Genomic DNA, 55,881 nt, shown 5'->3' with positions numbered 1-55,881 from the left:
TGGTTGCGCCCTTGTTCACGACAGCGACCGCGCGCTCGCGCAACCAGCTCAACTCTTTTGCGGACAGATCCTTGGATGTGACGACGACCACCGGAATGTTCTGGAGGTCCGGGCTCCTCTGCATCTCGTTCAGCGTCTGGAAACCGTCCATCTCCGGCATCAGCAGATCGAGCAGAACGAGGCGTGGCAGGAGTCGCTTCATCATTTCGATTCCGCGCACGCCGTCTGCCGCCTCGTGGACCGTCCAATTCCGCTTCACCAGGATCCGTCGGAGAAACTCGCGGGAAGCCTGATCGTCGTCGATGACCAGGACCTCGCGGTTGCTGCCGCCGTGCGCCTCGATCGTCTGGATCAGCTTGTCCGTATCGATGGGCTTGGTCAGGTACTCGACGGCGCCGAGCGAGAGGCCGAGTTCCCGATCCGCCAGGATCGTCGCCAGGATCACGGGGATCGTGCAGAGCTCGGGATCGCTCTTCAAGGTCCGCAGTACGGACCAGCCGTCCTGGTGGGGCATGATGATGTCGAGAATGATTGCGGCGGGTCGGTGCGCCCGGGCGGCAGCCAAGCCTTCCGCGCCGCTTGCCGCCTCGATCGAGGCAAGCCCCGCTTCGGCGAGCGCCTTGGCGATCAGCTTACGGGCAGCCGGATCGTCGTCGATGACAAGCGCGGTGCGGCCTGGCGTGATCATCGCCGACAGCTCGGTTGACGTTGCCTCGTCCGCTTTGCGCTGGATCCGCGCCGGTACTTCCATCGTGAACACCGAGCCTTTTCCCACTTCGCTATCGACTTTGATGACGCCACCGATCATTCGGCAGAAACTGCGGGTGATGCTCAGGCCCAAACCTGTGCCGCCGTAATTGCGGGTCGTCGAGGCATCGGCCTGCGTGAATGCGTTGAAAAGACGGTCTTGCTGTTCCGGCGTCATGCCAATCCCGGTGTCGGAAACCTTGAACACGAGCCAATCACCGTTTGCTCGGTTCTCACGCCGGACCGAAAGCTGCACCTGACCGCCACTGGTGAACTTGGCTGCGTTGCTGAGCAGGTTGAAGAGGTTTTGGCGAAGTTTCGTTTGATCCGAGTGCATCGTTCCAAGATCGCCATCGAGGTCCTGTATGAACTCGTTCCGGTTCTTCGCCATCAGCGGTGCGACGGTGGCGCTCACGTCGCGGAGCAGGTCGGTGAGGTCGAATGTTTCGAGGAAGACCTCCATCTTGTTCGCCTCGATCTTCGACAGGTCGAGTATGTCGTTGATGAGCGACAGGAGATGGCGGCCAGCGGAGGCGATTTTCTCAAGGTCCGGAACGAGATCGTCCTCCTCGTGATCGCGCGCCTCTTCGATCAGCATCTCGCTGTAGCCGATGATGGCGTTCAGCGGCGTACGCAATTCGTGGCTCATCGAGGCGAGAAAATGGCTTTTGGCCTCGCTTGCAGATTCGGCTTTGCTCTTCGCGCGTTCGAGCTCCACTTGCCTCTGCTTGAGTTCAGTGATGTCGGTATAGACTGCGACCGTGCCGCCATCGGGAATCTTGCGCTTGGTGATCCTGACCCATTTGTCGCCGACTCTCTTCTCGTCCGAAAGCCCCGCCGGATCCCGGTGACGGCTCAGGCGGTCCTTGAGCCACTCCTGTGGCGACATGCCCTCGAGATCTGCCTGGCCGCTTGCGAGGTTCTGCTCCAGCACCTCGCGGAAGCTCTTGCCGCGCAGCTCGCTCGGGCTGTGGCTGGAGAAAATCTCGCAATATTTGCTGTTCGCGACCAGAATCCTGTCGTCCGGGTCATAGAGAACGAATCCATCGGAAATCGCCTCGAGCGCCGCGGCGATCGTCCGCCTCTGCCGCTCTGCTTCACCCTCGAGCCTTTGCTTTTCGATCGCGCTTTGGCGGAAGAGCGAAAGCGTCCTTGCCATTGCCCCGAGTTCATCGCCTCGCCCCTCGGGGATTTCGACGTCGTAACGGCCTTCCGTCAGATCTCCGATCACGCGGTTGAGGCGCCGGAGTGGAACGACGATGGAGCGCAGGACGAGGAACGTGAGAAATGAGCCGACCAGCACGAGGACACCGACCAGAATGGCAGCGGCAGTGGCGGTCTTTTCAGTTTGTGCCACGACCTCGGCGCGGGCGGCATCGGCATCGGCCTTCACCTGCTCCACGAGCTTGTTGAGATTCTCATCGACACTGCTGCTATGGGTGCGTGCCCTTGCCAGGAAGGCGTTGCCGACGATGCGATTGTCCTGGGTGTAGCTGTCCGCCGCCTGCAATGCCGTTTCGACATACGCGTCGACCTCGGTGCGGATTTCCTCGACGGCCGCAGGCGCATGTTTGGCGAGGCGCTCCAGCTGGACCTGCAGGCGCTCGCGAGCCTGGTCGGCATTTCGCTGCGAATTCATCAGCAGGCTGACGGAGAGGTCGGTCAGCCAGTACCGCAGATCTCCGAAGGCGACATGCGCTGCGGTCGCTGATGCCGCCCGGTCGAAAAGCTCTCTCGTTTCGGCCATGCGCTCGGCGCTGCGATAGAGAGCCTGGGTGAGAAACACGGATGAGAGGACAAGGCTGATCAGGCCGGCTGCAGTCAGCGCAGCTACACGGGCCGAAATCGGCAGGTTGGCGAGCCGGCTGGCCGGTCCTTTGTCCGGCGGGGCAGCCCCGCTCGACCGCAGCTCGTGGCCGAGCGCGCTCATTTGAACAAGACGATGCTGATGGCACCGCCCAGGTCACCCGCCTTGCCACCTTCCTTCGGATAGCCGGTAATGTCGATTTCGCCCTTAGGCCCGCCGTGACAGGAGAGGCAGGATTCCGTGTAATATTCCGGCAGTAGCATCCGGAAAGCCGGGCGGCCGTTCACCTCGGTCACTTCCGTATAGGCATCGCCCTTTGGTCTCTCGGGATCCGAGAAGGCCTCGTTGATGACTCGTGTCTCCCAGGCATCGGGAAGGGACTTGCGGTTGCGCACCAGAATCTCCGGGGCCGTTACGCGGACCAGCGCTTCGTTCCCCATCTTGGCGGTGAATTTCTCGTTCATCAGGCGGGCGAAGACGGCCGGGACGAAACCCTTGAATCCAATGCCCGGTCGGTTGATGTCTTCCTGCTGCTCGTCGATGACTTCCCGCATGGACTCGATCTGCGCCTGGAGCAATGTGCGATCGCGCTCCGCCAGATCATCCGGGATCAACTGACCGCCGGTGCGCTTGGCATAAAGGGCAGTCGCCTCCGCGGTGAAGCGCGCGCCGTCGAGATGTTTGTCTCCAAGAGCCGGGTCGTTGATGAGCGGCTGGAAGTTCGAAAGCACGCTTCGCGCGGCCCTCAGCAATTCGGCGAGCCGCATTGCCGTCGCCAGATCGGCGGCCTCTTCAGCCGAGGCGGAAGGCAAGAGGAGCGTGCAGCCGAACAATGCCGTGAAAACGCTGTTACGCGCCAAGGCGGTCAGAGCTTCCATTTGGCGTCCCTCCCGAGGAAGCATAAGGCGCAAAGATATCACAGGAAGAACAAGGGAAGGAGTCATGGGCGAGCATGCGGAAGGAAAACCGGCAGATTCCTGCAGTATGAGCGGCAACCGCACTGATAAAACCCTCGCTCGCATCTCCACATGGAACAAGGCGGCCCCTGGATTGTTCGGATTAAGTGAGAATTGACCCGTTTTGTGATCGGGAGGATCCAGATGAGCAACGACGAAAGCGACCGAGGGCCGGGCGACCCATCGCGTCTGCCGCAGACCCAGCCCGCAGGTGTCGGCCGTCCGGCTGACGAAGGCGTGACAGCCTCGGGCGAGAGTGAGCCGCCGCGCGGCCTCCAGCAAGCGTTTCGCGAAGACCTCGATGAGGCCTGGAAGTTCGCGGACGAGCAGGCTCAGCAAGTGAAGGCGGCGGTCAGCCGCACGGCTGAAGACCAGAAGAACGTCCTGGCGCGCCAGTTGAGCGGCGTGGCAACAGCGCTCGAGAAAGTCGGCAGCGAACTGGAGCAGTCCGAACAGCGGGACCTCGGGCGATATGCCAGGCAGATTGGTAGATCGCTTCAGGGGTACGCCCGCGACGTCGAGGAGCGGAAGCTTGGCGAGATCGCTGGAAAGGTCGAGGACTTCGGTCGAAGGCAGCCACTCGCCTTTCTCGGCCTTGCAGCGATCGCCGGACTGGCGACCAGCCGCCTGCTCACGGCCTCGGCCGAGCGGCGCGACCGGCAAGGCGGTGTCGGCAAGCCGTCTGCGCAGACACCCCATGCAGGTGCCGGGTTCCAAAACAGCAAGGAGGTACACCACAGTGGCTAATGTGCGAGAAGAGCGCCCTTTGTCGGCACTCATGACCAGTCTGGTAGCGGATATCTCCGGCCTCTTCCGCAAGGAAATAGACCTGGCGAAGACGGAGGCATCCGAGAATTTAAACCGTGCGATAGGAAGCCTGGAGACGCTGCTCATCGGCCTGATCTTCGCGATTGCGGCCGTTGGCGTGCTCCTCGGTGCGGCGGTCAAGGGGCTCGCGGCCTACTTCGTCGCCCAAGGCATGATGGAACCAAATGCCGATGCGTTGGCCGCCGCAGCCGTCGGCGTCGTGGTTGCGATCCTGGCCTGGATCATCGTGTGGCGCGGCCTCACAGGGCTCCGAGACAGAAGCCTCAGGTTCGACCGCACGGCGACATCGCTGCAGCGCGATTTGGACGTGGTTAAGGAGAGAGTGCAATGAACGACTTTTCGCACGCGCACTCGGCAGCCGAGCTGCAGCAGGAGATCGAGGCCGACCGCCATCGCATCGAGGAGAAGCTCCACGAGATCCAGGCTCGCATGTCGCCCGGCCAATTGATGGACGAGGTGATCAACTACGCCAGGACGAGCGGCGGAGCCGAATATATGACCAATCTCGGTGCCGCCCTGAAGTCCAATCCCCTCCCGGTTGCCTTGATGGGCATCAGCGTTGCCTGGCTGCTGGCCAACCCTGGCTCCCGCGCCCCGCGTTATGCTGCCGACCGGGATCAGGCGGACGAGTATCCGCTGGCCAGCGTCACCGGCTCGGTCAAGCGGATCGCGCCGGTCGAGGAAACGTTCGGCGAGCGCTACAGCCACTTCGAGGACGAAAGCGGCAATCGCTTCAGGGCGTTGACCGATGCCACCGGCCGCCGGGCCGGTCACTTCGTCGATCGAGGCGGTAAGGTTTACCGCGGTTTTGCCGACGCTGCGGGCAAGCAGATCGAGGAGATTCGCGACGAGACCGGCGCCCTCTTCGACGAGGCTTCCGGTTGGGCGTCGAAAACGTGGCGGCAAATGACAGAGTCCGCGGGCCGGATGTCCGAGTCGATCGCGGAAGCCGGAAAGTCTCTCGCCGGCAGTATGCAGGCCGCGGGCCGGACGCTGGAGGAGGAAGGTTCACGCCTGAATGCCGCCATCCTCAGACACTTCCGCGATCAGCCACTTGTCGGCGGCGCGCTTGCCTTTGCCGTCGGCGCGGCGATAGGCGCAGCACTGCCCCACACCGAGACCGAGGACGAGGCGCTGGGCGACACGTCCGACCGGATGCGCGACAGCCTCGCTGCAAAGGCAAGCGAATTGACCGACAAGGCCGCCGCCGGCGCCGAAGGCGTCGTGGAGAAAGCAAGCGACGCAGCGCTCGAAGCTCACGATGCCGCACGGGATCGCCTGCGCGAAACATTTCGGGAATGATCGCCCGCCCCGGCCGCCAGCCGGGGTACGGGTCTTCGTAAGAGTGCTCGAAGAGGAGCGGCCCTCAGATGAATGCTCGTGACCAGCAGGACGGCGCGGCGGAAGGCACGGAGCATGAGGCGGAGAGGGGCCGGCACGCGGAAAGCCCCGGGGAAATCCCGGCATTGGGCTTCTACGATGTCTTCTGGCGCACCATCTCGCAGATCAGCGAGGATCGCGTGCCGCTGGTGGCCGGGGGCGTGACGTTCTATGTGCTTCTTTCCTTCTTTCCTGCGCTCGCCTCCCTCGTTTCCATTTACGGGCTGGTTCTGGATCCGGCCATGATTGCCGAGCAGATCACTTTCCTGGCAGCCGTCCTGCCTTCGCAGTCACTTCAACTCATTACCGATCAGTTGGACGCACTTGCCTCACAGAAGGCGTCGAACCTCAGCATCGGCTTCATAATCGGGCTGCTCGTCGCACTTTGGAGCGCGCGCAACGGGGTTGCATCGCTGTTCGATGCCATGAACATTGCCTATGACGAAACGGAGAAGCGTAGTTTTATCAAGCTGACTTTGCTCAGCCTCGGCTTCACGCTTGCCGGCCTCCTGCTCACCGCGGTCCTCGTCTCGGCGATCGCTGTCCTGCCGGCGGTCTTTGCCCTTTTGCCGCGGGATCCGTGGCTGGAAACCTTGGCGAGGCTTGTGCGCTGGCCGATCATGCTGTTGCTGATCTGGGGCGCGGTCACGCTGCTTTACAGGTATGGACCGGATCGTGAGCGGGCCAAGTTGAGATGGCTAACCTGGGGTGCACTCTTCAGCACCCTTTTTTGGCTGGCCGCATCCGTCCTGTTTTCCTACTACATCGACAATTTTGCCGATTACAACGCGACCTACGGCGCGCTCGGGGCCCTGGTCGGGTTCATGCTCTGGATCTGGGTCTCCACCATGATCGTCATCGTCGGAGCGGAGCTCAACGCCGAACTCGAACACCAGACGGCACGCGATTCGACGACCGGGCCGCCCAAAAAGATCGGCGATCGCGGCGCCCATGTCGCCGATACGATCGGCAAGCGGGTGGATTGACTGTCGCCGTGCGATCGGATCAACGCGGCGCGAGCCATGCGAGCATTCCATGCGCCGCGGCCCGGCCGATCGCAAGGCAGGCGGTCAGAAGATAACCGCCGGTCGGCGCCTCCCAGTCCAGCATCTCGCCGGCCGCGAACAGGCCGGGAAGCGTTTTGACCATAAAACCGTCATCGACGTCGTCGAGGCCTATACCGCCCGCCGAAGAGATCGCCTCGGCAATGGGGCGTGGCCGCAGGAGTGGGATGGGGAGGCTTTTGATCGCGGCCGCAAGCCGCTCGGGATCGGGTCTTACGGCGGCAGGCGCGATTTCCCGGATCAGCGCAGACTTGATCCCGTTGAGCCCCGCACCCTTGCGCAGCCGATTGGCCAAGCTGGCCTTGCCGTGCTGCCGGGCGAGGTCCCATGTCAGCCGCTCGATGCTTCTCCCGGGCGCAAGATCGACGAGGAGCTGCGCCTTGCCATCGCGCTCCAGTCCGTCGCGGAGCGCCGCCGCATGGGCATAGACGAGGCTACCTTCGATGCCGTGCCGGCTCACGACGAATTCACCGGGAAATGCGCCGGCCTCCGATGTGGCGACCACCGACTTCAACGGCTCGCCGGCGAAGCGTCCACGAAAGTCTTCGCTCCAGGCGACGTCGAAGCCGCAATTGGCGGGCCGGAAATCATGCACCGTTACCCGTCGGCTGCGCAGCCAGGGTACCCAAGCGGCATCGGAACCGAGCCTTGGCCAGCTTGCGCCGCCGAGCGCCAGCAGCGCCGCATCGGGGCGGGCGATCTTGCGGCCCTCAGATGTCTCGAACTCATAGCCGCCGTCCGCGAAGCCCGACCACCGGTGGCGGGTAAGCAGCCGGACGCCTTGCGCATCGAGGCGTCGGAGCCAGGCACGCAGGAGCGGCGAGGCTTTCATCTCCTTCGGAAAGACACGGCTCGACGAGCCGACGAATGTTTCCGTGCCGAGGCCCGAAGCCCAGGCCCGCACATCCTTGGGGGTGAAGGCATCGAGCGCCGGTCGCAGGCGCTCCGCGGCTGCGCCGAAACGGGTGACGAAACGCGAATAATCTTCGGCATGGGTGATGTTGAGGCCGGATTTGCCTGCGAGCAGGAACTTGCGCGCAGCAGTCGGCATCGCCTCGTATACGGTGACCGCATGGCCATTTGCGGATAAGACCTCTGCCGCCATCAGACCAGCGGGCCCGCCGCCGATGATCGCAATCGTTCTCTTCAACGCCGGCCTCTTCAAGACTTTGCTTCAGTTGGTGCCGGGCCGGTTGACTCGCGCAAGATGAGTTCGACGGGCCAGAGCTCGTGAATTTCGCTCGCGGGTCTGCCGCCGAGCAGCTGCAGAACGAGATCTGCCGATCGCGCTCCAGCCGAGCGCATCGAGGACCGGGTCGCCGAAAGCGAGGGTATCATGTTCTCCGGCGTCAGGTAGGGGAAGACGTCGTCATGGGCGATCACCGAGATATCGCGCCCGATGGTAAGCCCGCGAGAACGCACAGCACGGTAGACCCCGAGCGCAGTCATCATCGAGCCGGCGACGAAGGCGGTGGGGCGAGGCGATTGCTCGAGGTAGGAGCGTGCAAGGCGAAAGCCGAGTTCGTCGGTGAAGTGCCCATGCGCGACAAGCCGCGGGTCGAACGCAATGCCGCGCTCCTGCAGCGCATCGCGGTAGCCCTTGTCACGGTGGAGCGAGAACGTTCTTCCGGCCGGACCGTTGATCATCACGATGCGCTTGTGTCCGAGATCGACGAGGTGAGAGGTCGCCCTCCGCAGGGCACCTTCATTGTCGATGTCGAGCCAGGCATGCGGCACTTCGGTCTCGGAGCGGCCGTGGACAAGGAAGGGAAACCCGAGATCATGCAGCAGAGCGATACGTTCGTCGTTCGGCTTCGGAGAGTGAACGACGACGGCATCGACGCGGCCGCTCGTGGCAAGACGGCTGTATATCGGGATTTGGTCGGTGGAGTCGCGATCCGTGGTCGGGCTGACGAGGATGTCGATATCCTCCCCGTCCAGCCGTTCGGCCATGCCGCTCATGAATTCGGCGAAATGGAATTCGCCGGTGCGGCCCATCACCACGCCGATCGCGCCCGCCCGGCCGGTGACCAGGCGCACGGCATTGATGTTCGGACGATAGCCGAGGCGTACGGCCTCTTCCGCTACTCGCTTGCGAGTCTGCTCATTCACCTCGGGATAACCGCCGAGCGCGCGGCTGACGGTTGTCGGCGAAAGGCCCAGGTGGCGGGCGAACTCCTTCAGCTTCATCTGGGCGTCTAATCCCTTAACCCCGTTGCCCGATCAGGAATATACGCCTTCGTCGCCAGGGACAACCGATCGTCGATCATCGCTCAAGACACTGAATACGGGTTGCCAAGCCCAGTCGGTATCAAGCCAAAGCGTTTTCAATAAGTTGCTGCGTGAGTGGTTTTTAAGTGGCAGAGCTTGATGCTCCAGCAGCAGTCGTCAACAGCGTAACGCTTTGAAGCAATAACGACAATTTCGATGTGAACAAGTTTGGCGCGCTGGGGGCTCCTGCGTATTGACAAATTTCAGGCCTTCTGACAGCTTTTTCCAACCAAACCGTTTTCGAATTTTGAGGAGTCTTCGAGCGGTTGGAGATATGGAGGAGCGATCGAACATGACCCTGCTGCTGAGGACCCTGACTGTATTCGCCGCACTTGGCACTGCCGATCTGGCCGCTGCCGCGGAGCTGTCGCTTGCGGCCAACACAACCGGCAAGAATGTGAGTTTCATGCGTGAGCAGCTCGGCCGCTTCGAGAGGCAGACGGGCCACAAGGTCAATCTCGTCACCATGCCGTCGTCGAGCAGCGAACAATTCAGCCAGTATCGCTTGTGGCTCGCCGCGGGAAACAAGGACGTCGATGTCTACCAGACCGACGTCATCTGGGCGCCGCAGCTTGCGGACCAGTTCATCGACCTGACGGAAGCGACGAAGGATGTGGTCGGCGACCATTTCCCCTCGATCATTCAGTCGCAGACCGCCAACGGCAAGCTCGTCGCGCTGCCGATCTTCACCGATGCGCCGGCGCTCTACTACCGCAAGGACCTGCTCGAAAAATATGACAGGACGCCGCCGAAGACCTGGGATGAAATGGCGGCAACCGCCAAGGAGATCCAGGAGAAGGAGCGCGCCGCGGGGCAGGCGGATATCTGGGGCTTTGTCTTCCAGGCGAATGCCTATGAGGGACTTACCTGCAATGCGCTGGAATGGATCAAGTCCTCCGGCGGCGGCCAAATCGTCGAGCCGGACGGCACGATTTCCGTCAACAACGAAATGGCGGCCGCCGCGATAGATCGGGCCAAAAAATGGATCGGCACGATCGCGCCGGGGGGCGTGCTCGCCTATCAGGAGGAGGAATCGCGCGGCGTCTGGCAGACGGGCAATGCCGTGTTCATGCGCAACTGGCCCTATGCCTATGCGCTTGGAAATGGCGATGACAGCGCCGTCAAGGGCAAGTTCGAGGTCATGCCGCTGCCGGCCGCGAACGATGGCGAGGAACCTTCTTCGACGCTTGGCGGCTGGAATCTCGCAGTATCGAAATACTCCGACGAGCAGGAGGCGGCGATCGAGCTTGTGAAGTTCCTGTCTTCGAAGGCGGTGCAGAAGGAGCGGGCCCTGCAGCTCTCGCAACTGCCGACGATCGCCTCGCTCTACGACGACCCGGACGTCGCTGCTGCGCAGCCCTTCATGCCGAACTGGAAGCCCATTTTCGAGAGCGCGGTGCCGCGGCCGTCGGCGGTCACCAAGGTCAAATACAACGAGGTTTCCTCGAGATTCTGGAGCGCCGTGCACAATACGCTCTCCGGCAACGGAACTGCCGCCGAGAATTTAGAACTGCTCGAGATCGAGCTGACCGAGCTAAAGGGCGACAGCTGGTAAGCCTCCCCGAGGCACGGAAGCGCCGATAATTCGCATCTGCTTCCGCGCCTTGCAGCCGTCGCCGGGGATGGCGGCCGCACCGGCCGCCATCCCTACCGAAACAGCGGCGAAAGCCGCACGGAGAGGGGAGCCACAGTCATGACCGATCTTGCCGTCGCGGATCCGCCGGCTGCACTCGGGCGCCACACGCAGATTCATTCGGACCTAAAAGCGCAGCGCGTCCGCTCCGCCTGGGTGTTCCTGGCGCCGACGCTTCTCGTGTTGGCGCTCGTCGCCGGCTGGCCGCTCGTCAGGACCATCTATTTCAGCTTTACCACTGCGTCCTTGACCAATCCCGCAGGCGCTGAGTTCATCGGCTTCGACAATTATCTCACCTGGATCACGCTGAAGAGCGGCCGGACCATCTACCGTGGTCTGCTCGCCGATCCCGCCTGGTGGAACGCCGTCTGGAACACTCTGAAGTTCACCTTGGTCTCCGTGAGCATCGAAACGGTACTCGGACTGGTGGTGGCACTGGTTTTGAACGCGCGATTTCCAGGCCGTGGCCTCGTGCGCGCCGCCATCCTCATCCCCTGGGCGATCCCGACGATCGTGTCCGCGAAAATGTGGGCCTGGATGCTGAATGACCAGTTCGGCATCCTGAACGACATTCTGCTCGGCCTCGGGCTGATCAGCCAGAAGGTCGCCTGGACCGCCAATCCGGATACGGCGATGATCGCCGTTCTGATCGTCGACGTCTGGAAGACGACGCCTTTCATGGCGCTCCTCATCCTCGCCGGACTGCAGATGGTGCCGGGCGATGTCTACGAGGCCGCGAAGATCGACGGTGTTCATCCGGTGAAGGTATTCTGGCGGGTGACGCTGCCGCTCATTCGCCCGGCGCTGATGGTCGCTGTCATTTTCCGCATGCTCGACGCGCTGCGCATCTTCGACCTGATCTATGTGCTGACCCCCAACAACGCCCAGACGAAGACAATGTCGGTGCTGGCGCGCGAGAACCTTTTCGATTTCGACAAGTTCGCCTACGGCGCCGCCGCCTCGACCATGCTCTTTCTCATCATCGCCGCGATCACCGTCCTTTACATGTGGTTCGGGCGGGTCAACTTCGAAGGAGAACGCTGATGGCCGTCACCGTCGTAAAGCGTGCCGCCTTTTACGCCCTGGTCGTGGTGATCATCGTAATCGCGGTCTTTCCCTTCTATTATGCGGTGCTGACGAGCCTCAAATCCGGCACTGCCCTCTTCCGCGTCGATTATTGGCCGACGGAACTCTCCCTCGCCAATTACACGAGCGTCGTTTCGCACGGCAGCTTCCTGCGCAATCTCGGCAACTCATTGCTGGTCGCGACCTCGGTCGTCGCCATTTCCCTGCTGCTTGCGGTGACGTCCGCCTATGCGCTCGGGCGGGTGCGGTTTCGCGGCCGGGCCCTGCTGCTACTCACCATCCTGTCGGTGTCGATGTTTCCTCAGATCGCAGTGCTTGCCGGCCTGTTTGAACTCGTGCGCTCCGTCGGCATCTTCAACACGCCGCTGGCGCTGATCTTTTCCTACATGATCTTCACGCTTCCGTTCACCGTCTGGGTGCTCACCACCTTCATGCGCGACCTGCCGGTCGAGATCGAGGAGGCGGCGATCGTCGACGGTGCCTCGCCCTTTGTCATCGTCACCCGCGTCTTCATGCCGCTCATGTGGCCGGCGCTGGTGACGACGGGACTACTCGCCTTCATCGCCGCCTGGAACGAGTTCCTCTTCGCGCTGACATTCACCTCGTCCGACACGCAGCGCACCGTGCCGGTCGCGATCGCGCTGCTCTCCGGCAGCAGCAACTTCGAGATCCCCTGGGGCAACATCATGGCCGCGTCGGTGATCGTCACGGTGCCGCTGGTGATCCTGGTGCTGATCTTTCAGCGGCGGATCATATCCGGACTCACGGCCGGTGGCGTTAAAGGCTGAGCATTTTTCAGTCAGCTGGCCCACCTGACTTAGCACAAATGCGGCGAAAGCAATTGGATAGCTTCGCGCGAACATATGAGCATTCTAGAGATCCTGGGAGAAAATCATGGCTGAGCTGCAATTGCGCGACATCCGCAAGTCCTTCGGCGCTTTCGAGGTCATCAAGGGCGTCAGCATGGACATACGGGCCGGCGAATTCATGGTCTTCGTCGGGCCTTCCGGCTGCGGCAAGTCCACGCTCTTGAGACTGATCGCGGGGCTCGAGGAGATCACGTCCGGCACACTTTCCTTCGACGGCCAAGTGGTCAACCATCTCGTGCCGTCGAAACGCGGCATCGCCATGGTCTTCCAGTCCTATGCGCTTTATCCCCATATGACGGTCTTCGAGAACATGGCCTTCGGCATGCAGCTCGCCGGCAAGGGCAAGGATCAGTGCAGGAAGCGCGTGGAGACGGCGGCGGAGATGCTGCAACTCACCCCCTATCTCGAAAGGTTGCCGCGCCAGCTTTCCGGCGGACAGCGCCAGCGCGTCGCGATCGGCCGCGCGATCGTGCGCGATCCGAAGGTCTTCCTCTTCGACGAGCCGCTGTCGAATCTCGATGCGGCGCTGCGCGTGGCGACCCGAATCGAGATCGCCAGGCTTCACCGCAGCATGCACAAGACCACGATGATCTATGTCACGCACGACCAGGTGGAGGCGATGACGCTTGCCGACCGCATCTGCGTTCTGCGTGACGGGCGCGTCGAGCAGATCGGCACTCCGCTGGAGCTTTACGAAAACCCGAATTCGGTCTTCGTCGCCGGCTTCATCGGCTCGCCGAAAATGAATTTCCTTTCCGGTCCCTTCGCCTCGGCATACGACGCCCACACGATCGGCCTTCGTGCCGAGCATCTGGAAATCGATCCGGCGGGCGGTGTGTGGTCCGGAACGGTCGTCCACTCGGAGATGCTCGGTTCCGACAGCTATGTTTATCTCGACATCGGTACCGAGGAGCCGGTGATCGTCCGCGAGAGTGGCACGTCCCGCCATGGACCTGGAGAGACCGTGCGGATCTCGCCGGCTGCCGGCCAGATCCATCGCTTCGATGCGGCTGGGCGCTCCCTCGGGCGCATGCACATGCGGGGTGCCGCCTAGATCAACCTATTCGGGATCATTTCCAGACGCCAGACGTTAGACCGGCTACAGCGGCGCGTCTGATCAGACGCGCAAAGCTCGCTGCAGCACTCGAATCTGCATGTCTCCTCGGGTCCAGAACCAGAGGGGACATGCCGTCAGGCCCTGAGCCCGCGTCGACAATGTCAAACAGTATAGCGACACCCCTGCCGGGTGGCCAAACCACGAGGAGACTGACCTTGTCCATAAACGCAATCGTGTGGGGCGAAAACGTCCACGAGCAGAAAAATGCCACGGTTCGGGAAATCTACCCGGACGGCATGCATAACACCATTGCCGCGGCGCTCAATGCCGATCCGGCGATAGAGGCGACGACCGCTACCCTGCAGGAGCCCGAGCACGGCCTGAGCGAGAAGCGGCTCGCCTCTGCCGACGTGCTCCTCTGGTGGGGCCATGCCGCCCACGGCGCCGTCGACGACGAGATCGTCGAACGCGTCGCAAAACGGGTTTGGGAAGGCATGGGGCTGATCGTGCTCCATTCCGGCCACTTCTCAAAAGTCTTCAAACGACTGATGGGCACGCCCTGCGCGCTGAAGTGGCGCGAGGCGGGCGAACGGGAACGTGTATGGGTGGTCAATCCGCGCCACCCGATCGCCGAAGGCCTGGACGATCACTTCGTGATCGAGCACGAGGAAATGTATGGCGAATATTTCTCCGTACCCGAGCCGTTGGAGACGGTGTTCATCTCCTGGTTCGCCGGCGGCGAGGTCTTCCGCTCGGGGCTCACCTGGCGGCGCGGCGCGGGCAACATCTTCTATTTCCGCCCGGGGCATGAAACCTACCCCACCTATCACGACGCCACGGTGCACCACGTGCTCCGCAACGCGGTGAAATGGGCCTACAACCCTCAAGGTACCTACGAAGCGATCCACAAAGCCCCGAACGTGCCGGTCGAAAAGGCATTGGAACCGATCGAGGAACGCGGTCCGAAGCTGCATCGCGCCGGCCAAGCGGGTTACAGGTGAGGGCTCTCCCATGCGTCTGCTGATACTCGGAACGGGCGGCATGGCAAACAGCCACGCTAATGCATTCTCCAAGATAGAGGGCGTCGAGATAGTCGGCGCCGTCGATGTCGACCCGTCGCGTGCCAAGGCCTTCGCCGCCCAGCATGACATCGACCAGACCTTCACCTCGCTCGAGGAAGCGATCGCCTGGGGCGAGTTCGATGCGGTGACCAACGTCACGCCGGACAAGGCGCATCATCCGACGACGCTGGCGTTGATTGCCGCCGGCAAGCACGTGCTCTGCGAAAAGCCGCTTGCGGAGAACTACGACAAAGCGGCGGAAATGGCCGAGGCCGCCGAGCGCTCAGGCCTCGTCACCATGGTGAACCTCACCTATCGCAACGTCGCGCCGCTGCAGAAGGCGCGCGAGTTGGTCCTCAGCGGCGAAATCGGCCGGATTCGGCATCTGGAGGCGTCCTACCTGCAAAGCTGGCTGGTCTCCAAGGCCTGGGGAGATTGGGCGCGAGAGTCGAAGTGGCTGTGGCGGCTTTCGACGAAGCATGGCTCCAACGGCGTCCTCGGCGACGTCGGCATCCATATCCTGGACTTCGCCGGCTATGGTGCCGGCAGTTCGGTCGAGCGGGTCTTCGCGCGCCTCAAGTCCTTTGAAAAGGCGCCGGGAAACCGCATCGGCGAATATGACCTCGACGCCAATGACAGCTTCGCGATGACGGTGGAACTGGAGAATGGGGCGATGGGCGTGATCCACGCGAGCCGCTGGGCGACCGGCCATCTGAATGAGTTGAGGCTGAGGCTGCACGGCGACAAGGGCGCGCTGGAAGTGGTCCACACGCCGCAAGGGTCGCTGCTCAAGGGCTGCTTGGGGGAGGACGTCGAAGCGGCCGTCTGGCGCGAGATCGACTCCGGTACGGTGCCGACCAACTACCAGCGCTTCGTCGAGGCCGCCCGGGCGGGACAGATGGTCGAACCCGGCTTCCGCCACGCCGCCAACTTGCAGAAGGTCCTGGATCTTGCGATCGAAACCGAGCGCGCGCGCTGCGAAGTCGAAATTGTCGCCTGAGCATTTTGCCGCCACATGGAATTGCAATCCCGTGAGCGCATCTCCTCACAAGGCGCGTCGCGTGCGAGGCGCCTTGTGGGAGACCAGGAATTGCTCGAAAGAACGCGCTAACACCGAAGATACGTGAACGCCGTCCATCGGTTCAGCTATCAAAACGACTCCCAATTGTCGGATGCAACGGCAGCATTGCCGTGGAAGGCGGCCGCTACCTTGGTCGCCATCAACCGCGCCGGGGAGGCGACGGGTTTCGATGCGGCGGTAGCCTCGGTCACCCGCGTCTGACGCGAAGTCACGCTGTTTCCGATGTTGAACTGGCCCAGCAACTGGAACAGCGCCTCGGCCTCTCTGGCGAGGCTGTGAGCCGCGGCTGTCGATTCTTCGACCATCGCCGCATTCTGCTGCGTGCCCTGATCCATCGTGTTGACCGCCTCGTTGATCTCCTTGATCCCGGTGGCCTGCTCTCTGGCAGCTTCGACGATCGCCTCGACATTGCCGTTGACCTGTTGGACCTGCGATACGATCGCATCGAGTACCGTGCCCGTTTCACCGACGAGCGCCACGCCGCTCTTAACATGCGCGTTCGAATCAGTAATCAGGTCCTTGATCTCCTTTGCGGCCTTGGCCGACCGCTGGGCAAGTTCGCGCACCTCTTGGGCAACGACGGCGAAACCCTTTCCGGCATCACCGGCGCGCGCCGCCTCGACCCCAGCGTTGAGCGCCAGAAGATTGGTCTGGAAGGCGATCTCGTCGATGACGCCGATAATGTTGGAGATCTCCGAGGAGGAGTTCTCGATCTTGCCCATGGCCTCGATGGCGCTGCGCACGACTTTGCCGGAGTGCTCGGCGTTTTCGCGCGTCTTGCGGACCAGTTGTCCCGCCTCTTCCGCACGGCGGCTAGTATCGGTTACGGTGGTGGTGATCTCTTCAAGGGCTGCGGCTGTTTCCTCGACCGAGGCGGCCTGCTGTTCCGTCCGCCTCGACAGATCGTCGGAGGCCGACTGAATCTGCTGCGAGCCGGCCGCGATCCCGCTCGCGTTTTCGGCCACCGCCTGCATAGCCGTACGCAGCTTCTCCATCGCGGCGTTGAAGTCGATTCTAAGCTTTTCCAGACTGGGAATGAACGGGGTGGTCAGGTTCTGCGTCAGATCACCGTTCGAGAGTTGCGTCAGCGCGGCCGCGAGTTGGTCGACATTATTCACCCGGGCGGTGACGTCGGTGGCGAATTTGACGACCTTGAAGACCCTGCCGTTCATGTCGAAGATCGGGTTGTACGAGGCTTGGATGTAGACTCTCTTGCCGGCCTTGCCGATCCGCAGGAATTCGTCGGCGATGAATTCGCCTCCCGACAGCCGCTGCCAGAAGCGGCGATAGTCGTCACTGGCCGAATAGGCGCTGTCGCAGAACATCGAATGGTGGCGGCCTTGGATTTCCGAGAACTGATAGCCGAGCGCCGAGAGGAAATTCTGATTCGCCGCCAGGATGTCACCGCTCGGCGTGAACTCGATGACCGCCTGCGCGCGTGAAAGAGCCTCAAGCTTGCCGGTATCCTCACTACTTTTCAGCTTTTGTGCCGTGATTTCGGTAGCGAATTTGAAGACCTTGTAGGGCTTGCCGCCTCGGAAGACGGGATTGTAGGAGGCTTCGATCCACACTTCCTTGCCACCCTTGCCGATGCGCTTGTACTGGCGCTGGTCGAACTCACCGCGGTTGAGCCTTGCCCAGAACTCCCGGTACTCGGGGGAGGAGGCCTCCGCCGGATCAACGAACATGCGGTGATGCTGTCCGATGATCTCGGATGCTTCGTAGCCGAGGGCGCGGCAAAAATTGGCGTTGGCCGTCAGAACCTTGCCAGTCAGGTCGAACTCGATGATAGCTTGCGACTTGCCGATCGCAGCAAGGACAGCTTTGGCGTCAGACCCAAAACCGAATGCTATTGCCTTCATGTCGTATCCTCCAAAAGTAAGCGTCGTATTGCCCCGGTTGTTGCCAGGCGCGCGTGCGGCAACCGCCGCAAACGGCAGCGCGAAGGCCGGCTCACCGACCGGATCAGGGCGTCTGTGGCGGTAGGGATTGTCTGTTGATGCGATGAACGCGCGTCGCGAAAGCCGCCGCCATCATGGCAGGTTAGGCGCGACTATGCGCCGCCTCGCTGTCCCAAATTTGGGATAGGATGGTTTCGAAACAGTGAAGGAAGGCGGCTTTATTTGAATTTCGTTTGCGGGAGGGCGCTCTGAACAGTAGTTATTCTATCGTGCGTAGAGAAAATTTATTACATAACAAGTTTCGCATGTTTCTCAGTTGATAATCTGTCGACGGATCGCTTCGGCTATAGCGTGCGCGCGATTGGCGGCGCCAAGCTTGCGGGTCGCGCGCTTGAGATAGGTGTTGACCGTTTCGGTTTGGTATTTCGAGGCGGCTGCGATTTCCTCGCTTGTCATGCCTTTGCTCGCCAATCCGAGGCAGTTTAGCTCGCCTGCCGAAAGACCGTAGGTACTCGCCGCAAAGCGGTCCATCAGGGGCTTCGTGACAGATTTGTGGAGCGGTTCGGCGAGAAAAGTCAGCAACTGCCGTTCGCTTCCCGTGAATGCATGGTCGTTTGTAAAGCAGACGCAACCGTAGACGCGCTCGTCTCTCGACAGAGGAACCAGGAACCGATTGCAGATGCCAAACGACCGATGCAAGTGCTCGAGGCGTGTCGGCGCCGCCATCGTGCCGAACGCTTCTTCGTCGGACATCGGCACATTCCGCTCTCGGGTCAGGATCAGCAGCGGGTCGGAAAGACAAAGCTCTTCGGCAAAGTAGGCTTCCACATAAGCCGACGGAAAGGAAGTGTCCGTCGAGCGGCCGCGGCCGAAGTGATAGCCGTCTATGTCGAGACCCCCGACGGCAATATGCTTGAACCCAACCGATTTGCGCAGTTGGTCCACCAACGTGTTGTTTTGCAGCATGCGGTGGGCCGGAACGGCGGAGAGGCTACGATAGGAACTAAAAGAAGGAATGGCGATGCAGCCCATCTACAACCTCGAATACGTATAAGCACCCGGCGCAACTTTTCGCGCCGTTTACTTAATCAACCGTTAAGACCGAGGTAATGAGTGTGGACTTCCCGGCCGCGGGAGGATTCGGCTAGGAGACAAGACGATCGGAAGCCTTGCGGCACTTAAGGAATAGACATGCATGCTTGGGAAAGGCGCCAGATTGGCCCTCCTTCGGAGCGATGGATCCCGCCAACTCGACCCCGATTAGGTGGAGCGACGCCGTCTTCGCCAAGGCTGCAAGCAGTTCGGTATCAGGCGCCGCTCAAGTCGGCGAGCGGGAACAGGCCGCAACGCGGCTCGTCCCACTCGAATGCTCGTCATTCCCGGCTTCGTTCCGGGCTACAGCGCCGCGCGTCATTTCAGACCCATTCAGACGCGCAAAGGTCGCTGTAACCCTTTGAATCTGCGCATCGAGCTTTCCGAAATTCCGTTCCGTTTTCGGCCCGATGCGCTAGCGGTGAGCTAGGCATGCAGGTGATGGCGATGATCCCAGACCGCCCATGCTGCCAGTGCGGCCACAAGCAGACCAAGAATGACGTGGGTCCACATTGCATTGGCGTTCGCCATGAAACCGAGGATCCAGGGAGACACGATCAACCAGAGCCCGATGACCATATTGGCCCATTCCTCCCATTCGGCGAAGGCCGAAAGAGTTGCGACCGCCAAGGCGCCGAGCACGATCCCGACGATCCAGGCGTTCCAGGTCGGCGTGGTTTCCGATGCAAAGCCGATGACCCAGGGAGAAAGGAACAGGCATATTGCCAAGACCAGGTTCGCCCAGTCCTGGGCTCTTCTTCCTGCCACGAGAGTGTTGGGCATGAGAACCTCCACACATGAAGTTTCGTCAAAGCGTCACCACTCGCGTGCAACACACGTTGCAACTCCGCTCGCTTCAAATCGGACGGTCGCTGTAACGCTTTGAATTGCTGCGTAATTTTACCCGTAAATCAATACGGATTCAAGAAATCCCGCACATGCGGTTTTCTGGTTCATTCCGTTGCCTTTCCCAGTCAGACAGGCGGGGCCGATTCGTCGCGATGCGTGGGCCCGGATAGATCGGCTAGAGGTAGCGAGCGCTGATATCGACGCTCGAGCGCTTACCGATCGCGTCGTAGTTCGCCGTCAGCCACTCCTCGGCGCATTGTCGCCCACGGTCGCGAAGATCGACGAGCGCGCCCCATTCGGCATTGAGCTTGCTTGATACGCTCAGGTTTCTCATCGTCTCGTCGTCGGAGATGCCGTGCACGAAGATGCGCTTGAGATCGAGGTCGTTAGCGGCCCTGGAATCGATCAGCTGCGTCACGAAGGCGATCGCCCGCATCTCCCGGAGCAGCGAGGAGTTGAAGCTGATCTCGTTGATCCTGTTGAGGATCTCCGCCGCGGTTCGCGGCAGTTCCGTTCGCTCCAGCGGATTGATGTGAATCACCAGCACGTCAGGCGTGTCGCAGCTATAGATCAGTGGAAAGATCGCGGGATTTCCCATATAGCCGCCGTCCCAATAGGCTTCGCCGTCGATCTCCACCGCCTGGAAGAGAAACGGCAGGCAGGCCGATGCCATCACGGCATCGATCGAGATCTCGTCGTTGGAAAACACCTTGACCTTGCCGGTGCGCACATTGGTCGCGCAGATGTTGAGCTTGACCGGACAGCGCGACATGCGGATCGCATCGAGGTCGATCGATTGCTCCAGCACCCGGCGCAGCGGATTGTAGTTCAACGGATTGAACTGGTAGGGCGAAAGCAGCCGCGTCACCATGTCGAAGAGTACGAAAGCAGGCGAATGCTCCAATGATTTCGACCGTGTCATACGGTCAAGCAGGCTCGGTTGCAGGGGGCTGAAGGCCGCCGCATGGCTGATGCGGCGCCAGAAATTGGCGAGCGCCCTCTGGGCGCCGCCGCGACCTCCCTCCGCCAGCCCATAGGCAAGGACGGCCGCATTCATGGCGCCGGCGCTTGTCGCGACGATGCCTTCGAAGGACAGGTTCGGCTCGTCAAGCAGCCGGTCGAGCACGCCCCAGGTGAAGGCGCCATGCGCACCGCCGCCCTGAAGCGCCAGATTGATAGTCCGCGGCGGGCGCGTCTCACTTGCCAAGGCGCGCGCCTGGTGCTCGGAGGTGGACGGGTCGATTTGGGTGTGCTTGTTCATGACTACTCTCCTGTCGCATCCGGTCAGTGGGCGGTCCAGCCGCCGTCGACGGGGATGGCGGCGCCGGTAATCGAGGCAGCAGCGCTGCTGCAAAGAAAGACGCTCAGCGCCCCCATTTCCTCGACTGTCGCGAAGCGCTTGGTCGGCTGGTATTTCAGGAACACGTCGCGGATCACCGCATCGCGGGCGATGCCGTGCGACTTCGCTTGACCGTCGATCTGCGCCTCCACGAGCGGTGTCCAGACATAGCCGGGGCAGATCGCATTGGCCGTGATGCCGAATTCCGCCCCTTCGAGGGCCACGACCTTGGTGAGGCCGACGAGCCCATGTTTGGCGGCCACGTAGGCCGATTTGTAGGGCGACGCAACGAGGCCATGGGCCGAGGCGACATTGATGATGCGCCCATAGCCGCGGGCGCGCATCCCGCCGTAGGTCGCCTGAACCAGATGAAAGGCGGCGGTGAGGTTGATCGACAGGATCGCGTCCCACTTGCCCTGAGGGAATTCGTCTATCGGCGCGACATGCTGTATGCCGGCATTGTTGACGACGATGTCGACCTGCCCGAAACGGGCGCCGGCGCGCTCGACCATCATCCGGATCGCCTCCGGGTCCGACATGTCGGCGCCGTCATAGGCGGCGTCGACGTCGTTTTCCTCCGCTATTTCGGCCCGTTGCCGTTCGATCTCGGCCGGGTCGCCGAAACCGTTGAGCATCACTGCCGCACCCGCCTTGGCAAGCGCCTGCGCGATGCCGAGACCAATGCCGCTGGTCGAACCGGTAACGATGGCGCTGCGCCCCTCGAGCGCCCTGCGGCCGAACATCGCGTCGATTTCAGCGTCGGTACTTTTGAGCATGTCCACGTCTCCTCGCGTTTCGGCCGAAGGGCCTTTTGCCGGAAGAGAATGGCGCTCAATTCATTTCAACTGAAATGCCACTGTGCTATGAATTCGATAGGTGAATTGCATTGGCGGAGGCGGCGCGCCCATAGCAACGTCATCGCCTCGACCTCGGCGCGTCGCGCCGTCCAGTACGCGACAAAGCGCTGTAGCACTTTGATATGATTGTTTTTTAGATCGGATAGGATCCGAAGCATTATGCCTTAGAAGCCTTCCGGGGGGCAGGTATGGACATTCACCATGTTCGTTATTTCCTGGCGGTATGCGACACGCGCAACTTCACGCGCGCCGCCGAGAAATGCAATGTCACCCAGCCGGCACTGAGCCGCGCTATCCAGCAGCTCGAAGACGAGGTCGGCGGCCTCCTGTTCCGACGCGAACGCAACTTGACCCACCTGACAGATCTCGGAAATCTGCTCAGGCCGCGTTTCCAGTCGATCCTCGACGAACTGTCAGGCGTCCGGCAGGAGGCGTCGCGCTTCCTCTGCCTGGAGGACGCGCATGTGAAGGTCGGTATCATGTGCACGATCGGGCCGCGCCGATTTACCGGCCTGCTTTCCGATTTCAACATGCGCCACCGCGGGATCCAGCTCCAGCTTGTCGAAGGTGTACCCTCCAGGCTTTCCGAACTGCTGGAGGCCGGCGAGATCGACGTGGCCATAATGGCGAGCAGCGACCGCTTCCCCGAACGTTTCGACGTGACCCCGCTGTTTCGCGAAAGGTTCATGCTCGCCTTTCCTGCCGGTCACCGCCTCTGTCAATACGATGCGGTACCCATCACCGCCATAGACGGCGAAATCTATCTCAGGCGGGTGAATTGCGAGTACTGGGACTATCTGACGGACTTGTGCGAGTCTCATGGTGTGAAAACCCAGATTTCCTATTCCAGCGAGCGCGAGGATTGGATCCAGAATATGGTGGCCGGCGGCCTCGGGATCTGCTTCATTCCCGAATACAGCGCCGTCATTCCCGGTCTGCAGGTGCGGCCAGTCGCCGAACCGGAGGTCACGCGGGAGGTGTGTCTCGTCACCGTTGCCGGTCGGCGGTTCTCCCCGGCCGTCGCCACCTTCGTCGGTTCGGTGAAGTCCTACGGCTGGGCCGCCCCGCATTCCAGCATCGACATGCGACGCATCGCCTGATCCCCTGCGGCCAATCCGGGCCGGGCGCCCGGCGGCGGCCGTGCATCTCCTCTCCTGCAATAGCTCTGAGCTATGGAAATCAAAAGCAGGCGGCATTTCTTTGTCGGCTGAATGTCGCGCAATCTCCTTGTGCCGCCGGAAAATCTCCGGCGTTACCGACAAAGGAGAACCCCGACATGACTCATAAGCCAACTGCTGGTCGCCTGCCCCTGACCCTTGCGGCAACGCTCGGCCTCGTCGCCTCAACCTTCGCGGCGATGCCTGCTGCTGCCGGCGAATGCCCTCCGGACCAGGTCGCAGCAGGCGCCATGAAACCGGGCGCGACTGCGCCGGAAGGCGTCACCGACGAGGTGCTTGCCTCGATCGATCTTTCCTCGAAGGGCGGCGACTGGAAAGGAAGTGCCCTGCGGTTCCGCAAGCTCGTGGTCCAGCCGGGCGGCGTCGTGCCGTGGCACTCGCACGAGGCACGCCCCGCCAACATCCTGATCCTCGAGGGCACGATCAGCGAATATCGCAGCACCTGCAAGGTCCCGATCGAGCACAAGGCGGGGGAAGTCACCGCCGAATTCGGCGACCTTGCCCATTGGTGGAAGAACAACGGCGACAAACCGGCCGTCCTCTATTCGGCCGATATCCTGCCGCCGATGTCGGATCACGCCGACACCATGTGAGCCGCGACGAAATCGCACATCAACCAAATCCGGACGTTTCCGGCCGTTGGCGGGAAACGTCCATTTTCAAGGAGGATTGGCGATGGCGAACCGCGATCGCGCCTCGCTGCCGAGGCCCGTGTCCACTCCCGCGACGCCGGCGGCCGACATTTGGCATCTCGGCATCATTTCCCTTATCGCATTCCTGACCCTGGTCGATCTCTTCGCCGCTCAGGCGATCCTGCCGTCGTTGCAGAGGGAATTCGGCGTCAGCCGCGCCGCCATGGGTTTCGCGGTCAATGCCAGCACCTTCGGCATGGCCGCCGCAGGCCTCGCAGTCGGCATCTTCGGGCGCAACCTGGACAGGCGAAACGGCATCTGGATCAGTCTCGCATTGCTTGCCGTGCCGACCATGTTGCTCTCGACGACCCGGGACCTGGCAATCTTCGCCGGCCTACGTGTGGCGCAGGGACTGTGCATGGCAACCGCGTTCACCCTTACCATGGCTTACCTTGCGGAGCATTTCCCGGCGGACCGGGCAACGGGCGCGCTTGCGGCCTATGTCACCGGCAATGTCGCCAGCAATCTCTTCGGCCGCATTCTCTCGGCAGCGGTTGCCGATCTCGGCGGATTGTCGATCAATTTCCAGACTTTCGCGCTTCTCAATCTGGCTGGCGCGGCCCTCGTCTGGGCCACTTTGAAGCGGACTGAGCACATGATGCCGGGTCGGCGGATACGAAGTCACGCGAGCTGGCGTTCGGTGCTCGGCAATCGAGGCCTGCAGAGCATGCTTGGCATTGGCTTCCTGATCTTGTTCGTGTTCATCGGGACCTACACCTATGTCAACTTCCGGCTCGTCGAGCTCGGGCTTTCACCGATGCAGCTCGGGCTCGTCTATTTCGTCTTCCTGCCATCCTTGCTGACTACGCCGCTGGGCGGTCTGGTTTCACGTCGCCTCGGCGCCGGGGCGGGCATCATGCTCATGCTCTTCCTGGCGGTTCTGGGGCTCATCGCGCTCCTCAGCGCCAGCCTTGCCGCGGTGCTTGCCGGCCTCGCGATTATCGCGATCGGCACCTTTCTCGCCCAGGCGCTTGCAACCAGTGAGGTCGGTCGCATCGCCGCCGCGGAAAAGGCGGCGGCAAGCGGCGCCTACCTCGCCTCCTATTACACCGGCGGGCTCTTCGGCAGCCTGGTGGTCGGCCAGATCTACGATCGCTTCGGCTGGAACATCTCGGTGCTGACGCTCGCCGCGATGCTCATGCTTGCCATGCTTCTCGCCGTTCCGCTGTGCATCATGAGGTCCAGTTATCGAAACGGACAAGACACGGCATTATCAAAATCGGGCGGCCAACCGCATCCTTGAGACAGCCCGTCAGGGGCAACAGAGAGGAGCGTTGAAATGATGAAATTAAGCAATGCAATACGGAAGGCCGCCCTGATCGCCACCGCTGTTATCGCATCGGCGCAGATATCGACCGCAGTGGCCGGAGACAGGGACGGTATCGTCACGGTCAAGAGCCGCTATTCGGTCGGCGAGACGGTGAACCGGATCAAGCGCAGCGTCGAGGAAAAGGGTATTACCCTTTTCGGCGTCGTCGATCAGGCCAAGCTCGGCAACGCCGCCGGCAACAAGGTGCGCCCGTCGCGCCTGGTCATGTTCGGCAACCCAGCGCTCGGCACGACTTTCATCACTGCCAATCCGCTCGCCGGACTCGACTGGCCCGTCCGCGTGCTCGTCTACCAGGCGAAGGACGGCTCGGTCTATGCCGCCTATACGGACTTCAGCTGGATCGCTAAACGCCATCGCATCGAGAACAGGGGCCGCGAGTTCGCCATGGCCTCCGAGGTGATCAAGGCCGTCACCGACAGCGTGAGAAAATAGTGGGCTGATGGGCGCCGTGCGTCCTACACGCATGGTGTTTTCCGAAATCGGTTCCGATTTTCGGGCCGATGCAAAAGCGCCCGCCCGGTCTCTTTGGACCTTGGCGGGCGCTACTCCGCAATGAGATCTCCCGTTCCGCCGAATTCTTGCGGGAAGTCCCGCTGCTTCGGCAGGCCGTCCTTCATCGGCAAGACCGTTTCCTGATAGTTCACATGCAGCATCGGCCTGAAAGCCAGGGCAGGAATGACGGCCGCATAGACGTCCGTAAGCCCCCATCTTGGATGCTCGGTCATGAGATGCCCACCACAGGCCCGACACCACCTGCGAATGCTGTTTTCCGATTTCTGGATGCTGGCAAGATCATCGCTGCCCTTGACAATACTGACCGCGTCCATCGGCCAAAGCGAAAAGGCATTGACCGGCGCAGCCGACCATTCACGGCAGGAGCTGCAGTGACAATATCCCATGGCCGCGGGCTCGCCGCGCGTCTCGAGCTCGACCGCACCGCAGAAGCATTTGCCCTTATAACCACCGTTCCCTGCCATCGCTTCCTCCCTTCGATTTCGGCCGTCAAGGGCCACAAGGCTGCATTATACAGGTGTGGTCCTCACGGGCGACCTTGAACGAGGAAAGCCCGGCAGTTTTGGCTAGACCGGTTCCGATCGCGATCAACCGCGAGGCCGATTTTACTGCAGGGCTGCTGCAAGTCTGCGCGCCGGCATTCCTTGGTTCTTCCCTGGTTTGACGGCCTTCGCAAACGCCGGGCACCGCACTGAAAGATCTGCTGCTCCACTGCCGAGGGCTGGGTTCCGGCCAACGGATAGGCCTGGCCTATCGAAACGATGCCCGAACAGCATTTCAAAGAACGAGAGCCCTCTGCGAAGCTTCTCTCCATCAGGCCGGTAGTAGCCGGTCTGAACAACGTCAGATCCAGGAGATGTCCAATGATCAACAACCGCACGCTTATCGGTTCCGCGCTTGCCGCCATCGCTTCCCTCTCGGCCTCCACGGCATCGGCCGGGCCGGCTGCCCAGCCCGAATTCTCCTTCGAGAAATGCTACGGCATCGTGAAGGCCGGGCAGAACGACTGCCAGACCGCGACCCATTCCTGCGCGGGTACCTCGACGATGGACGACCAGGCCGATGCCTGGATCTACGTGCCCGCCGGCTCCTGCGCAAAGATCGCCGGCGGCAGCAACGCGCCGAAGGCCTGACGGCCGGCGCCTTCAGCAATACTCAAAAAGGGAGTAGACCGATGCCCAAGACGTTTCCAACCCACCCGGTGCCGTGCGCTGCGGGCATCGGCCTCCGTTCCATCCATGTTGCCGAGATGCTTTCCCGCAGGCCTTCTGCGGGTTGGCTGGAGGTGCATGCCGAGAACTATATGGGCCAGTCGGCGGCCGTCGATGCGCTCGAAAAGCTGCGGGAGATCTATCCGCTTTCGGTGCACGGCGTCGGATTGTCACTCGGCAGCGCTTGCGGCCTCGACCAGGATCATATGGAGCGGCTGCGGCTCGTCTGCGAGCGATTCCAGCCCGCCATCGTTTCGGAGCACCTTGCCTGGAGCGTGGCCGACGGTGCCTATCTGAATGATCTCCTGCCGTTGCGCTACGACGAGGAAGCAGTAGCCGTCGTCTCCCGCAACATTGAGCGGCTGCAGGAAACGCTGAAGCGGCGGGTCTATATCGAGAACCTGTCCGCCTATTTGTCCTTTGCGGGCTCGAATATGAGCGAAGCAGAGTTCCTCGGCGAGCTCGTGCGCCGTACCGGCTGTGGATTGCTGCTCGATGTCAACAACGTTTATGTTTCGGCGAACAATCTCGACTTCGACGCCGCGGCCTTCATCGATGCCTTGCCGGCCGAAGCGGTGGGCGAAATTCATCTCGCCGGCCACGCGGTCAACGAGGCGGACGGCGATGTCATCCTCATCGACGACCACGGATCGCGCGTGCCGCCGGCGGTGTGGTCGCTCTATGCTCATGCCATCCGCAAGATCGGCCCCCGGCCGACCCTGATCGAATGGGATACGGATGTGCCGCCGCTCGACGTGCTCTTGGGCGAGGCCATGTGGGCGGACTTGCTCTTGAGCCGCGTCGCCTTCGACGCCCTGCCGGATGAGGTGAGAGCTGGGCCGGACAGCCGCTTCTCGGCGATGACCCTACCTCGCCGTGACGACGCATCGGGCATCCGCTTCCCGGCTCTTGCCGCGATCGCAGCCGTGCGGGCTGCCTGCCGCGGCCGCGCCGCCGAAAACTGCGGGAGGGCTCGCCATGTCCTCCATTGAAACCATGCAGAGCATCATTGCGAGAGCAGTGCTTGCGGCCGAGCCCGCCGATGTGCTGCCGCTGCTGGCGCGGGGTCGGTTCGACCCCGCAAGACGGCTCAACATCTATCGCAACAATACGCGCTCCTCATTGACCGCAACCCTGAAGGCCGTGTTCCCGGTAACAGTGCGGCTCATCGATGACCGTTATTTCAACTACGTCGCGCACTGCTTCATCCGAACCAATCCACCGAAGGAGCCGCGGCTGTCGCGCTACGGGGCAGATTTTCCGGCCTTCCTCACTGGTTTCGAGGGAACCGCCGCAATGCCCTTCGTCTCCGAGACGGCGCGGCTGGAGTGGCTGATCGCCGACGCGCTCGACGCGCCGCTGCAGCGGCCATGCCGGCTCATCGAGCTCTATGATGGCCTTTCGAGTGGTTCGATCGGCCTAACGCTGCAGCCGTCGCTGCGGCTTCTCCTCTGCCGCTGGCCTGCCCTGAGCATATGGGCGGCGCACCAGCCCGGGGCGGATCCCGACCGGCTCGGCGAGCTGCGGCGCGAGCCGGAGCGGATCGCGCTCTGGCGACACGGCGAAACCATCCGCTTCATGCGACTCGACGCTGCGAATTTCGCCTTCTGGCGCGCGCTTGTGCGCGGATCAGGGCTGGAGACGGCGGTTTACCGCGCCTGCCGCCATGCACCGGCATTCGATATCGCCCGCGCGCTCACTGGTCTTTTCCTCGGCGAGCTCGTGACCGGCATCCACTGTTCGACGACGTTTTCCAGAGAGGAGGAGAGAGTGTCATGACGACGATACGTATCACCCGGGCCGGCGGCTCCAGATCGATTCTCAAGCTCCACGATATCCTCGTGGAGCGGGCGTCGTCGCTACCTCTGTCGCTCGTGCAGCTCACTGCCCGCATCGCCGTGGCCGAGGTGTTCTGGCAATCCGCTCAGACAAAGCTCGCCTCATGGCCGGTAACGCTGCAGCTCTTCGCCTTCGAATACCGCCTGCCGCTGATCGATCCGGGTCTGGCGGCGATAATGGCGACGGCGGTGGAACTGTCGGGTGCCGTGATGCTGGCCTTCGGCGTGCTCTCGCGGCTGGCCTCGCTGATGCTGCTCGGCGTCGTCGCCACCATCCAGCTCTTCGTCTACCCCGGCCATTGGGCCGAGCACCTGATGTGGGCGAGCCTGCTGCTGCTCATCTTGTCGCGTGGCCCCGGATATTTTTCGGTCGACCATCTCGTCGCGCGACGCATTCGTGTCGGAGGCTGAAATCATGGGCGCGAAGCGGGATCACCGTGGCGGCCGCGAGCGCCGGCCGCACGTCGTCATTCTCGGCGCCGGTTTCGGCGGTCTGAACGCGGCTATGTCGCTTCGCCGCGCGCCGGTCGATATCACCGTGGTCGACCGGCGCAATTATCACCTTTTCCAGCCTTTGCTCTATCAGGTGGCAACCGCAGGGCTCTCCCCGGCGCAAATCGCGATGCCGATCCGCCGCATTCTTTCACGCCAGTCGAATGCGACGGTGCTGATGGACAAGGTCGAGGGGGTCGATACGAGAGCAAGATGTGTCGTCACTGCCAGCCGGCGCATCACCTATGACTATCTCATCATCGCGACGGGCGCGCGGCACACCTATTTCGGCAATGACGACTGGGCGGAGCATGCGCCCGGCCTCAAGAGCGTTGCCGACGCGACGACGATCCGGGCACGCATACTCTCCGCCTTCGAACGGGCCGAGGTGACCGATGATCCCGTTTTGCGTGAGCGGCTGCTGACATTCGTCGTAATCGGCGGCGGGCCGACGGGCGTCGAGCTTGCCGGAGCGATCGCCGAGCTTGCTCGTAAGACGGTGGTCCGCGATTTCCGGCACATCGATTCCTCCACTGCCCGCGTCCTGCTGGTAGAGGCGGGGACCCGCATCTTGCCGACGATGCCGCCCTGCCTTTCGAAAAAGGCCCAGAGACAACTTGAAAGTCTAGGGGTCGAAGTCGCACTCGGCAATGCCGTCGCCGGCTGTGACGTTGGCGGCGTGCGGCTTGCCGATGCGACCGAAATCAGCTCCTCCTGCATTCTCTGGGCCGCGGGCGTCATGGCTTCCCGCGCCGCCATGTGGATCGATGCTCCGGCGGACCGCGTCGGGCGGGTTGTGGTCGACGAGCGCCTAAACCCGCCCGGGCGCGGCGAGATTTTCGTGGTCGGCGACACGGCTTCGGTAAGCGATGGTGCCGGACAGCCGGTTCCCGGCGTGGCGCCGGCGGCCAAGCAGATGGGTCGCTACGCGGCAAGCGCGATCCTCGACGACCTGGCCGGTCGGCAAACTGCGCCCTTCCGTTATCGAGACTACGGCAATCTCGCGACCATCGGCCGCAAGGCAGCCGTGGCCGATTTCGGCAAGGCGCGGCTCTCTGGGTATCCGGCATGGCTCGTCTGGAATTTCGCCCATCTCTGGTTCCTCGTCGGTTTTCGCAACCGGCTCGTCGTCTTTCTCGACTGGGCGGTCGCCTATCTCCGCAACGACCGCGCCGCCCGCCTGATTACCGGCCAACATGAGTGCTAACGATGTATCGACCCAAACTCGCGCAGGTCGTCGTCGTTCTGCTGCTGCTCGCCGTGCTCTCCACCGCCGCGCTGATCCATCTCATCTGGCAGCGCGCGGCCAGCGAGAATATCGAGGAGATCGTCGCGAGTCTCGACGCCCAGACGGCGGGGTCCGTGAGGAACGACCTGTCGCGGACGCTGGCGCTCGTGTCGAGCACGGCCGAAATCGTCCGCTCCATCTTCTTCCAGCGCGCAATCAGCGCCAATGACGAGGTCAAGCGCGAGTTCCTGTTCCTCTCGCTGCTGCGCGAACAGCCGGCGATCGCCTGGATCGGCTTCGGCTTTGCGGATGGGCGTTTTTTCGGCTCGCATGCGACCGCCGACGGCCGCATCGAAATGGTGGAAATCGGTGCCGCCGAACCCGGAGAACTTCGTCCTCTGCGGCGCGACCTCTACCGACTGATACCGGGCGACATCTTCTTCGAAGAGCGTATCAGAGCGGAGAGCGCATATGTGGCGCTCGGTTCGCCGTGGTTTCGGATGAGCAAGGAAAGCGGAGACGCGGTCTGGACGGTCACCAATGTCCTGCCGAACGGGTTCGAGCCGGCCATCGTGCTGTCGAAACGCGTGGAGACCTTCGGAAAGTTTACCGGCGTGGTGATGGTGGCCGTCAGCCTGCGGCGCCTGTCCGAGGCGTTGCAGGCACTCAACATTCCAGCATCGAGCAAAGCCTTCGTTCTTGACGAGCGCGGGCGGGTGCTTGCGACATCGCAACCATCCGACGGCGTGATGGCTGCTGATTTCGTCGATTTCCCCGCTTCCGATTCCGTTACTGCGGCTGCGGCTGCGGCGGTGGCCAACGGAGGCGACACGTTTCGCGAAGTGGCGCCAAGTGCTGCCCTGGGGCCGGTCTTCGTGTCCTCGTCGAAGCTGCCATTCCAGAATTGGCGGCTCGTCACGGCCACGCCAAGGTCCACCTTCGCGAGCCGCATCGACGAGAATATCAGGCGCATCGCCATTATCGTGCTTGCCATGGTGGGTCTGGCGGCCGCAACAGCCGTCGGCTTTGCCAATTTTCTTTTCGCCCGGCCGCTCGCCCGGCTGGCAGAGCAATTGCGCGCAGTCGAGCGCTTCTCGCTGGAGGGCGTCCGGCACCACCCGACCTTGCTGGCCGAGCTCGACGACTTCTCCCAGGCGTTGAAGCGCATGGCGGTCGGGCTTTCGGCCTTCGCCCGATATATGCCGATCGACGTCGTGCGGCCGCTGGTCGAAGGCAGCATCGAGCCGAAGCCCGGCGGCGAACTCTGCGAGGTAACGGTGATGTTTGCCGATCTGCCCGGCTTCACCGAGTTGACGGAGAGGCTCGGAGCGGGTGTCGAGCCGCATCTGACGCGGTTCCTGACGACTGCCGTCGCCGCGATCCACGCCGAGGGGGGCACCATCGACAAATTCATCGGGGATGCGGTCATGGCGCTCTGGAACGCGCCGGGCAAGCAGGCGGATCATGCCGCCCGCGCCTGCCGCGCGGCCATGGCCATCCGGGCTGCAATGCATGAGGTCCCGCCAAGCACAGTCGGTGAGGATGCGATCCGCGTGCGTATCGGCATCAACAGCGGCAAGGCACTGATCGGCAACTTCGGCTCGGCCGAACGGCTGAGTTACACCGCGATCGGCGATACGGTCAATCTCGCGAGCCGGCTGGTGAATGTGGCCAAGGAGAGCGGTGTCGAGATCGTACTCAGCGACGCGACGATGCGGGAGCTCGGGGGAAAACCACAGACGCGTTCGCTGGGGCTTGCGACGGTTCGCGGCAAGGCCAGGCCCGTCGGCGTGCATACGATCGACCGGTCGGGCGCATCGGGAGGAAGCGATGGAAATGGCGGTCACGACCGTGGCGATGCTCGCTTGCATGCAGCTCAAGCATTTTGTCGTTGACTATGTGCTGCAGCCTGCCTGGATCCTGCGCGGCAAGGCAGATTTCCGCATGATCGGCGGCTACGTTCACGCCGGCGGCCATGCGCTCGGAACCGTTCCGGCACTCATGCTCGCCGGCGGCGGCGCGCAGCGGATCGCCATTCTCGTGCTGGCGGAGTTCGTCGTCCATTATCTCATCGATTACGCAAAAGCCCTGGTGTCGCGCCACTGCCGCGCCGATGCGACGACGCGCGCCTATTGGGCAATGCATGGCGCCGATCAATTGATGCACCAGCTGACCTATGCGGTGCTGATATTGGCCGCACTGCCTTGAGGGGCTCCTCCTCAGGATGGTTCCGGCCGCGAGACGATGAACACGCCGGCGGCGACCATGATCATGGCAACGATCGCTGCGGCCGGCATGGAGGGTTCCACGCGAAGCCAGAAGAACAGGAAGCCCAGACCCATCAGGGCTACTGCGGCAAGCTTGGCCCGCCATGATATTGCGCCCGCTTCGCGCCAGTCCCGGAGCGGTCGCCCGAACATCGGGTGATCGGTGAGCCATCGTTCGAGACGGGGGGAAGAGCGGGAAAACAGCCATGCCGCCAGCAGCAGAAAGGGGGTCGTCGGCAAGAGCGGGAGAAAGATACCGGCGAGGCCGAGTCCGACCATCGCCCAGCCGAGGCCGAGAAGAACAAGGCGCAGGGAAAAGTTCATCTGCCTTCTCCTCGGGTGAGAATCAATAACATCCCGCACACCCGTCTGGCAGGCCAGAGGGAGTTGTTGGCCGCATCATTTCGCTCATCAGCGGCAATGGCCTGACCACACGACCCGTGTCGAGATAAGGCGCTGTTCGCGCGGAAACAAGAGCTAGATGTGGAGCCTCAACATCTAGGCTGGCGGTGGTATTCAGCCCGCCAGGATTTCCCTCAAGGTTGCGGCGTCCTCAAGAAACGCCGCCGGGTCGTCATTTGCCACGAATTCCAGCATGGCAAAGCGCCGTTCGCTCCAGCGCGAAGGGGGCATGGCGGCGAGAACCGTCCGCCAATAGTCGGCCGCCGCAGCCAGCGGGAGGCGATTGCGATCGGCGTCCCAGGCGAAGACATGGACATGGGAGACGTGCGGGCCTACCTCGGCGACCTCGGCGAGTGCTTCTTCGAGCGGAAGTCCGGGCCGCGGCTGCCAGTAGAGATAGACATTATCGTGGGAAATGGCGTCGATCAGCCGGCATGCCGACTGGGTCGTGTCGGTCAGGGATTGCGGGTGATATTCCAGCGATACGCTTATCCCGTGCCGCGCCGCCTCTGCGCCCATCTCGCGGATCGAATCCGCCGCGGCACGTCTCTCGTCCGCGCCATACTCCTCGGAATCGCGCCCGCGCGTTCCGGGCCAGATGCGGATATTGGCTGCGCCGAGCGCTACCGCACTGTCGAGAGCGCGCAGGAAGGCGGAGATATCGTCCGTCGGCGGGGCGACATAGGAGCCGTATGACGTCGCGAGTCCAGCTTGCCCGCACAGATTTCCGGCTTTTCGGGCAATCGTGATCTCGTCGGGCGGAACATGAGCATCGCCTGCCCATTCGATTGCCGCGAGCCCGGCCTTCTCGGCCAGTTCGACGATAGCCCCGATAGGCAATCCACGAAACGTGACGGAGCAGAGCCCGGGTTCAAAGGTGCTCATGCCATGCGCTCCAACTCATTCTTACGGATCACGAAGAGGAGCGGCCGGCCCTCGACGAAGCGAGCGATTTCCTCCACCGCCATTTCGCCAAGGCGGGTCCGCTCAAGCCCGATGGCGCCGGCGATGTGCGGGGTCAGGAACAGGTTGGGAAGGTCATAAAGCGGCGAGTCTTTCTGCGGGACTTCCGGATCGGTGACGTCGATTATCGCGTGGATCGCGCCCGCTTTGAGCCTGTCGATGAGCGCGGCCTCGTCGATCAGTGCGCCGCGCGCCGTATTGATGAGCGTTGCACCATGCTTCATCAGGGAGAGCCGTCGCGCATCGATCATGTGCCGCGTCTCCGGCAGAGAGGGCGCATGCAGCGACACGATATCGGAATACGCCATCAGGTCATCGAGGTCGACCTTCTCGACCTTCAACGCGCACGCGGCGCCTTCGCTCACAAGCGGGTCGAAAAGCAGCAGCCGGTAATCGAACGGGCGCAGCAGTTCGATCACCCGTCGCCCGATTCGCGAGGCGCCGACAATGCCGACGGTGCGCTGATAATTACCAATCGGCTGCCCGAGCAGGCGCTCGCTGCGCGTGCGTCCTTTGTCGGCGGCATAGAGCTCGCGGAAGCGGAACACCTGCTTGCCGGCGAAGATGATTGCAGCCAGCGTGAACTCGGCGACGGGTACGGCGTTTGCCGCTGCCGCATGGCTGACGGTCACTCCGGCGTCGAACACACAATCGTCGACGATGCCTTTGACGGTGCCCGCCGCATGCATGACGAAACGCAGCCGAGGCGCTGCCGCAAGCGCTGCCGCGTCGATCAATGGCGCCCCCCAGCCCGTCACCAGGATTTCGGCTTCCGCCAGCAGCCGTTTGGACCGCTCGTCGTCGAAGCGGGTCATCGGCTCTTCATCGAGGATCCGTGCGGTCTCGCCCAGCTGCCGCAGGACCTCCGGCGTGAACACGTGCTGCGTCCGATCGGTTCGCATCGCAAAGGCAATTGCGGGGCGGGTCATGGCAGTCGCCCCGGCGCTTTGATGGCGCTGACCGTTTTGCTCTGCTCAGCGAGCGCGTCGAGTTCGGCGATATCCGGCGCGGCCGGGGCGGAGGGCCAGAGGCTCGGGACGGCACCGGTGTCCCGGATCGCGATCACCGCACAGGCGAGAATGGACTGCCCTGTCGGGAGTGTGGCCCGCAATTGCGGCACCAGCGTCTTTGCGACGATCAGGTTGGTATTTGGCGGCGCCTTCTGCACGAGGCCGTCGCGCGGAACCGTGGAAGCGAGGTCGCGGATACCGCTGAAGTCCTCCGCGCCCATCGCATAGGCCGACCCCCGTGCGGCGACGAGCGTGTCGGCCTCCATGTCTCGTCTTGGAATCGCAAAACCGCCTTCGGCAGTGAATAGGGGCCGTGACGTGGTGATCCGGTGCACCCGGACATGCCAGGGCGAAGAAGGTACGAGCCAGGTTTCGACGACGACGTCCGGCCAGGGGAACCATCTGGAGAACAGCACATTGCCGGCAAGCCGCGCCTCCTCATTGGTCTCACGCACCCGATAGTGGATGGCGTCATCGCTGAAGGCGACCATGGAATCGAAGGCGCCGCCGGCAAAGGCGCGCTCGTCGCTCTCGACGCTGAAGCCGTAGCGGGTCGAATAGGCGAATTTCGCGTATTTCTCCGAGCCGAAGCGCATTTGCCGGTTTTCCTGGCCGGAGACGAGCGCCACCACATCGCCTTTGCAGGGCATCATCACCATGCCCGGATGGCGCTGCACCACGGTTTGATCAAGTGGGGCAACTGGTCTTTCCGGGCTCGCCCAGAACGGATGCTCCTCTCCGACGGCAAGCGGCAGGAAAGCCTTGAACGCCCAATAGGGCGACCCGCCCGAATTGTAGTTTTCTGACATCAGGAGGTTCGGATAGCCGTAACCGATCGACAGCACGCCGTCGCGATGCGTCATCGGCTTGTCCGCCCACCATCGCAAGTGACGTAGGCACAAGCCCTTGATCTCGCCCCAGGGCAATGCTTCGAGGTCGGCAAAAGCGAGCGCCGACCAGAAGCCGGCGCAGGCGAAGCGATAGGTGAGACTACGGCCGAAGGGCAGGGTTGCGCCGTCCTCGGCGAACCAGTGGCGAAAATCCTCGGCAAAGAGAAGAGCCCGCTCGCGGTAGCGCCTCGCATGCTCGTCCTCGACGAGGCGCGAGTAGATCAGCCCGTAGAAATGCATCGCGAAAGGGATGTAGTGGTCGATGCGCCGGAAATTGCCGTCGCGATACCAGCCGTCGGCGATGTAGAAGCCATCGAGTTCTTCGAGGTACTGCTCGGTCGGGCTGCGGTCGTAGGCGACCCCAAGGCGGTCGAGCGCGATATCGACAAGGATGCGGAAGAACTTCCAGTTGTTTTCGGCATAGTCGAACTGGCGAACATGGAGGAGATAGGCGACGAGATTGTCGCGCGCACGGGGGCTCAATGGGTCCCATAGCTTTTCCGGTAGCAGGGCAAGCGCAAAGCCCAGCGCCGCTAGCTCGACCATGCGCTGGTCGCGCCCGTGAATGGTCCCCCAATATTCCGGATGGTCCGGATCGGTACCATTGGCGATGCCCTCGGCATAGCGATCCCAATGAGCGAAGTGCCCACCGCCGGCAGCAAAGGGCGCGAGCCCCCAGAGCGGCCGAGCAAATCCTTCAAGATCGGCGGCGGACCGGTCGAAATGCGCGGCGGCGGCATCGAGCCGAACCCGGGCATTGCCGGTTGAAAAATATGGCAACAGCGGATCGAAGAGACCGAGCAGGGCGCGCTGCATGTCGGCGCGCGTTTCGAGCGGATTGCCGGCAAGCGGGTTGGCACCGGCAGGATCATAGGTCATGCGTGCCCTCCTCGAGCGTACCGCCGGGGATTGGAATGACGGCGTGCGAAACCTGCCGGGCCGGCGCGTCCGGATTTCGGAAGCGGAACTGCATCATGGCGACCGCCTCGCGGCCGAGCGCCACGCGGTCGACGCGCATCGTCGCCAGACGCGGGTTTGCCATCTCGGCGCAGGGGAGGTCGTCGAAGCCGACGATCGCGAAATCCTCCGGGATGCGCCGGCCAGCCTCCGTGACCGCTTCAAGTACTCCGACCGCAACGAAGTCGTTCATGCAGAAGGCGGCCGTGAATCCCGCGTCCTCGGCGATTGCAGCAAGCGTCGCCTCATGTGCCTCGATGCTGGCATTTGTCGCGAAAGGCAGGTGGATCACGCGAGCCTCGCCGCCGGCCGAGGCGACGGCCGCTTCGAAACCGCGGATGCGCTCGCGAATCGTTTGCCGATGCGATCCGGTGAGATGCAGGATGCGTCGGTGACCGGCGTCGATCAGCCGCCGTGTCGCGGCATAGGCGCCGAAGAAATTCGAGGGGGAGACGCCGTCGAAGCGAAGCTCAGGGTCGGTGCCGTTGACAAGGATCACGGGCGTGCGGCTTTCCGAGAGCCAGGCGCTGAGTACTTCGCTCGGGTCGATCCCGACCAGGAATAGCCCGCGTGCGCCGATTGACTCCATGTGCTCGCGCACGGCATCCGGCGTCGCCTTGGCTTCGCGCACGAGGCGGATGTCGAACGGCATGCCCTTCGCGGCTGCCTCGGAGCGTAATCCCTCGACGATTCCCTCATAGAAAACGCTCAAGCCTCCCGTTACGCCATGGCTGGCGATCAGGGCAAGCGTCCCCGGAGCACTCCTCGGAGCCGCCTTGAGCGGGTAGCCGAGCTCGCCGGCCACCTTGAGGATCTGCCGCCGGACGTCGTCGCTGATGCCCGGCTCGTTGGCGAGGACGCGCGATACGGTGGAAACCGAAACGCCGGCGCGGGCGGCGATGTCGGCTTGGCGGAATCGTTTCGAAGGTGGCGTCTCGATCATGGCCGCAATCGTTATGCAAATCGTGCAAATTTGCAACTAAAAACGAAATCTTGCATAAAACGAGTTTTTGCATATTCTCTTTGCGGAAATTCGGCATTAGCGGCGCTGAGGAGAGCGCAAGGCCGGCTAACGAGAGGGAGGAAAGGCATGCTCATCAATCGACGCACATTCATGCTCGGCTCGGCAGCAGGCATCGCGCTTGGCGCCACCGGCTCGTCCGTGACCCTTGCCGCAGAAGGCGTTGAATTGCGCGCCATGTGGTGGGGGTCGAACGATCGCGCGAAGCGGACATTGAGCGTTGCCAAGCTCTTCGAGGAAAAGAACCCGGGCATGTCGATCGTCGGCGAGAGCATCAGCGGCGACGGCTATTGGACGAAGCTCGCGACGCAGATGGCGGGTCGCGCCATCGCCGACGTCTTTCAACTCGAGCCCAGTACTATCTCGGATTATTCCAAGCGCGGCGCCTGCCTGCCGCTCGATCCGTTCGTTTCGTCGGCGCTCGAGATCGATTCCTTCGGCAAGGACGTGCTGAAGCTGACGACGGTGGACGGCAAGCTTTGGGGTATCGGACTCGGCCTCAACTCCTTCGCGCTCTTCTATGACGCCGACGCTTTCGAGAAGGCCGGGATCACGCCACCGGGTGTCGACACGACCTGGTCGGACTATGCCGACATCGCGATCGAAATGACAAAGGCCGCCGGCAAGCGGAACGTCTGGGGCGGGCCCTACGGCGCGCGCTATGCCTATGTCTTCGATGCCTGGCTCCGTCAACGCGGCAGCAGCCTCTACACCGAAAGCGGGCTAGGTTTCGGCGTAGGCGAAGCCAAGGAATGGTATGCCTATTGGGAGGATCTGCGCAAGCGCGGCGGCACTGTCGGCCCCGACATCCAGACGCTCGACCAGAACACCATCGACACAAACTGCCTGGCGCTCGGCCATTCGGCGATCGGCATGGCCTATTCGAACCAGATGATTGGTTACCAGCAGATCATAAAAAACAAGATCGGCATCGGCATGTTGCCGCGCGCCGAAAAAGGCGGCCCCTCGGGTCACTACTACCGTCCGGCCCTGATCTGGAGCATCGGCGCGACCACCAATCATGGCGAAGAAGCGGCGAGGTTCATCAATTTCTTCGTCAACGACGTGGAGGCCGGCAAGATCCTCGGCGTCGAGCGCGGCGTGCCGCTGTCGCCGAAGGTGCGCGAAGCCATCCTGCCGTCGCTCAATTCGACCGAAGCGGAAACGGTCAAGTACATAAACGCGCTCAAGGACCAGGTGGGCAGCTATCCGGCTCCGGCCCCGCTCGGCTCGACCGAGTTCGACCAGCGTGTCCTGCGCCCGATCGCCGACCAACTTGCCTTCGAGCGGATTTCGGTCGCGGAGGCGGCGGAACAGCTGGTGACCCAAGGGAAGGCAACGGTCCGCGCCGGCTAGCATCTTTCAACCCGGTGGAGTCACTCGCACGATTACGGCCTCACGACCGCGCAAGAGGCAGCAACATCCATCAACTGGCGAACGGCCGAGACGCCTCTTGGCCGATTGCTTGTTTTCAGCGCCGGTTACGGGAGATCCCCTGTGTGGCGAATGCCCAGTTTTGGCAATCGCGTGTCTGTTTGTTCGATTGACGCTTTATTAGCGATTGCGTAACTTTCCCCCAGGGGGGAAGTGAGATGGGGATTGTTACGCTTGTACTGACCGTATGCCTCGTGTCGGCACCGGAAAAGTGTCGAGAGGAGATCGTGCAACTTCAAGGAGCGGGCTCCTTGACCCAATGCATGCACCAATCCCTCTTTTACGTCGCTGAGTGGTCGGAGCATCATCCGGCTCTTCGCGTCAAAAAGTGGCGGTGCAAACCTGCGGAGATCGACCGACTCATCTGAGTGCCTCGCCTCGTTGCAGAGCTTCATTCTGGCACTGATGGGGTAGCAACCACTTACCTCGGCAATGGCGCGCAGGCAAAAACGTCCATTCGTTCAACTGCTCAGGCCGAGTCCTGCACTCGGGCAATTGCCTCACCCGGAAAACTGTGCGACATAATGCCTCGCGCCGTGCTGGGGAGAGCATGGCGGCTTTGGGAGCAGAGATATTGTCCGGTGAAGTTGGAGTTTGAGGCTGCTCCCTTGACTGGAAAATGCTCTTGGGAGGAGAGCCATGCCGCAGGCGTCGTCCGTCCATTCGGTTTCGATCAAGTCGGCGCTGGTGATCGATGATCATCCGCTCTATTGCGACGCGCTGGTCGCGACGATGGAAAGCGCTTTCAATACGCGTCGAATCCGAACCGCGACTTCGCTGGCCGAGGCGCTGCAGCAATTGCGGATGCGATTTTCACCCGATCTGATCATGCTTGACCTGAACCTGCCCGATGCGTCCGGTCTGAGCGGTTTTTTGAAGATCAAGGAGCGGATGCCGGATATTCCGGTGATCGTGATCTCGGCGATTACCTCCAACGACATTGTCCAGTCGGTGATTGCCGCCGGTGCCGCGGGGTTTATCCCCAAGGACATCGGTCGCCAGAGTTTCCACGAAGCGATGCAGGAGATCTGGCATGGCAAGACCTATGTACCACCAGGCTACACGATGCCATCCCGAGCCCCGGTCGCCGATCGGTCGGTCGAGACGATCTCGCGCAAGATCGCCCATTTGTCGCAGCAGCAGACCCGTATCCTGGGGCTGATTTGCGAGGGCATGCCGAACAAGCTGATCGCCTATGAGATGCAATTGGCCGAGGCGACCGTCAAAGCCCACATCACGGCGCTTCTGCGCCGGCTGGGCGTTCGAAATCGCACGCAGGCGGCGCTGCTGGTGCGCGAAGTCTCCATCCGCCACAGCCTTCAATGAGGCCGTTGGCACAGGGCTCCGGGTGCAGGTGGAGGATGGCGGCGCATGACGGCTGTCGAAGATCTTGACCGCATCCCTGCGGAGGCAGTGCGACTCGCCGCTTCGCGTGCCGACGAAGCGGCCGTTGCCGTTTCGGAGATCCGCCGTCAACTCGCCTCGGCGAGGCCGAGCTTCATCCTTCTGTTCGTGCCGCACAGGCTGCAAACCGACGAGCTCGCCAACGCCCTCAGAAGATCAATGCCGGATTCGGTCGTCTTCGGCTGCACGACGGCCGGCCAAATCACGCCGCGGGGATACGAAGACGACGCATTGCTCGCGATCGCCTTCGAGCGGCATCACTTCCGTGTGGCGTCAATTCTGTTCAAGCCGATCTCGCCGGTTTCGATCGCCGAGGTCGTATCGCAAACCGAGCGGCTCGTCTCGCAGTTTCCCGCAACGCCCGGCCGAAAGCGCCTTGCTTTGATTTTTGCCGACGGACTGTCCAAACAGGAGGACATCCTGATGTCGGCGCTCGAGACCGGTCTGAAGGATATTCCGGTATTTGGCGGCTCGGCTGGCGACGGAATGCGGTTCGAGCGCACGCAGGTGCTGCGCAATGGCGAGTTCCACAGCAATGCAGCGCTTCTTCTTCTGCTAGAAACAGATCTGGCCTTCGCTGGCCTCGGCTTCGACCATTTCCAGCCCACGGACAAACGCATGGTGGTGACCCGGGCGATCCCGGAGGAGCGGCTGGTTCTGGAAATCAATGGCTCACCGGCGGCACAGGAATACGCCCGTCTCGTAAAGGTGCCGGTAGCTGAGTTGTCGCCGACGATTTTCGCCGAGAACCCCGTGCTGGTGCGCAATGGCAATCTCTATCATGTGCGGGCGATCCAGCAGATTCACGGCGAACATGGCCTCACCTTTCATTCTGCGATCGACGACGGTCTGCTTTTGCGGCTCGGTCGCGGCAAGGAAATCATCCGCACGCTCGAGGCAGGCCTCGCCGTCACCGACGACGGCGGTGAAGCGCCCGATTTCATCCTTGGGTTCGACTGTTATCTGCGCAAGCTCGAGATCGCCCGCAAGGGTTTGGACGGGCAGGCGTCCGAGCAGTTTCGCCGGCGGCGGGTCGTCGGCTTCAGCACTTATGGCGAGCAGCACCTTGGCGTGCATGTGAACCAGACCTTTGTCGGCGTCGCCTTTTTCCGGCCAAAAGGAGGGGCGCCTCTGTGATCGACCCGAACGAGCCCCACGAGATTCAGATTGCCAAGCAGGCCAAGATCATCGAGGCCCTGATCAACCGGGCCGAGCGCGCTCACGAAGTCGGCGGCTCGGCCTATTCGCTTTTCGAATCGGCGATCGCCCTGCAGGGCAAGGTCTGGGAAAAGACCAAGGATCTGGAAAGGGCCCTCGACACGCTCGGGCGGGCGTCGAGCGAGCTCGAGATTGCCTACCAGACGCAGGAGCGCATCCAGAGAAACCTTGCCGACGCCATGGTGGCCATGGAGGGCGGCTTCGCGCTTTTCTCCGAGGACCGCCTGCAGGTGTGCAACGCCCAGTTCCGTGAGTTGCTTCCTGATATCGAGCCGCTGATCAGACCGGGACTGGAGTTCGACGACTATCTCGCGGCCGTGAACACCAGCAAATATCTGAACCCTGACGAGAACGGCGTCATCGGCCGCACTCAACTGCTGATGCCGGGGAGGCCGGGGCGGCGCTTTTCATCCTTCGTGATGGTGCTCAGGAACGACCGCTGGTTCCAGTTTTCCTGCCGGCTGACCAGTTCCGGCAACATAGCCGTGCTGCAGACCGAAGTGACCGACATCGTGCGGGAGAACCGGCGCGAGAAGAACCGCCTGATCGACCAGCAGGCGCATTTTCTGCAGGCCGCTTTCGATCACATGTCGCTCGGCATCTGCACGTTTTCCTCCCGCAGCGAATTATTGATTCACAACGAGCGATTCGGCGAGCTTCTCGGCGTGCCGCTTCCGCTTCTCAAAAAAGGCACGCGCTTCCAGCGCATTGTCGAACATGTCGAGCGTCACGAGATTCTCGACCGCAAGGATCGCCGGTCCGATTTCGCCGGCTGGTTCAGGGCAATTCGCCGGAATGAAACGGTGCAGGAACGCTTCAGGCGGCGCGATGGAATAAGCCTCGACATCCGCATCCGCTCCCTGCCTGATGACGGATTCATCGTATCGGTCATGGACGTGACGGCGGAAACTCAAGCGGCGGCGCTGCTGGAACAACGGGTACAGGAGCGGACCGCCGAACTGATGGAGGCGAATCGACTCCTCCAGATCCACGCCGATGAGCAGCGAAAGATCGAGGCCGCGCTTCGACAGGCCAAGGAAGCGGCCGAGGCCGCGCACACCTCAAAGACCCGCTTCCTGGCTGCGGCCAGCCACGACCTTCTTCAGCCGATCAACGCCGCCAAGCTTTATCTCTCGATGTTGACGGAGCGGGTGGGCGAGCCAGCGGCAAACGAGGTGGTCAGCAGACTAAACCGTTCCTTCACCTCGATTGAATCGCTCCTGCAGGCGCTTCTCGACATTTCGCGCCTCGATAGTTCAGGCGCGGAGTTCAACATCACCTCTTTCGATCTTGGAAGCCTGCTTCAGGGAGTAGCCGAGGATCTGGCACCCCTGGCGACGGAAAAAGGGATAGATCTGCGTATCGTTCCCTCGACGCGCTGGGTGACCAGCGACAAGCGCTACCTGATGCGCTGCATTCAAAACCTGGTGGTGAACGCCATTCAATATACGGAGCGCGGCCGGGTTCTGGTGGGCTGCCGGCTCAGCCGCAATCGCGTTCGGATCGAAGTCTGGGATACCGGTATCGGCATTTCGCAGGAGGACCAGACGCGGATCTTCAACGAGTTCACCCGGGCGGGCGGTGCGGGAAAAAGCACCGGCATGGGCCTTGGCCTGTCGATCGTCGAGCGCGCCTGCCGGCACCTCGATCATCCCGTCCGTCTGATATCGCAGCCTGGTCGTGGCTCAGTGTTTTCGGTCGAAGTGCCGATGGCCGTCCCAGGCCATGCCAGCGCCTGCGAGAATCCGGTAATGGAACCGATTGCGGATGGCGGTCTCGATCTCATTGTCATGCTCGTCGAGAACGATGCCGACGAGCTCGATGCGATGACGCAGATTCTCGAGAGCTGGGGAGCAAGCGTGCTGGCGGCGAGTTCGACCGCCGAGGCGGCGGCGCTCATGCAGGAAATAGGCACGGCGCCGGACATTCTACTGGCCGATTATCAGCTGGACAGCGGCGACAATGGCATAGAAACGATCCGCACGCTGCGTGCCCTGGCGGGAGCGGAAATCCCCGCCGTCATCATCTCCGCCAACCGGCAACGGGATTTCGTGCGGCTCGGCGACGAGATGTCGTTCGCCGTGCTTGCCAAGCCGGTGCAACCAGTGCGGCTGCGGGCGCTCATCGACTGGAAGACCCGCGCGCGTGTGGCGTGAGGCAAACACAGACAAAGGTCTCCGGTGAACTTGCCGAAGCCTCTGCTAAGCTCAGGACAAGAGCCCGAAACGCGCCGCGGAAGGGGAGGTCTGAGATGCGTGTTCTGCTTATGGCCGTTCTGCTCCTGCTTGGAAGTGGCCAGGCACCGGTGACGGCAGCCGGAACCTATGAGCTTCTCTTTCCCTCGACGGCGTTGAAGGGGCTCGAGGCGGTCGCGGCTGGCCGTGAGTCCGGCCAAAACACGCTCGTCTACGACAGGCTTGTTTCCGGGGCCGCCGAAAGCCAGATGGATGGGAGGTTCAGCATCGGCCTCAAGGTTAAGCCCGACGACAAAGTCACCATGGCACTCTACCAGGGGACGCGGTCCCGCGGCCTTGGTGAGTATCCGGCTTCGGTCGGCAATCCGGTCATCATGTTTTTCCTGGAAAGCGTGCTTGCAGATATTGCCGCTCAATCGGGCGGCAGCCCCTTTTATATGCGAAACCGTATCAAGGAGGCCCTGCTCAAGGATGGGCAGGTCGTGTCCGTGGAACGTCAATACGAGAACCGCGATGTCGCGGCGCGGGAGGTGACGATCCGGCCCTTCTTGAAAGACAAGGCGCGCGAGCGGATGGGGCGGTTTTCCGAACTCGCGATCACCGTCACGGTCTCGGAAGAGATTCCCGGCTGGTACTATTCGCTGGTCGCCACCGTGCCTGCTGCCGTCGGCGCGTCAAAGATCGGCTATTCCCACGCGATCACTTTGGACGGGAAAGGGGAGGGCAGGCGATGATGCGGGTCGCCTTCAGTGCATTGGCGCTCGCCGCTTCTATCGCGCCGGCCGGTGGCCAGAACATGTCTCCGCGTTTGAACGATTATCCGACCGAAGCCCGGGCAGACTACGTGTTCGGTTGCATGGCGACCAACGGGCAGAGCCGGGCGGTGCTGAGCCGATGCGCGTGTTCGATCGATGTGATCGCTTCCATCCTGCCCTACGACAAATATGTCCAGGCTGAAACGGTGCTGTCGCTTCAGCAGGTGGGCGGGGAGCAGACGGCCATGTTCAAGTCGGCAGTCGTGCCACGCACCATGGTGGCCGAACTGAGGCGCGCCCAGGCCGAGGCCGAGATGCTGTGCTTTTGAACTTGTGGGAGCGAAGCCCTACTGCGTGTCCTTGTCGGGCATGTGCTTGAGCAGGATCTGGCCGATCGCATAGAGCCGCTTTTCCAAGAGAACCGGCGTTTCGCAGACATAGGTGAGCGCCTGCGCGCGATCGCGGTAGATGCGCTCGTCCCAGTCGATCTGTTCTTCAAGCTTGTCGATCCGGTCGTAATCCGGGTCCTTTTCTCCCTCAAGCCTTGCCATTTCGGTCCGGCTGCCCTCGATCCGGGACGAGAGCGCGATCTGCTTGCGGGAATAACGGGCAATCCCTGCGATCAGCCGCTTTCGGGTATCAGCGATGTTGTCGAATACGGCAAGGAAGATATTGCCGAGCAACTGACCGTCCACCGGCGCACTTTTCTCGACGAAGTCCCGGACATGGAGCTCAGCTTCTTCCAGCGAGACCCGGCGGAGCGACAGCGTCGCCGCGAGATCCCGGGCAGCAGGGGTGAGCTGAGCGCCGGTTATCGGCGCCGGCCAGATCAGGCTTGCCGAGAGGTTCTCGACCTTGCGCTGAATGCACGGCCACTCGGGATCGGAAAAGTCCGCCGCGCCGCCAATGCCTGGAGCTTGCGTCAGCCAGAGCATCAGACCGAGCGCCGCACCAAACCCGTGACGGGCGGCTTTCATTCGTCTCGCCTCCATCTTCGAACGAGCGTTAGTATAGGCTGACCAAAAGAAAAGCCAAAGGTCGCGATTTACACACTAAGGTCGCAATTGTCTTTGGGCCTTGGCGCGTCTGTAATCTCGGTACAAGGCCCACAAGGCGACCCCTAGATAAAAGAATACCGGAGGCAATCCATGCGCACACGCGCTGCTCTGGCTGTCGAAGCCGGAAAACCCCTTGTCGTGACCGAAGTCGACCTAGAAGGTCCGCGGGCCGGCGAGGTGCTGGTCGAGGTGAAGGCGACCGGCATCTGCCACACCGACGACTTCACCCTCTCCGGCGCCGATCCGGAAGGGCTGTTTCCGGCCATCCTCGGCCATGAGGGAGCTGGCATCGTCGTCGACGTCGGTCCTGGCGTCACGAGCGTGAAGAAAGGCGATCACGTCATCCCGCTCTATACGCCGGAATGCCGCGCCTGCCCCTCCTGCCTCTCGCGCAAGACCAACCTCTGCACCGCCATCCGCGCCACGCAAGGCCAGGGCCTGATGCCGGACGGCACCTCGCGCTTTTCGATGGGCGGCGAGAAGCTGCACCACTACATGGGCTGCTCGACCTTTGCGAACTTTACCGTCTTGCCGGAGATCGCCGTCGCCAAGGTCAACCCGGACGCCCCCTTCGACAAGATCTGCTACATCGGCTGCGGGGTGACCACCGGCATCGGCGCGGTGATCAACACGGCACGAGTGGAGATCGGCGCGACGGCGATCGTCTTCGGTCTCGGCGGCATCGGCCTCAACGTCATCCAGGGGCTTCGCCTTGCCGGCGCCGACATGATCATCGGCGTCGATTTGAACAACGACAAGAAGCCCTGGGGCGAGAAGTTCGGCATGACCCACTTCGTCAATCCGACCGAGGTCGGCGACGACATCGTGCCCTATCTCGTCAACCTGACGAAGCGCGGCGCCGACCAGATCGGCGGCGCCGACTACACCTTCGACTGCACCGGCAACGTCAAGGTGATGCGCCAGGCGCTCGAAGCATCGCATCGCGGCTGGGGCAAGTCGGTGATCATCGGCGTCGCCGGCGCCGGCCAGGAGATATCGACGCGGCCGTTCCAGCTCGTCACCGGCCGCACCTGGATGGGCACCGCCTTCGGCGGCGCGCGCGGCCGCACCGACGTGCCGAAGATCGTCGACTGGTACATGGAGGGCAAGATCGAGATCGATCCGATGATCACCCACACGATGCCGCTCGACGACATCAACAAGGGCTTCGAACTGATGCATTCCGGCGAAAGCATCCGCAGCGTCGTCGTCTACTGAGAGCCAAAATGGAACTCGTCTCGCAAAACCAATGCTTTGGTGGAACGCAGTCGGTCTTTAGGCACGTGTCCGAGGTCTGCAGCGTGGAGATGACCCTCGGCCTCTACATGCCGCCACAGGCGGGGGCGCGTCGGGTCCCGCTGCTCTGGTATCTCTCGGGACTCACCTGCACCCATGAGAACGCCATGATCAAGGCGGGTATGCAGCGATACGCGGCCGAACACGGGCTGGCTCTGGTCTTTCCCGATACGTCACCGCGCGGGGAGGGGGTCGCAGACGATCAGGCCTACGATCTCGGCCAGGGCGCGGGGTTTTACGTCAATGCGACACAGCAGCCCTGGGCGCGGCACTACCGCATGTACGATTACATCGTGACGGAACTGCCCAGCCTTTTGCTCGATAGATTGCCGTTAAACGGCGTCAACGGCATCACCGGGCACTCGATGGGCGGCCATGGAGCATTGACGATCGCCTTTCGCAATCCCGGCCTGTTCCGATCCGTTTCGGCCTTCGCGCCGATCGTCAACCCGACCCGGTCCGACTGGGGCCGCAAACAGTTCTCCGCCTATCTCGGTGACGACGAGGCCAATTGGGGCGATTACGACGCCTGCCTGCTTCTAAGCGAGCTCGGCTGGCAGGGCGACATCCTGATCGACCAGGGTGCGGCGGACCAGTTCCTGGAGCAGTTGCAGCCCGAGGCAATGGCGCGGCTCATGGCGGAACGCCGGCAACCCGGCATGCTGCGGATGCAGGCGGGTTACGATCATAGCTACTACTTCGTGGCGAGCTTTGGCGAAGACCACGTGCGCTGGCATGCAGAGCGGCTGAACGCCGTGTAAGGGAGAGGAAGGAATGGCTTCAAGACTTTGTATCGGGCTGGCTGTAATCGCATTCGGAAGTGTCTTCGTAGGCTTGGATTCGCCGGCACTTGCCTTGGATCCCGCAGCCGGAAATCCGGCGGCGGGCGAGAAGGTTTTTCGCAAGTGTCAGGCATGTCATGCGATCGGGCCGGACGCCAAATCGAAGGCCGGGCCCGTGCTCACCGGCGTAATCGGCCGGCCGGCGGGCAAAGTCGAAGGCTTCTCCTATTCCCCCGCTTTAAGCAAGGCGGCCGAGTCAGGCTTGACCTGGACGCCGGAAAAGATCGCCGAGTTTCTGACCAATCCGAAAAGTTTCCTGCCGGGCACGAAGATGAGCTTTGCAGGGCTGCGCAAGGATCAGGAGCGCGCCGATCTGATCGCATACCTGGCAACCTATCCGTAACGCAAACAGGAGGAGCTTCAAGCAAGACACAGGAGGAAGCCGCCCCGTAAAGGCGGCAGTGTCGCAAGCCGATACCGGGAAGAGGAGACCGCAAGGTTTCCCGGGGCGAGCGGGTTGAACGGCCCTGATCGGCAGACCCAAGAGGAGGATGAAATGAAACGACTTCTTACAGTGCTTGCCTTCATGTCGATAGGCGGCAGCGCGCAGGTCGCTCTCGCCAACTCGGAATTGCAAAAGCACATCGATGACCCCAATCAATGGGCCATTCAAACCGGCGACTATGCCAACCTGCGCTACTCCAAACTTGACCAGATCAACAAGGACAATGTCGGCAAATTGCAGGTCGCGTGGACCTTCTCCACGGGCGTTCTGCGCGGCCATGAAGGTTCGCCGCTCGTCGTCGGCGACATGATGTATGTCCACACCCCGTTTCCGAATACGGTCTATGCGCTGGATCTCAGCAAGGACGGCCAGATCGTCTGGAAGTACGAGCCCAAACAGGATGAGAACGTCATCCCTGTGATGTGCTGCGACACCGTCAATCGCGGCGTAGCCTATGCGGATAACAAGATCTTCCTGCATCAGGCGGACACCACCGTCGTGGCGCTCGACGCCAAGACCGGCAAGGTGATCTGGAGCGTCAAGAACGGCGATCCTTCCAAGGGCGAGACCAATACGGCCACCGTCATGCCGGTAAAGGACAAGGTTCTCGTCGGCATCTCCGGCGGTGAGTTCGGCGTCCGCGGCCATGTGACGGCCTATTCGATGGCAGATGGCAAGCTCCTGTGGCGTGGTTACTCCATGGGGCCGGACAGCGATACGTTGATGGACCCGGAGAAAACCACCCATCTGGGCAAGCCGGTCGGCAAGGATTCAGGCCTCACCACCTGGGAAGGCGACCAGTGGAAGATCGGCGGCGGCACGACCTGGGGGTGGTATGCCTATGACCCCGAAATGAACCTGATGTATTACGGGTCTGGCAACCCCTCGACCTGGAACCCAACCCAGCGGCCCGGCGACAATCGCTGGTCGATGACCATCTGGGCGCGTGACGTCGACACCGGCATGGCCAAGTGGGTCTATCAGATGACGCCGCACGACGAATGGGATTATGACGGTGTCAACGAGATGATCCTGACCGACCAGCAGATCGATGGCCAGGATCGCAAGCTGCTCACCCATTTCGACCGTAACGGCTTCGCCTATACGATGGACCGTGGCACCGGCGAACTGCTGGTGGCAGAGAAATACGACCCTGCGGTCAATTGGGCAACTGAAGTGGTCATGGATCCGAAGTCGGACCAGTATGGCCGGCCGCAGGTCGTGGCTGAATATTCGACGGAGAAGAACGGCGAAGACGTGAACACGACCGGTGTCTGCCCGGCGGCGCTCGGCACCAAGGATCAGCAACCGGCAGCCTACTCGCCGAAGACCGAGCTCTTCTACGTGCCCACCAACCACGTCTGCATGGACTACGAGCCGTTCCGGGTGAGCTACACCGCTGGCCAGCCCTATGTCGGGGCCACGTTGTCGATGTATCCGCCGAAGGATAGCCACGGCGGCATGGGCAACTTCATCGCCTGGGACAACAAGGAAGGCAAGATCAAGTGGTCCCTGCCTGAGCCGTTCTCCGTCTGGTCGGGCGCTCTGGCAACCGCTGGCGATGTGGTCTTCTACGGCACGCTCGAGGGATACCTGAAGGCGGTCGACGCCACGACAGGCAAGGAACTCTATCGTTTCAAAACGCCTTCCGGGGTGATCGGCAATGTGATGACTTATGCCCATGGGGACAAGCAGTATGTCGCCGTGCTCTCGGGCGTCGGAGGCTGGGCGGGCATCGGTCTGGCAGCCGGCCTGACCAATCCGAACGACGGTCTCGGAGCGGTCGGCGGCTATGCGTCGCTTAGCAACTACACCGCGCTTGGCGGCACGCTCACCGTGTTCAAACTGCCGGATTAAGCGGCAACCCTCTCTCAGGAACGGGCGCGGGTCCGGTGAAACCTGCGCCCGTTCGTTCTCCGCCTAAAAGGACGCAAGATGACCAGCAGAACCCATGCCGTACCGACGATCCTTGCCGTGTTGACGCTTTTTGCCGGCGCCGCAGGCGCAGAAGAGGCGCAAGGGCCAAAGGACAATATCAAGGCCGCCCGCGAAGAAGGCGGGCGCTACTACACCGCCGACGACGTTCCCACCTTCAAGATTGCCGAGGACGGCACGGTCGACTGGCTGACCTATTCCGGCTTTCGCCGCTACCACTCGGAATGTCATGTCTGTCATGGTCCGGAGGGCGAGGGTTCGAGCTATGCGCCGGCCTTGAAAAAGTCAGCGGTAGAAATGGACTACTACGCCTTTGTCGATGTCGTCACGAACGGGCGCAAGAGGGTGAGCGCGGCCGAGAACTCGGTAATGCCGGCCTTTGGCGAGAACGCCAACGTGATGTGTTATCTCGACGACATCTATGTCTATCTGAAGGCGCGCGGATCCGGCGAATTGCCGCGGGGGCGCCCGGCCAAGAAGGAGGCGAAATCGGATGCAATCCGGGATGCTGAAAGCTCTTGTCTCGGCCATAACTAACATACGGGCAGCGGGCGGCATTCTGCTGCTGGCCTGCGCCGGTACCCCGGCGCTCGCCCAGACCTCGGACCTCGTATCAAAAACGGCATTCCGGGTCTGTGCCGACCCGGCCAATCTGCCGATGTCGGATCGCTCGGGTGCCGGATTCGAGAACAAGATCGCCGTGCTGATGGCGTCCAGGCTCGGATTGCCGCTGGAGTACACGTGGTTTCCGATGGCGACCGGCTTCATTCGCAAGACCCTTCAGGCGAACGACTGCGATGTGGTCATCGGCTATGCGCAGGGCGACGAACTGGTATTGAATACCAACCACTACTATACCTCCGCCTATGTGCTGATCGTCGCCTCGAACGGTCCGCTGGCCGGGGTCACGACGCTTGCCGACCCTCGTCTCAAGGACAAGCGGGTCGGCATCGTCGCGGGCACCCCGCCGGCGACGCATTTGGCAAGAAACGGGCTCATGCCCAAGGCCAAGGGCTATCATCTGATGGTCGATCGGCGCTACGAGGATCCAGCCGACGAGATGCTGGCCGATCTGGAAGTGGGTGCGATCGATGCGGCGGTTCTCTGGGGTCCGATCGGCGCACCGCTGGTCAAGGCGAGCCATCCAAGCCTGAAAGTGACGCCGCTTTTATCGGAGCCGACGCCGCCGAGGCTCTTCTACCGCATCACCATGGGCGTTCGGCAGGGCGAAAAGGTATGGGAGCGGAAGCTGAATTCACTGATCCGCCGGAACCAGGCCGAGATCGACGCCATCCTTAGGGAAGCGGGCGTGCCGCTCCTTAACGATATGGGAACGGGACCGCTCGAGGCGCAGCATTGATCCTTTGGCGGCCCTCCTTTCCTGTCCTGCCGATGCCTGGTTCGTGGTGGGGCGGCGGGCTGAGGCCCGACCGAGCGTACGCGCTTTGCTAAACTACGCTCCATAAGTCTCGGTTCTGCGATGCAAATGGCGCTGTTAGTCTCCACCTCGGGAGTGTCACGGAAGATTGGGAGGTCGTTCCGGCAATGTCCAAAGTATCGCTTACGCTTGCCGTTTTTTGGCTGGCGATGCTTGCCATGTCGGTCGGGCGGGCGGCGGAGGTGAAGACGGCCGTGCTGCGGGTGGATCGCGTCGTCGGCCCGCCGATTTCGCGGCTCGACGCGCCACCTGCCGATCTGGGGTTTGCCGGTGCCATGTTGGGGAACGAGGACAATCGAACGACCGGCGCCTTCACGGGTATCGACTATACGCTGAAGACTTTGGCGGTCGTGCCGGCTGAAGCGGTTTCGGCCCTGGAAGCATTGAAGGCCGAAGGCATCGGCCTCGTCGCGGTCGTCGCCGAAGGCGACATTCTGAAGGCGCTGGCTGAGAGGGCCGGCCCCGATGTGCTGCTCTTCAACGCTGGCGCTCGCGACGAGGCGCTGCGCGATGCCGATTGTCGGCCCAATGTGCTGCATGTCTCGCCGAGCCGATCCATGCTCAGCGACAGCATCGTCCAGTTTCTCATGTGGAAGAAATGGACGCGTGTCCTGCTGATCCACGGCTCGCATCCCGAAGACAGGCTGCTGGCCGACAGCTATCGCAAATCCGCCGCCAAGTTCGGCGCGGAGATCGTCGAGGAACGCGAATTCGAAGACACCGGCGGCGCCAGGCGCACCGACACCGGCCATGTCATGGTGCAGAAACAGATCCCTGTCTTTACCCAGGAGGCCGAGGATCATGACGTGATCGTCGCGGCCGACGAGGCGGGCGTCTTCGCGCCTTACCTGCCTTATCACAGCTGGGATCCGCGACCCGTTGCAGGATCCGCGGGCCTTCGCCCGGTGTCCTGGCATGCCGCCCATGAAGCCTGGGGCGCCACGCAGTTCCAAGGCCGCTTCGAGAAACTTGCCGGGCGCAACATGCGCGAGGAGGATTACCAGGCCTGGCTTGCAATGCGCGTGATCGGCGAAGCGGTGACGCGGTCGGGCAAGGCGGATCCGGCGAGCGTCAGGGCCTATGCGCTTTCGGCAGAATTCGAACTCGCCGCGTTCAAGGGCCAGAAGCTGACCTTCCGCTCCTGGAACGGACAGCTGCGCCAGCCGATCCTTTTGACGGACGGTCGGGTGACGGTTTCCGTGTCACCGCAGGACGGCTACCTGCACCAACATTCGCCGCTCGACACTCTGGGCATCGATGCGCCTGAAACAGCCTGCCAAGCCTTTGGAGGATAGAATGGCAAGATTTGCATTGGCGCTACTGCCAGCCGCTCTGCTGTTTGCCGCTCCCGCCTTTGCCAACAAGGTTTTCGTCACCAATGAACGCGGCAATAGCGTGACGGTGCTCGATAGCCAAAGCTGGGAGGTCATCACGACATTTCCGGCCGGCAACCGGCCGCGCGGCATCACCATCAGTCCGGATGGCAAGGAACTTTATGTCTGCGCCTCGGACGACGATACCGTACGGGTCTTCGATGCCGAGACTTACAAGGAATTGCATACGCTGCCGTCGGGTCCGGACCCGGAGCTTTTCGCGCTCGACCCGTCGGGCAACCCCCTCTACATCGCCAATGAGGACGACAATCTGGTGACCGTCGTCGACGTCAGGACACGCCAGGTGCTCGCCGAGGTGCCCGTCGGCGTCGAACCGGAAGGCGTTGCGGTCAGCCCGGATGCCAAGACCATCATCAATACCTCCGAAACCACCAACATGGCGCATTTCATCGACGCTTCGAGCTACAAGATCGTGCACAACGTGCTCGTCGACCAGCGGCCGCGCTATGCCGAATTCACCTCCGACGGCAAAAAGCTTTACGTCAGCTCCGAGATCGGCGGCACCGTTTCGGTGATCGACATGTCGGCGACCGAGCCGACGATCGCCAAGAAGATCAGCTTCGCCGTGCCGGGGATTCTGCCGGAATGGCTGCAACCGGTCGGCGTCAAGGCGACCAGGGACGGCTCGCGCATTTTCGTGGCGCTCGGCCCCGCCAACCGCGTCGCGGTGATCGACGCGGCAACGGACGAGGTTCTCGATTATCTCCTTGTCGGGCAGCGGGTCTGGCAGATGGCCTTCACGCCAAACGAGGAATTTTTGATCACCACGAATGGCAATTCCAACGACGTCAGCATCATCGACGTCAAAGCGGAAAAGGTGATCCGCTCGGTCCAGGTCGGCGAGCAACCCTGGGGGGTGGTGGTCACCCCAGATTGAGACGCACGCGTGCAACAGGACTGGGAGGAATTCGTCATGCACAAACTGATCTGCGCGGCCTTCGTCGCGCTCTTTCTGGCAGACCCGGTCGCTGCGGCACCACTCTGTGCCGAACTCGGCTTTGCCGGACTGCTCGCCAAATGCAACCGCGGCGAGCCGATCGAGATCACGCTCGCCTCCGGCAAGCCGCTTGGCAAGGGGGACGTCACATTGCAGTCCGGCGCCTATTACGAAATGCGCATCACCGCTGACGGATCGGCAGAGCTGGCAATCACCGGTGCGCCGTTCTTCCATGCGATCTGGATGAACGAGATCGTTATCAATGGCATAGAGGTCCGACCGATGGCGATCGACAGCCTCGAATTCGACGAGGCGGGGACGGCGACCCTTTCTTTCGTAGCGATAAAGCCGGGCAGCTACGAGGTGAAAATACCCAACACGACCAGCGACAGCCAAAAGGTTTCGATTTCGATTCAGTGAGCAGTTTGGCAGGGGCTGCCGGCGAGCCTGAGATACGCCTCCTGGGAAGGACGTCATGATTGGGCTTGAGATCAGCCATGTCAGCTACAGCTATGGATCCTCCAAGGCGCTCGACGATGTCAGTTTTTCCGTCAAGGCCGGCCGGTTCTGTGCGCTGCTCGGGCCGAACGGGGCGGGTAAATCGACGCTGTTCGCTCTCTTGACCCGACTGCTCGTGACGGGAGAGGGCCGGATCAGCGTGGCCGGCTTCGATATTGCGCGCGACCCGCGTGCGGCGCTTGCCCGCATCGGCGTCGTGTTCCAGCAGCCGACGCTCGACCTGGACATGACGGTGCGTCGGAACCTCAACTACTTCGCCGGTCTCCATGGTTTGTCGGGACGCCCGGCTGCCGCGGCGATCGAAGCGGCGCTGACGCAGCTCGGCATGGCCGAGCGAGCCGACGAACGGGTGCGCGCTTTGAACGGCGGACACCGGCGGCGGATGGAGATCGCCCGGGCGCTGATCCACGGCCCTGAGATCCTGCTGCTCGACGAACCGACGGTGGGGCTCGATGCCGCCTCGCGGCAGGCGATCACCGACCATGTGCATCTTTTGGCGGAGAGCGGTCTTGCCGTGCTCTGGGCAACCCATCTGGTCGACGAGATCCGGCCGGACGACCAGGCCGTCGTGCTGCATCGTGGGAAGATCCTCAGTAATGGCAGTGCCGACGGCCTCCCCGGCGGGCAGGGGCTTGCCAAGGCATTCCTGACGATGACGGGCGAGAAACGGGAGGTACCGGCATGAAGCCATGGCTGGTCGCGCTTGCCGCTATCGTGACCCGCGAAAACCTGCGCTTCGTCCGCCAGCGGGGCCGGTTCCTGGCGGCACTCGTTCGCCCCCTCGTCTGGCTCGTCGTCTTTGCCGCCGGCTTTCGCGCGGTGCTCGGCGTGTCGATCATTCCGCCCTATCAGACCTATATCACCTACGAGGTCTATATCCTTCCGGGGCTCTGCGGGATGATCCAGCTGTTCAACGGCATGCAATCCTCGCTGTCCCTCGTCTATGATCACGAAATGGGCTCGATGAGGCTCCTGCTGACCTCGCCCCTGCCACGCTGGTGGCTGCTCTTCTCCAAGCTCCTCGCCGGCGTGGTCGTATCCATCCTGCAGGTCGCGGTGTTCCTGGCAATCGCGGCGATGAGCGGAATTACCATGCCGCCCGTCGGCTATGTCGCGGTGGTGCCCGCCTTGCTGGCCAGCG

At 62.3% G+C, this 55,881-nt stretch carries 55 protein-coding genes (2 of these 55 running past the window's edge); 39 read left to right on the top strand and 16 right to left on the bottom strand.

Annotated elements, in window-relative coordinates; genetic code table 11:
- Both J2Z31_RS02285 and J2Z31_RS02280 read right to left on the bottom strand, forming a co-directional pair.
- Positions 1-2,677, bottom strand: the 5' portion of a protein-coding gene (locus tag J2Z31_RS02285) for a response regulator (protein WP_209600258.1). Its footprint begins 80 nt before the window's first position; 2,677 of the gene's 2,757 nt are visible here — the first part of the coding sequence; it begins with the start codon at positions 2,675-2,677; its stop codon lies beyond the left edge, outside the window.
- Positions 2,674-3,432 (bottom strand): Tll0287-like domain-containing protein, encoded by a 759-nt coding sequence (locus tag J2Z31_RS02280; protein WP_209600257.1) that lies wholly within the window; start codon positions 3,430-3,432, stop codon positions 2,674-2,676. Before J2Z31_RS02280 ends, J2Z31_RS02285 begins: the two co-directional genes overlap by 4 nt.
- 222 nt (positions 3,433-3,654) lie before the next feature.
- Here J2Z31_RS02280 and J2Z31_RS02275 point away from each other — a divergent pair, with 222 nt between their 5' ends.
- The 4 genes from J2Z31_RS02275 (at position 3,655) to J2Z31_RS02260 (ending at position 6,704) form a co-directional block, all read left to right on the top strand.
- Positions 3,655-4,257, top strand: coding sequence for a nutrient deprivation-induced protein (locus J2Z31_RS02275; protein ID WP_209600256.1), 603 nt, complete (start codon positions 3,655-3,657; stop codon positions 4,255-4,257).
- Positions 4,250-4,669, top strand: a complete 420-nt coding sequence (locus J2Z31_RS02270) for a phage holin family protein (RefSeq protein ID WP_209600255.1) — start codon at positions 4,250-4,252, stop codon at positions 4,667-4,669. The genes J2Z31_RS02275 and J2Z31_RS02270 overlap by 8 nt, the downstream gene beginning before the upstream one ends.
- Positions 4,666-5,640, top strand: coding sequence for a DUF3618 domain-containing protein (locus J2Z31_RS02265; protein WP_209600254.1), 975 nt, complete (start codon positions 4,666-4,668; stop codon positions 5,638-5,640). The genes J2Z31_RS02270 and J2Z31_RS02265 overlap by 4 nt, the downstream gene beginning before the upstream one ends.
- Before the next feature lie 68 nt (positions 5,641-5,708).
- Positions 5,709-6,704 (top strand): YihY/virulence factor BrkB family protein, encoded by a 996-nt coding sequence (locus tag J2Z31_RS02260; protein ID WP_209600253.1) that lies wholly within the window; start codon positions 5,709-5,711, stop codon positions 6,702-6,704.
- Between the two features lie 19 nt (positions 6,705-6,723).
- Here the strand turns inward: J2Z31_RS02260 and J2Z31_RS02255 are convergent, their stop codons facing one another.
- Positions 6,724-7,932, bottom strand: coding sequence for a TIGR03862 family flavoprotein (locus J2Z31_RS02255; RefSeq protein ID WP_209600252.1), 1,209 nt, complete (start codon positions 7,930-7,932; stop codon positions 6,724-6,726).
- 11 nt (positions 7,933-7,943) lie between these two features.
- Positions 7,944-8,972 carry a substrate-binding domain-containing protein gene (locus J2Z31_RS02250; RefSeq protein ID WP_209600251.1) on the bottom strand — a complete coding sequence of 343 codons (1,029 nt, stop codon included), beginning with the start codon at positions 8,970-8,972 and terminating at the stop codon, positions 7,944-7,946.
- Between the two features lie 373 nt (positions 8,973-9,345).
- Between J2Z31_RS02250 and J2Z31_RS02245 the strand changes: the two genes are divergently transcribed.
- From J2Z31_RS02245 to J2Z31_RS02220, 6 genes are all read left to right on the top strand, one after another.
- Positions 9,346-10,608 (top strand): ABC transporter substrate-binding protein, encoded by a 1,263-nt coding sequence (locus tag J2Z31_RS02245; RefSeq protein WP_209600250.1) that lies wholly within the window; start codon positions 9,346-9,348, stop codon positions 10,606-10,608.
- A 138-nt stretch (positions 10,609-10,746) separates the two neighbouring features.
- Positions 10,747-11,730, top strand: a complete 984-nt coding sequence (locus J2Z31_RS02240; protein ID WP_209600249.1) for a carbohydrate ABC transporter permease — start codon at positions 10,747-10,749, stop codon at positions 11,728-11,730.
- Positions 11,730-12,560, top strand: coding sequence for a carbohydrate ABC transporter permease (locus J2Z31_RS02235; RefSeq protein WP_209600248.1), 831 nt, complete (start codon positions 11,730-11,732; stop codon positions 12,558-12,560). Before J2Z31_RS02240 ends, J2Z31_RS02235 begins: the two co-directional genes overlap by 1 nt.
- A gap of 106 nt (positions 12,561-12,666) precedes the next feature.
- A complete protein-coding gene (locus J2Z31_RS02230; protein ID WP_209600247.1) occupies positions 12,667-13,695 on the top strand; it encodes an ABC transporter ATP-binding protein in 1,029 nt (342 codons plus the stop codon).
- A 218-nt stretch (positions 13,696-13,913) separates the two neighbouring features.
- Entirely contained in the window at positions 13,914-14,699 is a 786-nt protein-coding gene (locus J2Z31_RS02225) for a ThuA domain-containing protein (RefSeq protein WP_209600246.1), read from the top strand.
- Between the two features lie 10 nt (positions 14,700-14,709).
- Entirely contained in the window at positions 14,710-15,759 is a 1,050-nt protein-coding gene (locus tag J2Z31_RS02220; protein ID WP_209600245.1) for a Gfo/Idh/MocA family protein, read from the top strand.
- 149 nt (positions 15,760-15,908) lie between these two features.
- On the opposite strand, the gene J2Z31_RS02215 is transcribed toward J2Z31_RS02220, so the two are convergent.
- The 5 genes from J2Z31_RS02215 to J2Z31_RS02195 form a co-directional block, all read right to left on the bottom strand.
- On the bottom strand, positions 15,909-17,702 hold the full coding sequence (locus tag J2Z31_RS02215; protein WP_209600244.1) for a methyl-accepting chemotaxis protein: 1,794 nt from the start codon (positions 17,700-17,702) through the stop codon (positions 15,909-15,911).
- A 351-nt stretch (positions 17,703-18,053) separates the two neighbouring features.
- Positions 18,054-18,707, bottom strand: a complete 654-nt coding sequence (locus J2Z31_RS02210) for a helix-turn-helix transcriptional regulator (protein WP_234939222.1) — start codon at positions 18,705-18,707, stop codon at positions 18,054-18,056.
- Between the two features lie 552 nt (positions 18,708-19,259).
- A complete protein-coding gene (locus J2Z31_RS02205) occupies positions 19,260-19,616 on the bottom strand; it encodes an SPW repeat protein (protein WP_209600242.1) in 357 nt (118 codons plus the stop codon).
- Positions 19,617-19,857: 241 nt separating this feature from the next.
- The gene (locus tag J2Z31_RS02200; RefSeq protein ID WP_209600241.1) at positions 19,858-20,943 is read right to left on the bottom strand and encodes a patatin-like phospholipase family protein; all 1,086 of its coding nucleotides are present in this window, start codon (positions 20,941-20,943) and stop codon (positions 19,858-19,860) included.
- A 23-nt stretch (positions 20,944-20,966) separates the two neighbouring features.
- Positions 20,967-21,797 (bottom strand): 3-hydroxybutyrate dehydrogenase, encoded by an 831-nt coding sequence (locus J2Z31_RS02195; protein ID WP_209600240.1) that lies wholly within the window; start codon positions 21,795-21,797, stop codon positions 20,967-20,969.
- Between the two features lie 269 nt (positions 21,798-22,066).
- Between J2Z31_RS02195 and J2Z31_RS02190 the strand changes: the two genes are divergently transcribed.
- From J2Z31_RS02190 to J2Z31_RS02175, 4 genes are all read left to right on the top strand, one after another.
- Complete coding sequence (locus tag J2Z31_RS02190) at positions 22,067-22,978, top strand: LysR family transcriptional regulator (RefSeq protein ID WP_209600239.1); 912 nt, start codon at positions 22,067-22,069, stop codon at positions 22,976-22,978.
- Positions 22,979-23,154: 176 nt separating this feature from the next.
- Positions 23,155-23,649 carry a cupin domain-containing protein gene (locus tag J2Z31_RS02185; protein WP_209600238.1) on the top strand — a complete coding sequence of 165 codons (495 nt, stop codon included), beginning with the start codon at positions 23,155-23,157 and terminating at the stop codon, positions 23,647-23,649.
- An 82-nt stretch (positions 23,650-23,731) separates the two neighbouring features.
- Positions 23,732-24,991, top strand: coding sequence for an MFS transporter (locus J2Z31_RS02180; RefSeq protein ID WP_209600237.1), 1,260 nt, complete (start codon positions 23,732-23,734; stop codon positions 24,989-24,991).
- Positions 24,992-25,027: 36 nt separating this feature from the next.
- Positions 25,028-25,510 (top strand): DUF302 domain-containing protein, encoded by a 483-nt coding sequence (locus J2Z31_RS02175; RefSeq protein ID WP_209600236.1) that lies wholly within the window; start codon positions 25,028-25,030, stop codon positions 25,508-25,510.
- Between the two features lie 110 nt (positions 25,511-25,620).
- Here the strand turns inward: J2Z31_RS02175 and J2Z31_RS02170 are convergent, their stop codons facing one another.
- Positions 25,621-26,055 carry a GFA family protein gene (locus J2Z31_RS02170; protein ID WP_209600235.1) on the bottom strand — a complete coding sequence of 145 codons (435 nt, stop codon included), beginning with the start codon at positions 26,053-26,055 and terminating at the stop codon, positions 25,621-25,623.
- 399 nt (positions 26,056-26,454) lie between these two features.
- Here J2Z31_RS02170 and J2Z31_RS02165 point away from each other — a divergent pair, with 399 nt between their 5' ends.
- From J2Z31_RS02165 to J2Z31_RS02135, 7 genes are read left to right on the top strand one after another with little or no spacing between them, the layout of a single operon-like run.
- The gene (locus tag J2Z31_RS02165) at positions 26,455-26,724 is read left to right on the top strand and encodes a BufA1 family periplasmic bufferin-type metallophore (RefSeq protein ID WP_209600234.1); all 270 of its coding nucleotides are present in this window, start codon (positions 26,455-26,457) and stop codon (positions 26,722-26,724) included.
- A 41-nt stretch (positions 26,725-26,765) separates the two neighbouring features.
- Positions 26,766-27,794 (top strand): MNIO family bufferin maturase, encoded by a 1,029-nt coding sequence (bufB, locus tag J2Z31_RS02160; protein ID WP_209600233.1) that lies wholly within the window; start codon positions 26,766-26,768, stop codon positions 27,792-27,794.
- Complete coding sequence (locus tag J2Z31_RS02155; RefSeq protein WP_209600232.1) at positions 27,781-28,581, top strand: HvfC/BufC family peptide modification chaperone; 801 nt, start codon at positions 27,781-27,783, stop codon at positions 28,579-28,581. The genes bufB and J2Z31_RS02155 overlap by 14 nt, the downstream gene beginning before the upstream one ends.
- Positions 28,578-29,051, top strand: a complete 474-nt coding sequence (locus J2Z31_RS02150; RefSeq protein ID WP_209600231.1) for a DoxX family protein — start codon at positions 28,578-28,580, stop codon at positions 29,049-29,051. The genes J2Z31_RS02155 and J2Z31_RS02150 overlap by 4 nt, the downstream gene beginning before the upstream one ends.
- A gap of 4 nt (positions 29,052-29,055) precedes the next feature.
- Positions 29,056-30,339, top strand: a complete 1,284-nt coding sequence (locus J2Z31_RS02145) for an NAD(P)/FAD-dependent oxidoreductase (RefSeq protein WP_209600230.1) — start codon at positions 29,056-29,058, stop codon at positions 30,337-30,339.
- Positions 30,340-30,341: 2 nt separating this feature from the next.
- Positions 30,342-32,255, top strand: coding sequence for an adenylate/guanylate cyclase domain-containing protein (locus tag J2Z31_RS02140; RefSeq protein WP_209600229.1), 1,914 nt, complete (start codon positions 30,342-30,344; stop codon positions 32,253-32,255).
- Positions 32,191-32,568, top strand: coding sequence for a DUF3307 domain-containing protein (locus J2Z31_RS02135; protein ID WP_209600228.1), 378 nt, complete (start codon positions 32,191-32,193; stop codon positions 32,566-32,568). Before J2Z31_RS02140 ends, J2Z31_RS02135 begins: the two co-directional genes overlap by 65 nt.
- 11 nt (positions 32,569-32,579) lie before the next feature.
- Here J2Z31_RS02135 and J2Z31_RS02130 read toward each other — a convergent pair whose 3' ends face one another.
- The 5 genes from J2Z31_RS02130 to J2Z31_RS02110 form a co-directional block, all read right to left on the bottom strand.
- Positions 32,580-32,951: a YbaN family protein gene (locus tag J2Z31_RS02130; protein WP_209600227.1), complete on the bottom strand. Its 372-nt coding sequence runs from the start codon at positions 32,949-32,951 to the stop codon at positions 32,580-32,582.
- 192 nt (positions 32,952-33,143) lie between these two features.
- Positions 33,144-33,914, bottom strand: a complete 771-nt coding sequence (locus tag J2Z31_RS02125) for a sugar phosphate isomerase/epimerase family protein (protein WP_209600226.1) — start codon at positions 33,912-33,914, stop codon at positions 33,144-33,146.
- Complete coding sequence (locus J2Z31_RS02120; protein WP_209600225.1) at positions 33,911-34,921, bottom strand: hydroxyacid dehydrogenase; 1,011 nt, start codon at positions 34,919-34,921, stop codon at positions 33,911-33,913. The genes J2Z31_RS02125 and J2Z31_RS02120 overlap by 4 nt, the downstream gene beginning before the upstream one ends.
- Positions 34,918-36,771: a DUF2264 domain-containing protein gene (locus J2Z31_RS02115; RefSeq protein ID WP_209600224.1), complete on the bottom strand. Its 1,854-nt coding sequence runs from the start codon at positions 36,769-36,771 to the stop codon at positions 34,918-34,920. The genes J2Z31_RS02120 and J2Z31_RS02115 overlap by 4 nt, the downstream gene beginning before the upstream one ends.
- Positions 36,761-37,792, bottom strand: coding sequence for a LacI family DNA-binding transcriptional regulator (locus tag J2Z31_RS02110; RefSeq protein ID WP_209600223.1), 1,032 nt, complete (start codon positions 37,790-37,792; stop codon positions 36,761-36,763). The genes J2Z31_RS02115 and J2Z31_RS02110 overlap by 11 nt, the downstream gene beginning before the upstream one ends.
- Positions 37,793-37,939: 147 nt before the next feature.
- Between J2Z31_RS02110 and J2Z31_RS02105 the strand changes: the two genes are divergently transcribed.
- The 7 genes from J2Z31_RS02105 to J2Z31_RS02080 all read left to right on the top strand — a co-directional run bounded on the left by J2Z31_RS02105 (position 37,940) and on the right by J2Z31_RS02080 (position 45,205).
- Positions 37,940-39,226: an ABC transporter substrate-binding protein gene (locus J2Z31_RS02105; protein WP_209600222.1), complete on the top strand. Its 1,287-nt coding sequence runs from the start codon at positions 37,940-37,942 to the stop codon at positions 39,224-39,226.
- A gap of 236 nt (positions 39,227-39,462) precedes the next feature.
- Positions 39,463-39,672, top strand: coding sequence for a hypothetical protein (locus J2Z31_RS29110; protein ID WP_234939221.1), 210 nt, complete (start codon positions 39,463-39,465; stop codon positions 39,670-39,672).
- A 271-nt stretch (positions 39,673-39,943) separates the two neighbouring features.
- Complete coding sequence (locus J2Z31_RS02100; protein ID WP_209600221.1) at positions 39,944-40,630, top strand: response regulator; 687 nt, start codon at positions 39,944-39,946, stop codon at positions 40,628-40,630.
- A 45-nt stretch (positions 40,631-40,675) separates the two neighbouring features.
- Positions 40,676-41,845, top strand: a complete 1,170-nt coding sequence (locus J2Z31_RS02095; protein ID WP_209600220.1) for an FIST signal transduction protein — start codon at positions 40,676-40,678, stop codon at positions 41,843-41,845.
- Positions 41,842-44,082: a hybrid sensor histidine kinase/response regulator gene (locus J2Z31_RS02090; protein ID WP_209600219.1), complete on the top strand. Its 2,241-nt coding sequence runs from the start codon at positions 41,842-41,844 to the stop codon at positions 44,080-44,082. The genes J2Z31_RS02095 and J2Z31_RS02090 overlap by 4 nt, the downstream gene beginning before the upstream one ends.
- A 95-nt stretch (positions 44,083-44,177) precedes the next feature.
- Positions 44,178-44,855 carry a hypothetical protein gene (locus J2Z31_RS02085; RefSeq protein ID WP_209600218.1) on the top strand — a complete coding sequence of 226 codons (678 nt, stop codon included), beginning with the start codon at positions 44,178-44,180 and terminating at the stop codon, positions 44,853-44,855.
- Complete coding sequence (locus tag J2Z31_RS02080) at positions 44,852-45,205, top strand: hypothetical protein (RefSeq protein WP_209600217.1); 354 nt, start codon at positions 44,852-44,854, stop codon at positions 45,203-45,205. Before J2Z31_RS02085 ends, J2Z31_RS02080 begins: the two co-directional genes overlap by 4 nt.
- 18 nt (positions 45,206-45,223) lie before the next feature.
- Here J2Z31_RS02080 and J2Z31_RS02075 read toward each other — a convergent pair whose 3' ends face one another.
- On the bottom strand, positions 45,224-45,853 hold the full coding sequence (locus tag J2Z31_RS02075; RefSeq protein WP_209600216.1) for a hypothetical protein: 630 nt from the start codon (positions 45,851-45,853) through the stop codon (positions 45,224-45,226).
- A 171-nt stretch (positions 45,854-46,024) separates the two neighbouring features.
- On the opposite strand from J2Z31_RS02075, the gene J2Z31_RS02070 reads away from it, so the two are divergent.
- From J2Z31_RS02070 to J2Z31_RS02020, 11 genes are all read left to right on the top strand, one after another.
- Complete coding sequence (locus J2Z31_RS02070) at positions 46,025-47,152, top strand: S-(hydroxymethyl)glutathione dehydrogenase/class III alcohol dehydrogenase (RefSeq protein ID WP_209600215.1); 1,128 nt, start codon at positions 46,025-46,027, stop codon at positions 47,150-47,152.
- Positions 47,153-47,160: 8 nt separating this feature from the next.
- A complete protein-coding gene (gene fghA, locus J2Z31_RS02065) occupies positions 47,161-47,991 on the top strand; it encodes an S-formylglutathione hydrolase (RefSeq protein WP_209600214.1) in 831 nt (276 codons plus the stop codon).
- A 13-nt stretch (positions 47,992-48,004) separates the two neighbouring features.
- A complete protein-coding gene (locus J2Z31_RS02060) occupies positions 48,005-48,415 on the top strand; it encodes a c-type cytochrome (RefSeq protein WP_209600213.1) in 411 nt (136 codons plus the stop codon).
- 153 nt (positions 48,416-48,568) lie between these two features.
- On the top strand, positions 48,569-50,374 hold the full coding sequence (xoxF5, locus tag J2Z31_RS02055) for a lanthanide-dependent methanol dehydrogenase XoxF5 (RefSeq protein ID WP_209600212.1): 1,806 nt from the start codon (positions 48,569-48,571) through the stop codon (positions 50,372-50,374).
- Between the two features lie 78 nt (positions 50,375-50,452).
- The gene (locus J2Z31_RS02050; protein ID WP_209600211.1) at positions 50,453-50,989 is read left to right on the top strand and encodes a c-type cytochrome, methanol metabolism-related; all 537 of its coding nucleotides are present in this window, start codon (positions 50,453-50,455) and stop codon (positions 50,987-50,989) included.
- Positions 50,946-51,812, top strand: a complete 867-nt coding sequence (locus J2Z31_RS02045) for a substrate-binding domain-containing protein (protein ID WP_209600210.1) — start codon at positions 50,946-50,948, stop codon at positions 51,810-51,812. The genes J2Z31_RS02050 and J2Z31_RS02045 overlap by 44 nt, the downstream gene beginning before the upstream one ends.
- 185 nt (positions 51,813-51,997) lie before the next feature.
- Positions 51,998-53,185: an ABC transporter substrate-binding protein gene (locus J2Z31_RS02040; protein WP_209600209.1), complete on the top strand. Its 1,188-nt coding sequence runs from the start codon at positions 51,998-52,000 to the stop codon at positions 53,183-53,185.
- Between the two features lies 1 nt (position 53,186).
- On the top strand, positions 53,187-54,161 hold the full coding sequence (locus J2Z31_RS02035) for a YVTN family beta-propeller repeat protein (RefSeq protein WP_209600208.1): 975 nt from the start codon (positions 53,187-53,189) through the stop codon (positions 54,159-54,161).
- A gap of 36 nt (positions 54,162-54,197) precedes the next feature.
- A complete protein-coding gene (locus J2Z31_RS02030; RefSeq protein WP_209600207.1) occupies positions 54,198-54,641 on the top strand; it encodes a cupredoxin domain-containing protein in 444 nt (147 codons plus the stop codon).
- Between the two features lie 55 nt (positions 54,642-54,696).
- Positions 54,697-55,425 carry an ABC transporter ATP-binding protein gene (locus J2Z31_RS02025; RefSeq protein ID WP_209600206.1) on the top strand — a complete coding sequence of 243 codons (729 nt, stop codon included), beginning with the start codon at positions 54,697-54,699 and terminating at the stop codon, positions 55,423-55,425.
- A protein-coding gene (locus J2Z31_RS02020) for an ABC transporter permease (RefSeq protein ID WP_209600205.1) crosses the window boundary here: on the top strand, positions 55,422-55,881 show its 5' portion. The gene runs 332 nt beyond the window's last position; only the first 460 of its 792 coding nucleotides appear in the window; the start codon lies at positions 55,422-55,424; its stop codon lies beyond the right edge, outside the window. Before J2Z31_RS02025 ends, J2Z31_RS02020 begins: the two co-directional genes overlap by 4 nt.

This window comes from Sinorhizobium kostiense, from assembly GCF_017874595.1.
GTDB classification, from domain to species: Bacteria; Pseudomonadota; Alphaproteobacteria; order Rhizobiales; family Rhizobiaceae; genus Sinorhizobium; species Sinorhizobium kostiense.
This window is presented reverse-complemented; position numbering and strand designations above follow the sequence as displayed.

Coding starts and splice junctions, on each gene's coding strand:
- J2Z31_RS02280 (WP_209600257.1), bottom strand. CDS start 3,432: ATGGAAGCTCTGACCGCCTTGGCGCGTAACAGCGTTTTCACGGCATTG.
- J2Z31_RS02275 (WP_209600256.1), top strand. CDS start 3,655: ATGAGCAACGACGAAAGCGACCGAGGGCCGGGCGACCCATCGCGTCTG.
- J2Z31_RS02265 (WP_209600254.1), top strand. CDS start 4,666: ATGAACGACTTTTCGCACGCGCACTCGGCAGCCGAGCTGCAGCAGGAG.
- J2Z31_RS02260 (WP_209600253.1), top strand. CDS start 5,709: ATGAATGCTCGTGACCAGCAGGACGGCGCGGCGGAAGGCACGGAGCAT.
- J2Z31_RS02250 (WP_209600251.1), bottom strand. CDS start 8,972: ATGAAGCTGAAGGAGTTCGCCCGCCACCTGGGCCTTTCGCCGACAACC.
- J2Z31_RS02245 (WP_209600250.1), top strand. CDS start 9,346: ATGACCCTGCTGCTGAGGACCCTGACTGTATTCGCCGCACTTGGCACT.
- J2Z31_RS02240 (WP_209600249.1), top strand. CDS start 10,747: ATGACCGATCTTGCCGTCGCGGATCCGCCGGCTGCACTCGGGCGCCAC.
- J2Z31_RS02235 (WP_209600248.1), top strand. CDS start 11,730: ATGGCCGTCACCGTCGTAAAGCGTGCCGCCTTTTACGCCCTGGTCGTG.
- J2Z31_RS02230 (WP_209600247.1), top strand. CDS start 12,667: ATGGCTGAGCTGCAATTGCGCGACATCCGCAAGTCCTTCGGCGCTTTC.
- J2Z31_RS02220 (WP_209600245.1), top strand. CDS start 14,710: ATGCGTCTGCTGATACTCGGAACGGGCGGCATGGCAAACAGCCACGCT.
- J2Z31_RS02215 (WP_209600244.1), bottom strand. CDS start 17,702: ATGAAGGCAATAGCATTCGGTTTTGGGTCTGACGCCAAAGCTGTCCTT.
- J2Z31_RS02210 (WP_234939222.1), bottom strand. CDS start 18,707: ATGCTGCAAAACAACACGTTGGTGGACCAACTGCGCAAATCGGTTGGG.
- J2Z31_RS02205 (WP_209600242.1), bottom strand. CDS start 19,616: ATGCCCAACACTCTCGTGGCAGGAAGAAGAGCCCAGGACTGGGCGAAC.
- J2Z31_RS02200 (WP_209600241.1), bottom strand. CDS start 20,943: ATGAACAAGCACACCCAAATCGACCCGTCCACCTCCGAGCACCAGGCG.
- J2Z31_RS02195 (WP_209600240.1), bottom strand. CDS start 21,797: ATGCTCAAAAGTACCGACGCTGAAATCGACGCGATGTTCGGCCGCAGG.
- J2Z31_RS02190 (WP_209600239.1), top strand. CDS start 22,067: ATGGACATTCACCATGTTCGTTATTTCCTGGCGGTATGCGACACGCGC.
- J2Z31_RS02185 (WP_209600238.1), top strand. CDS start 23,155: ATGACTCATAAGCCAACTGCTGGTCGCCTGCCCCTGACCCTTGCGGCA.
- J2Z31_RS02180 (WP_209600237.1), top strand. CDS start 23,732: ATGGCGAACCGCGATCGCGCCTCGCTGCCGAGGCCCGTGTCCACTCCC.
- J2Z31_RS02175 (WP_209600236.1), top strand. CDS start 25,028: ATGATGAAATTAAGCAATGCAATACGGAAGGCCGCCCTGATCGCCACC.
- J2Z31_RS02170 (WP_209600235.1), bottom strand. CDS start 26,055: ATGGCAGGGAACGGTGGTTATAAGGGCAAATGCTTCTGCGGTGCGGTC.
- J2Z31_RS02165 (WP_209600234.1), top strand. CDS start 26,455: ATGATCAACAACCGCACGCTTATCGGTTCCGCGCTTGCCGCCATCGCT.
- bufB (WP_209600233.1), top strand. CDS start 26,766: ATGCCCAAGACGTTTCCAACCCACCCGGTGCCGTGCGCTGCGGGCATC.
- J2Z31_RS02155 (WP_209600232.1), top strand. CDS start 27,781: ATGTCCTCCATTGAAACCATGCAGAGCATCATTGCGAGAGCAGTGCTT.
- J2Z31_RS02150 (WP_209600231.1), top strand. CDS start 28,578: ATGACGACGATACGTATCACCCGGGCCGGCGGCTCCAGATCGATTCTC.
- J2Z31_RS02145 (WP_209600230.1), top strand. CDS start 29,056: ATGGGCGCGAAGCGGGATCACCGTGGCGGCCGCGAGCGCCGGCCGCAC.
- J2Z31_RS02140 (WP_209600229.1), top strand. CDS start 30,342: ATGTATCGACCCAAACTCGCGCAGGTCGTCGTCGTTCTGCTGCTGCTC.
- J2Z31_RS02135 (WP_209600228.1), top strand. CDS start 32,191: ATGGAAATGGCGGTCACGACCGTGGCGATGCTCGCTTGCATGCAGCTC.
- J2Z31_RS02130 (WP_209600227.1), bottom strand. CDS start 32,951: ATGAACTTTTCCCTGCGCCTTGTTCTTCTCGGCCTCGGCTGGGCGATG.
- J2Z31_RS02125 (WP_209600226.1), bottom strand. CDS start 33,914: ATGAGCACCTTTGAACCCGGGCTCTGCTCCGTCACGTTTCGTGGATTG.
- J2Z31_RS02120 (WP_209600225.1), bottom strand. CDS start 34,921: ATGACCCGCCCCGCAATTGCCTTTGCGATGCGAACCGATCGGACGCAG.
- J2Z31_RS02115 (WP_209600224.1), bottom strand. CDS start 36,771: ATGACCTATGATCCTGCCGGTGCCAACCCGCTTGCCGGCAATCCGCTC.
- J2Z31_RS02110 (WP_209600223.1), bottom strand. CDS start 37,792: ATGATCGAGACGCCACCTTCGAAACGATTCCGCCAAGCCGACATCGCC.
- J2Z31_RS02105 (WP_209600222.1), top strand. CDS start 37,940: ATGCTCATCAATCGACGCACATTCATGCTCGGCTCGGCAGCAGGCATC.
- J2Z31_RS29110 (WP_234939221.1), top strand. CDS start 39,463: ATGGGGATTGTTACGCTTGTACTGACCGTATGCCTCGTGTCGGCACCG.
- J2Z31_RS02100 (WP_209600221.1), top strand. CDS start 39,944: ATGCCGCAGGCGTCGTCCGTCCATTCGGTTTCGATCAAGTCGGCGCTG.
- J2Z31_RS02095 (WP_209600220.1), top strand. CDS start 40,676: ATGACGGCTGTCGAAGATCTTGACCGCATCCCTGCGGAGGCAGTGCGA.
- J2Z31_RS02085 (WP_209600218.1), top strand. CDS start 44,178: ATGCGTGTTCTGCTTATGGCCGTTCTGCTCCTGCTTGGAAGTGGCCAG.
- J2Z31_RS02080 (WP_209600217.1), top strand. CDS start 44,852: ATGATGCGGGTCGCCTTCAGTGCATTGGCGCTCGCCGCTTCTATCGCG.
- J2Z31_RS02075 (WP_209600216.1), bottom strand. CDS start 45,853: ATGAAAGCCGCCCGTCACGGGTTTGGTGCGGCGCTCGGTCTGATGCTC.
- J2Z31_RS02070 (WP_209600215.1), top strand. CDS start 46,025: ATGCGCACACGCGCTGCTCTGGCTGTCGAAGCCGGAAAACCCCTTGTC.
- fghA (WP_209600214.1), top strand. CDS start 47,161: ATGGAACTCGTCTCGCAAAACCAATGCTTTGGTGGAACGCAGTCGGTC.
- J2Z31_RS02060 (WP_209600213.1), top strand. CDS start 48,005: ATGGCTTCAAGACTTTGTATCGGGCTGGCTGTAATCGCATTCGGAAGT.
- xoxF5 (WP_209600212.1), top strand. CDS start 48,569: ATGAAACGACTTCTTACAGTGCTTGCCTTCATGTCGATAGGCGGCAGC.
- J2Z31_RS02050 (WP_209600211.1), top strand. CDS start 50,453: ATGACCAGCAGAACCCATGCCGTACCGACGATCCTTGCCGTGTTGACG.
- J2Z31_RS02045 (WP_209600210.1), top strand. CDS start 50,946: ATGCAATCCGGGATGCTGAAAGCTCTTGTCTCGGCCATAACTAACATA.
- J2Z31_RS02040 (WP_209600209.1), top strand. CDS start 51,998: ATGTCCAAAGTATCGCTTACGCTTGCCGTTTTTTGGCTGGCGATGCTT.
- J2Z31_RS02035 (WP_209600208.1), top strand. CDS start 53,187: ATGGCAAGATTTGCATTGGCGCTACTGCCAGCCGCTCTGCTGTTTGCC.
- J2Z31_RS02030 (WP_209600207.1), top strand. CDS start 54,198: ATGCACAAACTGATCTGCGCGGCCTTCGTCGCGCTCTTTCTGGCAGAC.
- J2Z31_RS02025 (WP_209600206.1), top strand. CDS start 54,697: ATGATTGGGCTTGAGATCAGCCATGTCAGCTACAGCTATGGATCCTCC.